The sequence below is a fragment of the Streptomyces niger genome (genome assembly GCF_000718305.1).
Lineage (GTDB): Bacteria > Actinomycetota > Actinomycetes > Streptomycetales > Streptomycetaceae > Streptomyces > Streptomyces niger.
On record NZ_JOFQ01000029.1, the window covers coordinates 1 to 57,671 of the forward strand.

47 protein-coding genes (1 of these 47 running past the window's edge) are annotated in these 57,671 nt (G+C 72.1%); 19 read left to right on the top strand and 28 right to left on the bottom strand.

Translation table 11 applies throughout. From position 1 onward, the window contains the following. Positions 1–276, top strand: a 276-nt coding sequence (locus IF20_RS40300; protein ID WP_234426941.1) for a hypothetical protein, incomplete at its 5' end; no start/stop codon positions are given. Between the two features lie 228 nt (positions 277–504). Here IF20_RS40300 and IF20_RS33585 read toward each other — a convergent pair. Further along, a complete protein-coding gene (locus IF20_RS33585; protein WP_052869218.1) occupies positions 505–1,512 on the bottom strand; it encodes a stage II sporulation protein M in 1,008 nt (335 codons plus the stop codon). A gap of 164 nt (positions 1,513–1,676) precedes the next feature. Between IF20_RS33585 and IF20_RS33590 the strand changes: the two genes are divergently transcribed. Beyond that, positions 1,677–2,705: an RDD family protein gene (locus IF20_RS33590; protein WP_052869264.1), complete on the top strand. Its 1,029-nt coding sequence runs from the start codon at positions 1,677–1,679 to the stop codon at positions 2,703–2,705. A 153-nt stretch (positions 2,706–2,858) separates the two neighbouring features. Here IF20_RS33590 and IF20_RS33595 read toward each other — a convergent pair whose 3' ends face one another. Further along, positions 2,859–3,479, bottom strand: a complete 621-nt coding sequence (locus IF20_RS33595; RefSeq protein WP_052869219.1) for a hypothetical protein — start codon at positions 3,477–3,479, stop codon at positions 2,859–2,861. A 288-nt stretch (positions 3,480–3,767) separates the two neighbouring features. Beyond that, a complete protein-coding gene (gene ahcY / locus IF20_RS33600) occupies positions 3,768–5,225 on the bottom strand; it encodes an adenosylhomocysteinase (RefSeq protein ID WP_052869265.1) in 1,458 nt (485 codons plus the stop codon). 627 nt (positions 5,226–5,852) lie between these two features. Between ahcY and IF20_RS33605 the strand changes: the two genes are divergently transcribed. Further along, positions 5,853–8,282, top strand: coding sequence for a fructose-specific PTS transporter subunit EIIC (locus IF20_RS33605; protein WP_052869220.1), 2,430 nt, complete (start codon positions 5,853–5,855; stop codon positions 8,280–8,282). A 91-nt stretch (positions 8,283–8,373) separates the two neighbouring features. Here the strand turns inward: IF20_RS33605 and IF20_RS33610 are convergent, their stop codons facing one another. The 7 genes from IF20_RS33610 to IF20_RS33640 all read right to left on the bottom strand — a co-directional run bounded on the left by IF20_RS33610 (position 8,374) and on the right by IF20_RS33640 (position 16,311). Next, a complete protein-coding gene (locus IF20_RS33610; protein ID WP_052869221.1) occupies positions 8,374–9,321 on the bottom strand; it encodes a cation diffusion facilitator family transporter in 948 nt (315 codons plus the stop codon). A gap of 90 nt (positions 9,322–9,411) precedes the next feature. Next, positions 9,412–10,623: a mannose-6-phosphate isomerase, class I gene (manA, locus tag IF20_RS33615; RefSeq protein WP_052869222.1), complete on the bottom strand. Its 1,212-nt coding sequence runs from the start codon at positions 10,621–10,623 to the stop codon at positions 9,412–9,414. Positions 10,624–10,791: 168 nt separating this feature from the next. After that, positions 10,792–11,937: an SIS domain-containing protein gene (locus tag IF20_RS33620; RefSeq protein WP_052869223.1), complete on the bottom strand. Its 1,146-nt coding sequence runs from the start codon at positions 11,935–11,937 to the stop codon at positions 10,792–10,794. Positions 11,938–11,998: 61 nt separating this feature from the next. Further along, complete coding sequence (locus IF20_RS33625; RefSeq protein WP_052869224.1) at positions 11,999–12,181, bottom strand: Trm112 family protein; 183 nt, start codon at positions 12,179–12,181, stop codon at positions 11,999–12,001. 215 nt (positions 12,182–12,396) lie between these two features. Then, on the bottom strand, positions 12,397–13,755 hold the full coding sequence (locus IF20_RS33630) for a phosphomannomutase/phosphoglucomutase (protein WP_052869225.1): 1,359 nt from the start codon (positions 13,753–13,755) through the stop codon (positions 12,397–12,399). Between the two features lie 161 nt (positions 13,756–13,916). Then, positions 13,917–15,557, bottom strand: coding sequence for an L-lactate permease (locus IF20_RS33635; protein ID WP_052869266.1), 1,641 nt, complete (start codon positions 15,555–15,557; stop codon positions 13,917–13,919). 325 nt (positions 15,558–15,882) lie between these two features. Then, on the bottom strand, positions 15,883–16,311 hold the full coding sequence (locus IF20_RS33640; RefSeq protein ID WP_052869226.1) for a DUF3499 domain-containing protein: 429 nt from the start codon (positions 16,309–16,311) through the stop codon (positions 15,883–15,885). A 282-nt stretch (positions 16,312–16,593) separates the two neighbouring features. On the opposite strand from IF20_RS33640, the gene IF20_RS33645 reads away from it, so the two are divergent. Then, positions 16,594–17,076 carry a metallopeptidase family protein gene (locus tag IF20_RS33645; protein ID WP_052869227.1) on the top strand — a complete coding sequence of 161 codons (483 nt, stop codon included), beginning with the start codon at positions 16,594–16,596 and terminating at the stop codon, positions 17,074–17,076. 109 nt (positions 17,077–17,185) lie between these two features. Here IF20_RS33645 and IF20_RS33650 read toward each other — a convergent pair whose 3' ends face one another. The 3 genes from IF20_RS33650 to IF20_RS33660 form a co-directional block, all read right to left on the bottom strand. Then, positions 17,186–18,751 (bottom strand): DUF5719 family protein, encoded by a 1,566-nt coding sequence (locus tag IF20_RS33650; RefSeq protein WP_052869228.1) that lies wholly within the window; start codon positions 18,749–18,751, stop codon positions 17,186–17,188. Further along, positions 18,748–22,596: a glycosyltransferase family 2 protein gene (locus tag IF20_RS33655; RefSeq protein WP_052869229.1), complete on the bottom strand. Its 3,849-nt coding sequence runs from the start codon at positions 22,594–22,596 to the stop codon at positions 18,748–18,750. Before IF20_RS33655 ends, IF20_RS33650 begins: the two co-directional genes overlap by 4 nt. A gap of 352 nt (positions 22,597–22,948) precedes the next feature. Then, positions 22,949–23,212, bottom strand: a complete 264-nt coding sequence (locus IF20_RS33660; protein ID WP_030266018.1) for a WhiB family transcriptional regulator — start codon at positions 23,210–23,212, stop codon at positions 22,949–22,951. Between the two features lie 697 nt (positions 23,213–23,909). On the opposite strand from IF20_RS33660, the gene IF20_RS33665 reads away from it, so the two are divergent. Genes IF20_RS33665 through IF20_RS33675 form a run of 3 tightly spaced genes read left to right on the top strand, consistent with a single transcriptional unit; the run spans position 23,910 to position 26,833 of the window. Beyond that, the gene (locus IF20_RS33665; RefSeq protein ID WP_052869230.1) at positions 23,910–24,419 is read left to right on the top strand and encodes a cysteine dioxygenase; all 510 of its coding nucleotides are present in this window, start codon (positions 23,910–23,912) and stop codon (positions 24,417–24,419) included. A 42-nt stretch (positions 24,420–24,461) separates the two neighbouring features. Beyond that, a complete protein-coding gene (gene cofD / locus IF20_RS33670; protein ID WP_052869231.1) occupies positions 24,462–25,421 on the top strand; it encodes a 2-phospho-L-lactate transferase in 960 nt (319 codons plus the stop codon). After that, positions 25,418–26,833 carry a coenzyme F420-0:L-glutamate ligase gene (locus tag IF20_RS33675; protein WP_199896879.1) on the top strand — a complete coding sequence of 472 codons (1,416 nt, stop codon included), beginning with the start codon at positions 25,418–25,420 and terminating at the stop codon, positions 26,831–26,833. Before cofD ends, IF20_RS33675 begins: the two co-directional genes overlap by 4 nt. A gap of 31 nt (positions 26,834–26,864) precedes the next feature. On the opposite strand, the gene IF20_RS33680 is transcribed toward IF20_RS33675, so the two are convergent. The 3 genes from IF20_RS33680 to IF20_RS33690 all read right to left on the bottom strand — a co-directional run bounded on the left by IF20_RS33680 (position 26,865) and on the right by IF20_RS33690 (position 30,470). Continuing rightward, the gene (locus IF20_RS33680) at positions 26,865–27,773 is read right to left on the bottom strand and encodes a DNA-3-methyladenine glycosylase family protein (RefSeq protein WP_052869232.1); all 909 of its coding nucleotides are present in this window, start codon (positions 27,771–27,773) and stop codon (positions 26,865–26,867) included. Between the two features lie 106 nt (positions 27,774–27,879). After that, complete coding sequence (gene manB / locus IF20_RS33685) at positions 27,880–28,962, bottom strand: mannose-1-phosphate guanylyltransferase (protein ID WP_052869233.1); 1,083 nt, start codon at positions 28,960–28,962, stop codon at positions 27,880–27,882. Between the two features lie 158 nt (positions 28,963–29,120). Beyond that, the gene (locus IF20_RS33690; RefSeq protein WP_052869234.1) at positions 29,121–30,470 is read right to left on the bottom strand and encodes a peptidoglycan recognition protein family protein; all 1,350 of its coding nucleotides are present in this window, start codon (positions 30,468–30,470) and stop codon (positions 29,121–29,123) included. Between the two features lie 129 nt (positions 30,471–30,599). Between IF20_RS33690 and IF20_RS33695 the strand changes: the two genes are divergently transcribed. The 4 genes from IF20_RS33695 to IF20_RS33710 all read left to right on the top strand — a co-directional run bounded on the left by IF20_RS33695 (position 30,600) and on the right by IF20_RS33710 (position 36,570). Further along, positions 30,600–31,352, top strand: coding sequence for a TIGR03089 family protein (locus tag IF20_RS33695; RefSeq protein WP_052869235.1), 753 nt, complete (start codon positions 30,600–30,602; stop codon positions 31,350–31,352). A 221-nt stretch (positions 31,353–31,573) separates the two neighbouring features. After that, positions 31,574–32,836, top strand: coding sequence for an LCP family protein (locus IF20_RS33700; RefSeq protein ID WP_234426942.1), 1,263 nt, complete (start codon positions 31,574–31,576; stop codon positions 32,834–32,836). Positions 32,837–33,052: 216 nt separating this feature from the next. Then, positions 33,053–34,810 carry an LCP family protein gene (locus IF20_RS33705; protein WP_052869236.1) on the top strand — a complete coding sequence of 586 codons (1,758 nt, stop codon included), beginning with the start codon at positions 33,053–33,055 and terminating at the stop codon, positions 34,808–34,810. 110 nt (positions 34,811–34,920) lie between these two features. Then, a complete protein-coding gene (locus IF20_RS33710; RefSeq protein ID WP_052869237.1) occupies positions 34,921–36,570 on the top strand; it encodes an LCP family protein in 1,650 nt (549 codons plus the stop codon). 75 nt (positions 36,571–36,645) lie between these two features. On the opposite strand, the gene IF20_RS33715 is transcribed toward IF20_RS33710, so the two are convergent. Then, positions 36,646–37,692, bottom strand: a complete 1,047-nt coding sequence (locus IF20_RS33715; RefSeq protein ID WP_052869238.1) for a glycosyltransferase family 2 protein — start codon at positions 37,690–37,692, stop codon at positions 36,646–36,648. A 146-nt stretch (positions 37,693–37,838) separates the two neighbouring features. On the opposite strand from IF20_RS33715, the gene IF20_RS33720 reads away from it, so the two are divergent. Further along, a complete protein-coding gene (locus IF20_RS33720; RefSeq protein ID WP_110944801.1) occupies positions 37,839–39,281 on the top strand; it encodes an LCP family protein in 1,443 nt (480 codons plus the stop codon). 36 nt (positions 39,282–39,317) lie between these two features. Here IF20_RS33720 and IF20_RS33725 read toward each other — a convergent pair whose 3' ends face one another. Then, the gene (locus IF20_RS33725; RefSeq protein WP_052869240.1) at positions 39,318–39,872 is read right to left on the bottom strand and encodes an acyl-CoA thioesterase; all 555 of its coding nucleotides are present in this window, start codon (positions 39,870–39,872) and stop codon (positions 39,318–39,320) included. A gap of 276 nt (positions 39,873–40,148) precedes the next feature. Here IF20_RS33725 and IF20_RS33730 point away from each other — a divergent pair, with 276 nt between their 5' ends. Next, positions 40,149–41,441: an LCP family protein gene (locus IF20_RS33730; RefSeq protein WP_052869241.1), complete on the top strand. Its 1,293-nt coding sequence runs from the start codon at positions 40,149–40,151 to the stop codon at positions 41,439–41,441. A gap of 96 nt (positions 41,442–41,537) precedes the next feature. Here IF20_RS33730 and IF20_RS33735 read toward each other — a convergent pair whose 3' ends face one another. After that, positions 41,538–42,710: an acyl-CoA dehydrogenase family protein gene (locus IF20_RS33735; RefSeq protein WP_052869242.1), complete on the bottom strand. Its 1,173-nt coding sequence runs from the start codon at positions 42,708–42,710 to the stop codon at positions 41,538–41,540. A gap of 177 nt (positions 42,711–42,887) precedes the next feature. On the opposite strand from IF20_RS33735, the gene IF20_RS33740 reads away from it, so the two are divergent. Next, positions 42,888–44,228: a UDP-glucose dehydrogenase family protein gene (locus IF20_RS33740; protein ID WP_052869243.1), complete on the top strand. Its 1,341-nt coding sequence runs from the start codon at positions 42,888–42,890 to the stop codon at positions 44,226–44,228. A gap of 72 nt (positions 44,229–44,300) precedes the next feature. On the opposite strand, the gene IF20_RS33745 is transcribed toward IF20_RS33740, so the two are convergent. Beyond that, positions 44,301–44,855: a CGNR zinc finger domain-containing protein gene (locus tag IF20_RS33745; RefSeq protein ID WP_052869244.1), complete on the bottom strand. Its 555-nt coding sequence runs from the start codon at positions 44,853–44,855 to the stop codon at positions 44,301–44,303. A 74-nt stretch (positions 44,856–44,929) separates the two neighbouring features. Between IF20_RS33745 and IF20_RS33750 the strand changes: the two genes are divergently transcribed. Further along, positions 44,930–45,304 (top strand): VOC family protein, encoded by a 375-nt coding sequence (locus tag IF20_RS33750; RefSeq protein WP_052869245.1) that lies wholly within the window; start codon positions 44,930–44,932, stop codon positions 45,302–45,304. An 82-nt stretch (positions 45,305–45,386) separates the two neighbouring features. Here IF20_RS33750 and IF20_RS33755 read toward each other — a convergent pair whose 3' ends face one another. The 4 genes from IF20_RS33755 to IF20_RS33770 all read right to left on the bottom strand — a co-directional run bounded on the left by IF20_RS33755 (position 45,387) and on the right by IF20_RS33770 (position 49,743). After that, entirely contained in the window at positions 45,387–46,640 is a 1,254-nt protein-coding gene (locus IF20_RS33755) for a dipeptidase (protein WP_110944802.1), read from the bottom strand. 192 nt (positions 46,641–46,832) lie between these two features. After that, positions 46,833–48,053: a dipeptidase gene (locus tag IF20_RS33760; protein ID WP_234426943.1), complete on the bottom strand. Its 1,221-nt coding sequence runs from the start codon at positions 48,051–48,053 to the stop codon at positions 46,833–46,835. Continuing rightward, positions 48,050–48,595, bottom strand: coding sequence for a 5-(carboxyamino)imidazole ribonucleotide mutase (gene purE, locus IF20_RS33765; protein ID WP_052869246.1), 546 nt, complete (start codon positions 48,593–48,595; stop codon positions 48,050–48,052). The genes IF20_RS33760 and purE overlap by 4 nt, the downstream gene beginning before the upstream one ends. Further along, positions 48,592–49,743 (bottom strand): 5-(carboxyamino)imidazole ribonucleotide synthase, encoded by a 1,152-nt coding sequence (locus tag IF20_RS33770; RefSeq protein ID WP_407702602.1) that lies wholly within the window; start codon positions 49,741–49,743, stop codon positions 48,592–48,594. The genes purE and IF20_RS33770 overlap by 4 nt, the downstream gene beginning before the upstream one ends. A gap of 137 nt (positions 49,744–49,880) precedes the next feature. Between IF20_RS33770 and IF20_RS33775 the strand changes: the two genes are divergently transcribed. After that, complete coding sequence (locus IF20_RS33775) at positions 49,881–50,324, top strand: protease inhibitor I42 family protein (protein ID WP_052869248.1); 444 nt, start codon at positions 49,881–49,883, stop codon at positions 50,322–50,324. Between the two features lie 119 nt (positions 50,325–50,443). Further along, positions 50,444–50,971, top strand: a complete 528-nt coding sequence (locus tag IF20_RS33780) for a GtrA family protein (RefSeq protein ID WP_052869249.1) — start codon at positions 50,444–50,446, stop codon at positions 50,969–50,971. A 53-nt stretch (positions 50,972–51,024) separates the two neighbouring features. Here the strand turns inward: IF20_RS33780 and IF20_RS33785 are convergent, their stop codons facing one another. Both IF20_RS33785 and IF20_RS33790 read right to left on the bottom strand, forming a co-directional pair. Then, positions 51,025–52,311: an ATP-binding protein gene (locus tag IF20_RS33785; protein ID WP_052869250.1), complete on the bottom strand. Its 1,287-nt coding sequence runs from the start codon at positions 52,309–52,311 to the stop codon at positions 51,025–51,027. A gap of 37 nt (positions 52,312–52,348) precedes the next feature. Then, positions 52,349–53,029 (bottom strand): response regulator transcription factor, encoded by a 681-nt coding sequence (locus IF20_RS33790; protein WP_052869251.1) that lies wholly within the window; start codon positions 53,027–53,029, stop codon positions 52,349–52,351. Between the two features lie 442 nt (positions 53,030–53,471). Here IF20_RS33790 and IF20_RS33795 point away from each other — a divergent pair, with 442 nt between their 5' ends. Continuing rightward, the gene (locus IF20_RS33795) at positions 53,472–54,998 is read left to right on the top strand and encodes a peptide MFS transporter (protein ID WP_052869252.1); all 1,527 of its coding nucleotides are present in this window, start codon (positions 53,472–53,474) and stop codon (positions 54,996–54,998) included. 74 nt (positions 54,999–55,072) lie between these two features. Here the strand turns inward: IF20_RS33795 and IF20_RS33800 are convergent, their stop codons facing one another. Then, on the bottom strand, positions 55,073–55,438 hold the full coding sequence (locus IF20_RS33800; RefSeq protein WP_052869253.1) for a hypothetical protein: 366 nt from the start codon (positions 55,436–55,438) through the stop codon (positions 55,073–55,075). 153 nt (positions 55,439–55,591) lie between these two features. Here IF20_RS33800 and IF20_RS33805 point away from each other — a divergent pair, with 153 nt between their 5' ends. After that, on the top strand, positions 55,592–56,596 hold the full coding sequence (locus IF20_RS33805) for an alpha/beta fold hydrolase (RefSeq protein WP_199896880.1): 1,005 nt from the start codon (positions 55,592–55,594) through the stop codon (positions 56,594–56,596). A 33-nt stretch (positions 56,597–56,629) separates the two neighbouring features. On the opposite strand, the gene IF20_RS33810 is transcribed toward IF20_RS33805, so the two are convergent. After that, on the bottom strand, positions 56,630–57,671 hold the 3' portion of the coding sequence (locus tag IF20_RS33810; RefSeq protein WP_110944804.1) for a hypothetical protein. 437 nt of this gene lie beyond the right edge of the window; the window shows 1,042 of its 1,479 coding nt (coding positions 438–1,479); its start codon lies off the right edge, out of view; the stop codon is at positions 56,630–56,632.

The window sequence follows — 57,671 nt, forward strand, 5'->3', positions numbered from 1 at the left end:
TATCAGATCCTTGCGGTTCCGATTTTCGCCGGTGCGTTTCGGCCTTTCGGCTTCTTCGCGATTCCAACCTTACCAGATCCGCTTCGCGTTTCCGGCCCCTGTTGGAGCGGGGTTGCTTTCCGGTCCGGCCCTTTCGGGCTTTCCCTTCCGGCGTTTCCGACTTTACCAGATTCTCGTCCGTACCATTTCGGTTCGGATTTTGTTTCCAGCGGCCTTTGGATTGGCCTTCGTCTTTCGACTTTCCCGACTTTATCAGAAGCGTTTTCGTCGATTTGATCGACCTTGCGTTCCCGATAAGGATTCGGAAGAACTCCGTCGATGTGAATTCCGACCGGAGTGCAGTAGATGTTAACTGTCGCGGAGGAGCTTGTCCAACTCCTGGCAACCGTTTGAATCTACCTCCCCCAGTCGTCCGTGTCAACGGGTTTCCTGGGGTGAACAGGAGATTAGCAGCTCAGGGCCGTCCGATGCACATCCAGTCGGCGACGGCGCTTCGAGCGCAGGTCAGGCGGCGGTCGGCACCGCCGCGGCGCGGTCGGAGCTGTCGATGTCGCCGGACTCCCCTGCCCGAACAGCGCGGCGACCAGGTCCGTAGACGTATGCCAGAAAGGCCAGTTCCGCCACGACACCGATGGCGATGCGCAGCCAGGTGGGCAGGCCGGACGGCGTGACGAAGCCTTCGATGGCCCCGGAGACGAGAAGCACGGCGGCCAGGCCCACGGCCACGCCGAGTGCGGCGCGGCCTTCCGCTGCCAGGGCGTCCCGGCGGGTACGGGGTCCCGGGTCGACGACCGTCCAGCCCAGCTTGAGGCCCACTCCTCCGGCGACGAAGACGGCCGTCAGCTCCAGGAGGCCGTGCGGCAGGATCAGCCCGAGGAACGTGTCGAGACGGCCGGCCGAGCTCATCAGGCCGATACCGACGCCCACGTTGAGCATGTTCTGGAAGAGGACCCAGAGGGCCGGTACGCAGAGGAAGGCGCCGAGGACGAGGCACAGGGCGGCGGCCTGCGCGTTGTTCGTCCACACCTGGGCGGCGAAGGCCGCTGCTGGATGGCTGGAGTAGTACGTCTCGTACTGGCCGCCTGGCTTGGTCATCTCCCGTAGGGCCTCGGGGGCACCGATCGAGGACTGGACCTCGGGGTGGGCGGCTATCCACCAGCCGATGAGGGCGGCGGCCACCGTGGAGAGGACCGCGGTGGGTATCCACCAGCGGCGGAGCCGATAGAGCGCGGCGGGGAACGAAGTCGTGAAGAAGCGGGCGGCGTCCCGCCAGGATGCCTTGCGCGCTCCGGTCACGGCGCTGCGCGCACGGGCGACGAGGGAGGTCAGCCGGCCGGTCACCGTGGGATCCGGGGCGGTGGACTGGAGCAGCGAGAGGTGCGTCGTGGCGCGCTGGTACAGAGTGATCAGTTCGTCGGCCTCGGCGCCCGAGAGGCGGCGCTTCCGGCGCACGAGGGTGTCGAGGCGGTCCCACTCGGCACGGTGCGCGGTGACGAAGACATCGAGGTCCATTCAGTAGCGCTCCTCGCCCCACGGTGACGGTCTTGATGCTCATGATGAACGTACCGGGCCCATTAACGTACTGGGCCCATTGTCGTATCGGCTTGGCAGACTGGCGGGTGCCGGCGGCGGGGCGGGTGGATCGCAGGCGAGGGAGGACGGCGGGGATGGCGGGAATGAACGAGCTGGTGACCGGCGAGGCGGTCGTACTCGGGCTACGGCCGGCGAGGCTGCCGAGCCGGGCGCTGGCGGTCCTCCTGGACCTCGTCGTGACCTGGACCGCCTACATCGCCGTCTCCATCGCGCTGGCCGCCGCCACGGCCTCGCTGGACCCGGCCGCGGTGGCGGCGATATCGGTGGCGGCCTTCGTGCTCGTACTGATCGGGGCGCCGATCGCCGTCGAGACGCTGAGCCACGGCCGCTCGCTGGGGAAGCTCGCGTGCGGGCTGCGGGTGGTGCGGGAGGACGGTGGGCCGATCCGCTTCCGGCACGCGTTGGTGCGCGGGGCGATGGGGGCCATCGAGATCGTGCTGACCATGGGGGTGGTGGCGTGCATCGCCTCGTTGGTGTCGGCACGCGGGCGGCGGCTCGGGGACGTGTTCGCCGGCACGGTCGTCGTGCGGGAGCGCATACCGGTCCAGCAGGGCGGGCCCTTGCTGCCGCCTCCGCCGCCGTGGCTTCTGGGGCAGCTCGGTGCGCTGGATCTGTCGCGGGTGCCGGACAGCTGGTGGCTGACCGTACGGCAGTTCCTGGCCCGCGGTGGTCAGCTGGATCCGCAGGTCGGGTGGCGGATGGCCGGACAGTTGGCCGACGACTTCGTGGGGTGGACCGGGGCGGCGGTGCCGCAGGGTGTCCATCCGGCCGTGTATCTCTCGGCGGTGATGTTCGAGCGGCAGGGGCGGGAAGCGCGGCGCGCCTTCGGCGCGGCAGCGGGGACACCCTCGGGGACCACTGCGGCCACCTCGGCGGCGTCGGGCACCACTGCGGCTACGGCGGCTGGGGCGCCGGTGGACTGGTCGGCAGGGGCGGAGGTCAAGACCGCCGCGCCGTCGGCTCAGACGCCGGCTGAAACGTCGGCTGCGGCCTCGGCTGAGACGTCGGCTGGGCCGGTGGTGGCGCCCGCCGCGAGGGGCGTCGAGGCGTCCGGCGGTGCGGCGAGTGAGGTCGGTGCGAGGCCTACGACCGGGTTCGCGCCACCCGCCTGAGCGGCATGCGCCGCCTGACCCGCCTGACCTGTCTGAACCGCCTGACCCGCCTGTCCCGCCTGTCCCGCCTGTCCCGCCTGTGCGGGATACGAGGAACGGCGGGGGGCGGCAGAACGGTGGTGTGCGGGAGGACGGCGAAGTGCGGGCCGGCAGTTACTCCTCGGTGAACGTCGACGGTGGCGTTTCGAGGTCTTCGAGTTCGATGCCGGGGGCGGCGAGGACGACGTCGCCGGCGAGGTGGACGGCGTGCTGTTCGCCGGTCTCCAGGTCGTTGACCTGGTACTCGTCCACCGTCAGCGGTCCGTTGTCAGTGTTGTGTGCTGTCCTGTTCACCAGGGCCCAGGACTGGTCGAGGGTGCGGGGTGCGAGGACGGGGGGTGCGAAGGTCACCAGGCGGGTGCGGACGGCTCCGGAGCCGAGGGCGGGGCGCAGCAGCCGGGCGGTGGCGACGAGGAAAGCGGGGGACGCGCCGGTGAAGGCGTGGGCGCGGACGTTGCCTTCGGTGGCCTGCGTGCCGGTGGGGTCGGTACGGACCCAGGTGACGCCGTCGAGTGCGGCGCCGCGTACCTGCCACGAGGCGGCATTGAGTTCGAGCCTGATGGGGCGGCCGAGGTCGTCGAGGGTGAGGTCGACGGAGCCGGCGTGGTCGCCGGAGGGGGTGGTGATCTGCGAGACGTAACGCCAGCCGGAGGGGCCGGTGGCGCAGTGGAAGTGCTCTTCACCGAGGGGGGTGTGATCGTGCGGATCGTGCAGCGAATAGCGGCCGCGGGGCATGGGGGTCCTTCGATGGTTCCGTCAGTCGTTCCCGCGCAGGGGCTGCCGTCGAGAGTACGCAAGGCCCGGTACGGGCCAGGCCCCCGCCCGGGGTGGGCGGGGGCCTGGTTCACCGGCTGACTGCGTGGCGCGTCCGGTGCCGGCACGGGACGCGCCACGGGGTGCCGCGAGGTACCGGGAAGGGCTGACGCCTGGCGGTACCGGGGAGCGCTGACGCTCCGCGGTACCGGGTAGCGCTGCTGTCCGGCGGTACCGGGGCGGCGCCTCGGCTCAGTACTGGTAGTCGGCTCAGTAGCGGTAGTGGTCGGGCTTGTAGGGGCCCTCGACCTCGACGCCGATGTACGCGGCCTGTTCCGGGCGCAGGGTGGTGAGCTTGACGCCCAGCGAGTCCAGGTGGAGACGGGCGACCTTCTCGTCCAGGTGCTTGGGCAGCACATAGACGTCGGTCGGGTACTCCTCCGGCTTGGTGAACAGCTCGATCTGGGCCAGCGTCTGGTCCGCGAAGGAGTTGGACATCACGAACGAGGGGTGCCCGGTGGCGTTGCCCAGGTTCAGCAGGCGGCCCTCGGACAGCACGATCAGGACCTTGCCGTCGGGGAAGGTCCAGGTGTGCACCTGCGGCTTGACCTCGTCCTTGACGATGCCCTCGATCTGCGCCAGGCCGGCCATGTCGATCTCGTTGTCGAAGTGACCGATGTTGCCCACGATCGCCTGGTGCTTCATCTTGGCCATGTCCGAGGCCATGATGATGTCCTTGTTACCGGTCGTGGTGATGAAGATGTCCGCGGTCTCGACGACCTCGTCCAGCGTGGTGACCTGGTAGCCGTCCATCGCCGCCTGCAGCGCGCAGATCGGGTCGACCTCGGTGACGATCACTCGGGCGCCCTGGCCGCGCAGCGACTCCGCACAGCCCTTGCCCACGTCGCCGTAACCGCAGACCACGGCGGTCTTGCCGCCGATCAGGACATCGGTGGCGCGGTTGATGCCGTCCACCAGGGAGTGGCGGCAGCCGTACTTGTTGTCGAACTTCGACTTCGTCACCGCGTCGTTCACGTTGATCGCCGGGAACAGCAGCGTGCCGTCCCGGTGCATCTCGTACAGGCGGTGCACGCCGGTGGTGGTCTCCTCGGTCACGCCGCGGATCTCGGAGGAGAGGCGGGTCCACTTCTGCGGCGACTCGGCGAGGGTGCGGTTGAGCAGCTCCAGGATGGCGCGGTGCTCGTCGCTCTCGGCGGTGTCGACGGAGGGGGCCTTGCCGGCCTTCTCGTACTCGACGCCCTTGTGGACCAGGAGGGTGGCGTCACCGCCGTCGTCCAGGATCATGTTCGGGCCGCCGGTGGGCGAGTTCGGCCAGGTCAGGGCCTGCTCGGTGCACCACCAGTACTCCTCCAGCGTCTCGCCCTTCCAGGCGAAGACCGGGACGCCCTGGGGGTCGTCAGGGGTGCCGTTCGGGCCGACGGCGATGGCCGCGGCGGCGTGGTCCTGGGTGGAGAAGATGTTGCAGGAGGCCCAGCGGACCTCGGCGCCCAGCGCGACCAGGGTCTCGATCAGCACGGCGGTCTGCACGGTCATGTGCAGCGAACCGGTGACCCGGGCGCCGGCCAGCGGCTGCGCCGCGGCGTACTCCTTGCGGATCGCCATCAGACCGGGCATCTCGTGCTCGGCGAGGGTGATCTCCTTGCGGCCGAAGGCGGCCAGGGAAAGGTCGGCGACCTTGAAGTCCTGACCGATGGCTGCTGTCGTCATGTCGGGCTGCTCCCCGGTGGTCGGAGGGTGGGTTGCGGTCGGCAGTCTGCGGCGCGGGCAGGCGGGTGCGGTGAGCGGGTGGTCGTCCACGCGTGTCGCACGTGGATCCGTACGCGTACCTCGGACGCGTACGAAGCACCCTCGGGCCGGACATGGCGGGTCCGGCCGGAATCACCTGGACGCGGTCGTCGCCCCGGGCGCGTTCCCTCACCGGGACCTGTACGAACCCGGAGGTACTCGCCCTGGGCACACCTGTCCCCTGGCCGCAGCACGCAGTCCGTCGGAGGCCCTCTCTCCCTCGGCCGGTCCGCGGTGCGGGCCGACCGACCGCCATCAGCAGCGACGTCTGGCACTGGGCACGAATCTACACCGATCGGCCCAGTGAACCCCAGCCCTTCAGGGAGGGTGCGGCGCGTCACACACGTGCGGAAGGCGCCGCGGGCGCCGTGTGCCGCGGGGCTTCGGGGCATCGGGACATCGGGAAGGGACAGGACGGGGCGGAGTGCGGGTGGCCGTTACGGGTGGGGTGTGTGGTGGTGGGTTGGAGGGGTGGGGTTCGTGATGCAGGATGCGAAGTGCGCGGGAACACTTGCACGATCTTGCGCGGGAACTTGTGAGGAGACTGACGTGACCAGCAGTTCAGCGGAGCCCCCGGAGGACGCGGGGGCCGCCGGGCAGGGCGGGCGAGGGCTGCGGCTGCTCGCGGTGACCGCCTGTCCGACGGGCATCGCCCACACGTACATGGCCGCCGAGAAGCTGGCGCAGGCCGCCGAGGCGCTCGGCCACGAGATGAAGGTGGAGACGCAGGGCTCGATCGGGGCCGAGAACGTACTGTCTGACAACGATGTCAGAGACGCCGACGGCATCATCATCGCGGCGGACAAGGACGTCGACCGGAGCAGGTTCGCCGGCAAGCGGCTGGTCGTGGTCGGGGTGGCCGAGGGCATCCACCACCCCGAGGAGCTGATCGAGCGGGTGCGGACGGCGCCGGTGCACGGCGGGGAGGGCGCCGCGGCGGCCGGTGGCGGCGGGGCCGGTACGGGTTCCGCGGGCGCGGCCGGCCGCGGCGGCCGCGGTGGCGGCGGCAAGGAGCGCAGCGTCGCGTACAAGGCGCTGATGAACGGCGTCAGTTACATGATCCCGTTCGTGGTGGTGGGCGGTCTGCTCATCGCCGTCTCGCTGGCGCTGGGCGGCCATCCGCAGGCCGACGGCGGGCTCGTCATCCCCGACGGCTCGTTCTGGAAGCACGTCAACGACATCGGGACGATCGGCTTCACGCTGATGGTGCCGATCCTGTCCGGGTACATCGCGTACGCGATCGGGGACCGGCCCGCGCTGGTACCGGGCATGATCGGCGGGTGGATCGCCAATACGGGCGCGCTGTACGACTCCAAGTCGGGTGCGGGCTTCATCGGGGCGATCGTCACCGGCTTCCTGGCCGGGTATCTGGTCCTGTGGATCAAGAAGGTCCGGGTACCGAAGTTCGTCCAGCCGATCATGCCGATCATCGTGATCCCGATCGTGGCGACGACGGCGCTGGGGCTCTTCTTCATCTACGTCATCGGACAGCCGATCTCCTGGGTGTTCGAGCATCTGACGAGCTGGCTGGGCGGCCTTACGGGGTCCAGCGCGGCGCTGCTCGGCATCATCCTCGGGCTGATGATCGCCTTCGACATGGGCGGGCCGGTCAACAAGACGGCGTTCCTCTTCGGCGCGGGCCTGGTGTCCAAGAACCCCGAGATCATGGGCATGTGCGCGGCCGCGATCCCGGTGCCGCCGCTCGGGCAGGGCCTGGCGACGCTGATCCGCCGCCGGCTCTACGACGACCAGGAGCGGGAGACGGGACTCGCGGCGCTGTTCATGGGGTGCTTCGGCATCACGGAGGGCGCGATCCCGTTCGCGGCGGGGCGGCCGGCGCGGGTCATCCCGTCCAACATGCTCGGCGGTGCGGTGGCCGGCGCGCTGGCGGGCCTGGCCGGCGTCACAGACAACGTGCCGCACGGCGGGCCGATCGTGGCCGTGCTGGGCGCGGTGGGCGGCGTCGCGATGTTCTTCGTGGCGGTCGCGGCCGGCACGGTCGTCACCGCGCTGAGCACGGTGACGCTGCTGTCGATGGCGGAGCGCAAGGGCGCCGGTGTCGTCGGTGGCGTCGGTAATGCCGATGGCGTCGGTGGCATCGGTGGCGCCGGGGAGGCGGGTGCGCCCGGTCCCGCCGCCGCTGCGGAGCCGGCCCTCGCGGGTGCGTCCGCGGCGGGCACGGCAGCCGCCGGCGCGCGGGGGGCGAGCGTCGCGGCGCCGGCCACCGGTACGGGTACGGGTACGGGTACGGCAGCAGGCACCGGCACGGGTACGGCAGCAGGCGCCGGTACGGGTACGGCAGCAGGCGCCGGTACGGAGGCCGAAACGGTCGGCCGTACGGACGCGGCGGCGCGTACCGACGCGGACGCCGCAGCCCGTACGAACACCACTGCCCGTACCGACGCCGACGCCGCAGCCCGTACGGACACGGCTGCGGATGCGGAGGTGGAAGCCGGCGCACGGGCCGGCACCAAGGCCGACCCCGGGCCGGAGGCTCCCGCCGACGCCGACGCGACCGGCGCCGCCGTCCTTTCCGGCTATCTCACCCCCGCCACCGTCAAGACGCGCCTCGACGCCACCGAGAAGGAGGCGGCGATCCGGGAGATGGCGGAGTTGGCGGCCGGGGCCGGGAAGGTCGCGGACGTGGCCGAGCTGGTGCGGGTGGCGCTCGCGCGGGAGGCGCAGGGCACCACCGGGCTGGGTGAGGAGATCGCGATCCCGCATGCCAAGACGGACGCGGTGACGGCGCCGGTCGTCGGGTTCGCGCGGTCTCCCGAAGGCATCGACTGGGGGTCGCTGGACGGCACGCTCGCGAAGCTGGTCTTCATGATCTCCGTACCGGAGGCGGCGGCGGGCGACGAGCATCTGCGGATCCTCGCGCTGCTGTCGCGGAAGCTGATGGACACGGACTTCCGGGCGCGGCTGCAGGCGGCACCGGACAACGACGCGATCATGGCCGTACTCGCCGAGATCCAGTAACCGGACACCGGTGGCCGTACCGGCCACCCGTACGACGAAGGGCCCCGCACTCACCGGAGGAGGTGAGTGCGGGGCCCTTGCGCGTGACGGGTCAGGCGCCCGGCACCGACGTGCCCGAGGCCGCGGCCTCCGCGCTGTAGATGTCCGGCTCCAGGTAGATGACGCGGGCGATCGGTACGGCGGCGCGGATGCGGTCCTCCGCCGCGTTGATCGCGTCGGCGACCTCCGTGGCCGTGTCGTCGTGCTGAACCGCGATCTTCGCGGCGACCAGCAGCTCCTCGGGACCGAGGTGGAGGGTGCGCATGTGGATGACGCGGGTGACGGTGTCGCCGTCGACGATGGCCGCGCGGATCTTGGCGACCTGGTCGGCGCCCGCCGCCTCGCCCAGCAGCAGCGACTTGGTCTCGGCCGCCAGGACCAGGGCGATCAGTACGAGCAGCACGCCGATGCACATGGTGCCGATGCCGTCCCAGACGCCCTCACCGGTGATGAGGGTGAGGCAGACGCCGAGCAGCGCGAGGACCAGGCCGACGAGCGCGCCGAAGTCCTCCAGGAGGACGACCGGCAGCTCGGGGGCCTTGGCGCGGCGGACGAACTGGGCCCAGGACTGCTGGCCGCGCAGGGAGTTCGACTCCTTGATGGCCGTGGTGAAGGAGAAGCCCTCGGCGACGATCGCGAAGACCAGGACGCCCACCGGCCAGTACCAGTGCTCCAGCTCGTGCGGGTGCTGGATCTTCTCCCAGCCTTCGTACAGCGCGAAGACGCCGCCGATCGTGAAGAGCACGATGGAGACGAGGAAGCCGTAGATGTAGCGCTCGCGGCCGTAACCGAAGGGATGCTCCTCGGTGGCGGCGCGCTTGGCCTTCTTGCCGCCCAGCAGCAGCAGGCCCTGGTTGCCGGAGTCGGCGATGGAGTGCACGCCCTCGGCGAGCATGGAGGACGAACCGCTGAAGGCGAACGCCACGAACTTCGCTACCGCGATGGCCAGATTGGCGCCCAGCGCCGCGACGATGGCCTTGGTGCCGCCTGATGCACTCATGAGTGCCGCATGTCCCTTCCGTCGACCGGGCTTTACCGCCCCTTTAACCCCATGGGGAGGTCATTCTCGCACCCGTAACAGTGGCCTGCATCAGACGACCACGGTGGCGCGGAAGAGCGTGCCCTCACCGGTCACGGCGATTTCCTCCCCGGCCGGGACGAAGGCGGACTCACCGGGCGCGAGTGCCAGTTGCCGGGCCGGGTCCGGCTCGCCGGCGTCCCGCAGGACGACGGAGCCCGCCGTGCAGAGCAGGATCTGCGGCGTACGGTTCGCCAGCGGCACCGGCGCGGCGCCGGGGGCCAGGACGTACCGCGAGAGCCGGAACTCGTCGATGGGGGTGTCGTAGACCTCCTCGCCCGACGGGCCGGCCTCCGGGCGCAGCACGCCCGCGTCGCCCGGCTCGAAGCGGACGACGCGCAGCAGTTCGGGGACGTCCACGTGCTTCGGGGTGAGGCCGCAGCGGAGCACGTTGTCGGAGTTGGCCATCAGCTCGACGCCGAGGCCGTTGAGGTAGGCGTGCGGGATGCCGGCGCCGAGGAAGAGGGCCTCGCCGGGCTGGAGCGTGACGTAGTTGAGCAGCATCGCGGCGATGACGCCGGGGTCGCCCGGGTAGTGGTGGGCGATGGCGGCGTACGCGGCGTAGGACTCGGCGTGGGGGCCGCCGGCCTTGCCCAGGCGCTCGGCGGCGGCGGTGGCCTCGCCGACCGTCTCGGCCATGGCGTGCTTGTCGGCGGTGAGGACGGCGGTGAGCACCTCGCGCAGCGCGTCCTCCTCAGGGCCCGCGTGCAGGAGGTCGACGTACGGCTTGAGGCTGTCGACGCCCAGGCCGGCGAGCAGGTCGGCGGCCTCGGCCGGGTGCCGGAAGCCGCACAGGCCGTCGAAGGGGGTGAGCGCGCAGATCAGCTCGGGCTTGTGGTTGGCGTCCTTGTAGTTGCGGTGCGGCGCGTCGATCGGGACGCCGCGCCGCTCCTCGTCGGCGAAGCCCTCCTCGGCCTGCGCGAGGTCGGGGTGGACCTGGAGGGAGAGCGGGGAGCCGGCCGCGAGCAGCTTGAGCAGGAAGGGCAGGCGGGGCCCGAAGGCGCGTACGGCGTCGGCGCCGAGTTCGATCTCCGGGTCCTCGTCGATGATCTCGGCCAGGGACTGCGGACCGATGCCCCGGTCGACGCGGGACGGCGCGCCGGGGTGGGCGCCCATCCACATCTCCGCCTGCGGCTCACCGGTCGGCTCGACGCCGAGCAGGTAAGGGATCGCGGTGGTGGACCCCCAGGCGTAGGGGCGCACGGTGTTGGTGAGGCGGTCCATGGCGGGCGGGCTCCTGTAGTGATCGGTAGGGGCGGTGACGGCGACCGGACGGGCGGTGGAGCGGCGGTCCGAGGGGCGACGGTCCGAGAGACGACGGTCCGAGTCCGAGAGACGACTGTCCGAGTCCGAGAGAGGACGGTCCGAGGGGGCGGCGCGCACCGCCCCGCCTCATGATCCCTCGGCTCCGGCGAGCGCCAGGTAAACGGCGGCGAAATCCGTGGTGGCCAGGAGTTGTGCGGCGTTCTCCAAAGGACTGCCCTCGCTCTCCGCTTCGAGCTCGCTGACCGGGGTGTCCCGTTCCAGGGCGAGGTCGCGGGCTGTGGGGGCTGCGGACAGCGGGCCCGGCGGGCCCTCACGGAGCAGCAGAGCGCGGGCGCGCAGCGTCTCGGGCTGCTCGACCCGGTCACGGAAGAAATCGTCCGGGTCGGCACCGGCCGCGAGCGCTCCGGCCAGCAGCATGCCGTGCGCGGTGAGCGCCTCGGGGAGCTCGGCGGCGAGCGCGGGGCGGCCCGCGAGGCCGGTCAGCACGGTCGCGAAGTGCCGGCCGACGGCGCCCGCGACGGTGCCCTCGGTCCAGATCAGCGGGAGGCTGTCGGCGAGCTCGGCGGCGAGGGTCTTGGCGGGGTTGCCGTACGTGGCGGCGGCCGGGCCGCACTCGGCGGCGACCTGGTCGAGCTTGTCGGCGAGCCGGGACAGCTCGTCGGCCGGCGCGTTGATCAGCCCGATCCGGTCGGCGAGCACGAGCAGCGGGGTGAGCAGCGACCAGAGGGTGCCGGGCGCGGCGGGCGGCGCGCCCTCGACGTCGAACTCGCCGTCGTACGGGGTGGTCGCGAGCGGTACGGCGAGCCCGCGGGCCTGGGTGAGGGCGTCGGCGAGCGGGCTGCCGGCCGGGGTGACACCGACGACGGAGCAGCCCCGCCGGTAGGCGTTCTCGACCAGCTCGGCGAGGCCGGTGTCGGCGCCGTCGGGCGCGGCGAGGAGCAGCAGGTCCAGCGGGCCCGTCCAGCCGGGCAGGGACCAGCGCAGGGCGCCGGGGACGGGGGCGACGCCGGTGGGCCGGATCGACGTCACGGGGCAGCTGCCGCCGCCGAGGGCGCCGAAGAGGTCGGCGACGCAGGGGGCGGCGGGGGCGGGGCCCGCGACGAGAACGGTGCGCGGGCGGCCGTCGGGCGCGAGGTCCGGTATGCCGGCCTCGGCGGCGTTCCGTGCCGCGGTGCGTACGCGGGCGCCGGACTCGGCCACGGCGCGCAGCAGGCCGTACCGGTCCGCCTCGGCCAGGGCCTCGGGGGCGTCGAGAAGTGACTCGTCGAGCATGGTGATGCTGCCTTCCGGTCGCCGGGCGGGCCGGGCGGCGCCGGCCGCTGCCCCAGGATTCTCAGGCCGGCTTGCGCGCCTCGTCCACGAGGAGGACGGGGATGCCGTCGCGCACGGGGTAGGCGAGACCGCAACCGGTGCCGGTGCAGACCAGCTCGGCGGGGTCGTCGGCGGACTTGTCCGCGAGCGGGGCGTGGCACGCCGGGCAGGCGAGGATCTCGAGGAGGCTGGCTTCGACCGGCATGGTGGCGACCCCTTCAGGGTGATGATGTGTTTCGCCTCGTCAGCGTACCGCCGGGTGGCGGCCGGGAGCGCCTTTCGGCCGGTGGGCCGCGGTACGCGGCCAGGTCGCGCTTGAGGACGTGGGCACGCGGGGCCCGTCGGAACCACCGTACGGCGGGGCCGGCGCGCGGGCTTCCGCACCCGTCGCCGGCCCCGCCTCCGTGGCGGCGCGCCGCGTCAGCCGCGGACGATGGCCAGGACCTCGTCGCGGACGCGGTCGACGGTGGCCGCGTCCCGGCCCTCGGCGTTCAGGCGCAGCAGCGGCTCGGTGTTGGAGGGGCGGAGGTTGAACCACCAGTCGGTGGCGGTGACGGTCAGGCCGTCCAGCTCGTCCAGCTCCACGCCCTCGCGGCCCTCGTAGGCGGCCTTGATCGCGGCGAGTCGGCCGGCCTGGTCGTCGACGGTGCTGTTGATCTCGCCGGAGGCGGCGTACCGGTCGTACTGCGCGACCAGGCCCGAGAGCGGGCCGTCCTGGCCGCCGAGCGCCGCCAGGACGTGCATGGCGGCGAGCATGCCGGTGTCGGCGTTCCAGAAGTCGCGGAAGTAGTAGTGCGCGGAGTGCTCGCCGCCGAAGATCGCGCCGGTCCTGGCCATCTCGGCCTTGATGAAGGAGTGGCCGACGCGGGTGCGGACGGGCCGGCCGCCGCTCTCCTTGACCACCTCCGGGACGGACCAGGAGGTGATGCAGTTGTGGATCACCGTGGCGCCCGGCTCCTTGGCCAGCTCGCGCGAGGCGACCAGTGCGGTGATGGCCGAGGGCGAGACCGGGTCGCCGTTCTCGTCGACGACGAAGCAGCGGTCGGCGTCGCCGTCGAAGGCCAGGCCGAGGTCGGCGCCGGTCTCCCGGACGCGGGCCTGGAGGTCGACGATGTTCTTCGGGTCCAGCGGGTTGGCCTCGTGGTTCGGGAAGGTGCCGTCCAGCTCGAAGTACATCGGGTCCAGCTCCACCGGCAGGCCCTGGAAGACGGTGGGGACGGTGTGGCCGCCCATGCCGTTGCCCGCGTCCACCACGACCTTCAACGGCCGGATGTGCACCAGGTCCACCAGGGAGCGCAGGTGGGCCGCGTAGTCGCCCAGCACGTCGCGCTGGGTGACGGAGCCGGTCTCCGCGACGGGCTCGGGGGCGCCGTTCTCGAGCCACCCCTCCACCAGGGCGCGGATGTCGGCGAGGCCGGTGTCCTGGCCGACCGGGGCCGCGCCGGCCCGGCACATCTTGATGCCGTTGTACTGGGCGGGGTTGTGCGACGCGGTGAACATCGCGCCCGGCAGGTCCAGCGCGCCGCTCGCGTAGTACAGCTCGTCGGTCGAGCACAGCCCGATCTCGGTGACGTCGGCCCCGCGCCCGGCGGCACCGCGGGCGAACGCACGGGACAGGCCCGGCGAGGACGGCCGCATGTCGTGCCCGATGACGATCCCGTCCGCCTCGGTGACCTGGACGAAGGCCGCTCCGAACAGCTCGGCCAGCCCCTCGTCCCACTGATCGGGGACCACACCGCGCACGTCGTACGCCTTCACGATCTGCGACAGATCAGCCACAGCCACCCTCCTGAGGTCTCTTCGGGTCACCCAAGCTACCGGGAAGATCTGTGGCCCAGCCGTGAACCATCGGTGAACGATGTTCCCGTACGACTGCTTCCGGCCCGAAATCGACCGGACGGGATGGCTTCGTGGCCGGGCGCGGCGGTCCCGGCGACTGCTCAGTGCAGCATCCAGCCCAGTACCGCCGTGCTCTGCGCCAGCACGATCAGACACATCACGAGGAGCAGCGCGAGGCTCCAGGGCAGGACCTTGCGGAGCAGGTCGCCCTCGCGCCCGGCCAGGCCGACGGCGGCGCAGGCGATGGTCAGGTTCTGCGGGGAGATCATCTTGCCCAGGACGCCGCCGGAGCTGTTGGCCGCCGCGAGCAGTTCGGGGGCGAGTCCGGACTGCTGGGCGGCGGTGACCTGGAGGGCGCCGAAGAGGGCGTTGGCGGAGGTGTCGGAGCCGGTGACGGCGACGCCGAACCAGCCCAGTACGGGCGAGAGGAAGGCGAGGCCCGCGCCGGCCGCGGCGACGAAATGGCCGATCGTGGCGGCCTGGCCCGAGAGGTTCATGACGTAGGCCAGGGCGAGCACGGAGGTCACGGTCAGGATGGCGAAGCGCAGCTCGTGGACGGTGGCCAGCCACTCCTTGGCGGCGGCGCCGGCCCGCACGCCGAGGACGGCCGCGGTGATCAGTCCGGCGAGGAGGACGAGGGTGCCGCCGGTGGCGACCAGCGGGAGCGCGAGGACGTTGCCGCCGACCGGCTTGCCGTCGGGGCCCGCGACGTTCAGCAGCGGCCAGTCGAAGGACTGCGTCGCGGCCGCCGCCCAGCCCTTGAAGGGCGGTATCTGCGCGAGCGAGAACACCACGATGATCAGGCCGTACGGGGCGTACGCGCGGACGGTCTCGCGGCGGCTGTCCCGTACGTCCAGGTCCTCGCTGCGGGCGCCGGTGAGGACGGCCGCGCGGACGTCGGCGGAGGCGGGGCGGCGGACGTCGGCGGAGGCGGGGCGGCGGGCGGCTGCCACCGCTACCAGCGCGGCGGCGCCGATCAGTGCGGCGCCGATGTCGGCGAGCTGCGCGGAGACGAAGTTGCTGGCGGCGAACTGGGCGACGGCGAAGGCCACGCCGCAGGCGAGGGCGGGCAGCCAGGTCTCGCGCAGGCCGCGCCGGCCGTCCACGAGGGCGACGAGCAGGAGGGGCACGACGAGGGCGAGCAGCGGCGTCTGGCGGCCCACCACGGAGGCGACCGAGTCCAGCGGGAGCCCGGTGACCTGGGCGAGGGTGACGACAGGGGTGCCCATGGCGCCGAACGCGACGGGTGCGGTGTTGGCGACGAGGGCGACGACCGCCGCCTTGACGGGGTCGAAGCCGAGCGCGACCAGCATCACGGCGCTGATGGCGACCGGGGCGCCGAAGCCCGCCAGCGCCTCCAGCAGGGCGCCGAAGCAGAAGGTGATGACCAGGGCCTGGATGCGGGGGTCGTCGGAGAGCCGGGAGAAGGAGCGGCGCAGCACGTCGAAGTGCTGGGTGCGGACCGTCATCCGGTACACCCACAGGGCGTTGACGACGATCCACATGATGGGGAAGAGCCCGAAGACGGCGCCCTGCACGGCGCTGGAGAGGGCCTGCGTCACGGGCATGGCCGAGCCGAACCAGGCGGTCAGCAGGGCGACGGCGAGTCCGATGAGGCCCGCGTGGTGGGCGCGCATCCGTACGGCGCCGAGCAGGACCAGGACGGTGATCAGGGGCAGCGCCGCGACGAGCGCGGACAGGGCGAGCGAATCGGCGATCGGCTGAAGCTGCTGGACGAACACTCCGGACATGCGGCTGCCTCCCCGGCGGCGTGGCGGCTCCCCCGCTGCTTCCGTCATGCGGAAAGCGATCTCGCAGGAGTGGAGGAATGGTCGTGTCCGCGCCAAGCCGGAGTCAATGGGCCGTCACGAAATGACGGCTGTTCAGGAGTGTTTCGGCATCAGGCCTGTGCACGCGGGGACATCAGGCGCGTACACCTCGGGGAAACGGCCGGAAACCGATGCCCGCACCCCTACGAGTACGCGACATCGACACCTACGAGTACGCGGCACCGGCATTTACGAAGCCGTGCGGACCGGGGCCCACGAAGGCGCGGGTCGCCGGCCTTCAGGAGTCCGGCGAGCGCAGCACACGGAGGTGACCACGCCGGGCCACCTCCATCGGGTCGGCCTCGCGGGGGCCGGCCGCCTCGGGTCCGCCGGCCGCACGTTCCTGCGGACGCGCCGCTTCCCGCACCGCGTTGGCGAGCGCTTCGAGGTCGTCACCGCTCGGCTGGACCGCGCCGGGGTCGGCGGCCAGCCGGACGACCTCCCACCCGCGTGGCGCGGTCAGGCGCTCGGAGTGCTCGGCACACAGGTCGTAGCAGTGGGGTTCCGCGTAAGTGGCGAGCGGGCCGAGCACAGCGGTCGAATCCGCATAGACGTACGTCAGCGTTGCGACGGCGGGACGGCCGCACGCAGTTCGCGAACAGCGACGTACAGGGCTCACGACGTTGGACGGTACCGCACTCTTGAGCGGGCCGCGACGACTCTCCATGACCTCACCCGGCCGTGTCGTCCCGGTTCGCCCGACCTGTCTGACCTGCGCACGCTCGGCCTGACCTGCGCCGAGATCCCGTTGCGAGGCGAGTGGAGCCGATGATTCCCCCTCCCACTCCAGTCAATTCGTGTCATTTCGCGGGCGTCATGCGAGCGTTCGCCGGTCACTTCGCCTCGGACGAACGAACGGAACAGAACGCATACCGATCAGTGAGCGACATGAGGCGCACGGTGCGAGAGTTCGGCCGCCCGCGGCCCTTGGCAGCTACGCTCGTGACTGATGGACAGCCCCGTACCTCCCCCGGCCGGTGCCGAGGAGAACCCCAGCCCGACGGAGCCGCGTCCGCGCCGCCGCGACCGCCACGGCCGCGGGATGCGCGGTCCGATCGCGCCGCCGCAGGTACCGCTCTCCGTGAGCCGTGCCGATGCCTTCGTGGACCTCGTGCACGACTCGGTGGAGCGCCTGGAGCGGCGCTGGCCGCAGCTGTCGGAGGTGGAGTTCTCCGTGCGCGAGGTGCCGCGGCCGCTGCCCGAGGGTGACGAGGGGTTCGGGCCGGACGAGGACGTGGTGCCGCTGGGCAGCCTGCTGTCCAGCGAGGACGGCAGCCGGGACCGCATCGTGATCTACCGCCGCCCCGTGGAGATCCGCACCAAGAATCGCGAGGAGCGCGCGCTCCTCGTGCACGAGGTCGTCGTCGAGCAGGTCGCGGAACTGCTGGGCCTGGCCCCGGAGTCGGTCGACCCCCGCTACGGGCAGGACTGAGCCGTCCCCTGGAGAAGCAGGGGTGCGCGACAGCAACAGGCCCCTCGGGAGGCGTCTCCCGAGGGGCCCGTGCGCGCCCGTCACGTCGGTCGTTCGGTACCGACCTACGTCAGTCGTTCAGCACCGACATGTTCCAGCCCGCCGTCGGCACCTGGACCAGCCCCCGGTCGTCCGGCAGCGTCTGGACCGTGAAGCCCTGTACGCCGCCGTGCGGCAGCGCGAGGGTGCGCGCCGCGTAGACCGGCCCGCTGCCCGCCGCCGGCTCCACCGTGAGCGCGTAGGCGCCCTTGAGGCCGCTCGGGCGGGGCGGCTGGACGGCGAGGGTGCTGCCGCCCTTGACCGTGTAGGTCTTGGTGGCGGTGCTGCCGCCCCCACTGCCCGCCGACGCCGTGACCTTCACCCGCGCGTCCTTGCCCTTCTGCGGGGCGACGAGCGAGAGCGTGCTGCCCTTGGCGCGGTTGTCGGCCGCGGTGGCGCGCGTGCCGACCGGCTTCGTCGCCGGGATGAACGCCATCTCCTGGCCCGAGCCCTTGCCGCGGACGACCCGCAGCGCGGCGGCGACCGGCGCCTTCGAGCCCTCGGCCGGGGTGAGGATCAGCGACCCCGCCTCGCCCTTGGTGAGGTCCTTGAGGTCGACCGCGGTGGTCGACCCGCTCTTCAGATGCAGCGTCTCCAGCCCGGCCGGCACGATCGCGCCGGTGGGCGTGGCCAGCTGCACCTTCAGGTCGGCGTCGGCCGAGCCGGGCGCCATGGCCACCAGCCGCACCGAGGAGGCGTCGGCCGGGATGCCCGGGAGCACCAGTCCGGAGGTGGCGGAGGCCGGGTCGGCAGCGGCCGGCAGCCAGTCGCCGCCGAGCTTGTCGTCACCGGCCTGCACGGCGGCGCCGACCCGTCCCTCGCGGGCGGTGACGTGCAGCGTCACGTTGGCGTCCCGGCTGTCGGAGAGCGTGGAGAGCAGCACGGGGACGCTGGAATGCGGCGGCACCTGGATGTCCTCGCCGGTCGTCCCCTTCAGGGCGCCGTCCTTGCCGTAGAGCTTCAGGTCGACGACGGCCGCGGTGTCGTCGGGGTTGGTGAGGTGGACGTAGTCCTGGCGGTCGGCCGAGGTGCTCGCGCCGGGGAACCAGAAGTCGGTGTCCGGCGCGGTGCAGGCGGTGCCGAGCACGCCGCGGCCGGTGCCCGCGCTGACCTCGGTGGTCTGCTGCACGCTCCAGCCCGGCGCGAGACCGCCGTCGGCGGTGCCGATGAGGGCCGGCGCGTCGGACCTGTCGGTGGTCTCGGTGACCGGCGTGCCGGGCGCCTTCAGGGGCGCGACGGGCTTGGTGCCGCTCTCCTGCGAGCTCTTGCCGTCCTTACCGCCCTTGCCGTCCTTTTTGGTCTTTTCGGTCTTTTCGGTCTTGCCCGTGTCGTCCGTGCGGCCGTCCGCGGCGGCCCGCAGGTCGGCGCTGCCCTTGCCGGTCTTCGCGCCCTTGGGGGTGAAGGCGGTGTACGTGGTCTCGCCGACCTCCGAGGAGGTCGGGGCCGGGCACATCAGAGAGGAGCGCTGCACGGGCAGCGTGGCGGCCTTCGAGGCGGTGGTGCCCGCGTCGTCCCCGGGGGCCGCGACGGCGGCGACCCCGGTGACGGCGGCGAGCGCGGCGACCGCGCCGATCAGGGACATGGTGGTGCGGTTCACTGCTGGTCGCTCCCGTCGCGGCGGGGCTCGCGGTACGAGCCGTCGTGCGTGGTGCCGCCCTCGTCATGGGGCGCCCCGTCGTGCGGCCGGCCGTCGTACGCCGTGCCGTTCCCGTAGGGCTGCTGCTGTCCGTATCCGTACGGGTCGTAGCCGCCGGCTCCGTAGGCCTGCTGTGCGTACGGGTCGCCCTCGTAGGCGGGCGGGTACTGCTGCCCGTACTGCGCGGCCTGGTACGGGGAAGCGCCCTGACCGCCCTGACCGCCCTGGCCGCCCTGCCAGTCCTGGTACGGCGGCTGCTGCGGCATCTCGGGCACGCCCTGCTGCGGAACGCCGTGGGCGGCCGCATAGGGGTCGGCGGCGTACGGATCGGCGTACGGGGTGCCGTGCCCGGCCGGGGCGTACGGGTCCGCCTGCGGGACGGCGTAGGGGTCGGCCTGCTGAGCGGCCGCCGCGTACGGGTCGGCCACCGGGTCGGCGCCGTCCCGGGCGCCGGGCACGGTCGCCTCCGCACCGGGCTTCTGCGCCGCCGCCGCTTCCTGCGCGGCGCGCAGCCTACGGGCGCGGCGCCCCTCGCCCTCCACGGGCTGTGCGGGCACCGCCGCCGCCAGGCCCTCCTCGGGCAGGTCGTCGTCGACGTCGCGGCGGCGGCCCGGCAGGGCCATGACCACCAGGACCACGGCGAGCAGTCCCTGTGCCGTCATCCAGAGCGTGTGCGTGAGCGGGCCCTCGTGGGTGAGGTCCAGGCGGCCCCCCGTGGCGGGCAGTTCGAAGCCCTGCGCCCAGCCGTCGACCGTGACCGGCTTCAGCGGCTTGCCGTCGAGGGTGGCCTGCCAGCCGGCGTCGGCGGCGTCGGCGAGGCGCAGCACGCGCCCGTCGGGGCCGGCGGGCACCTTCGTGTGCGCGTCGACCGGGTCGGCGGCGACCGCGACGGGCGGGGCGGCCGTACCGCCCTGCGCGCCGTCCTGGGTGCCGTTGACGATGGCGACGCGGGAGACCCGGCGGTCCACCCGCCACAGGGCGCTGCCGTCCTCCTGGCTCATCCGGGTCAGGCCCGGCGTGGCGTCCAGGACCCGGCCCATCTCGCGCGGGGCGCCGTCCTTGACCAGGACGTAGCGCACGGCGTAGCCGCCGAGCCGGTCGGTCTGGTCGGCGCCGGAGCCCGCGACGAGGTGCGCGACGACGTCGTTGAGGCGGCTGTCCTCGCCGGCCTCGGCCGCGATGTCGGCGTCGCCCAGGCGCGCGCCGGAGCCGCGGACCAGGGAGTACGCGACGTGCCCTGCGTCCCCGTCCAGGACGAGGGTGCGGGCGCGGTCCGCGGTGCCGGACTCCTCGGCGACGAACGCCGGGACCTGCTCGGGGTTGCGGCGCTCCACCGGCCCGGCGGCGCCGCTGATCATCCAGCTGGCCGCCGCCCACACCGGGGCGAGCGCGGCGGCCAGCGCGATCAGCACGGCCACCGGCTGCTTCCAGCCGAAGCCGAGGGCCAGCATGCGGGTGCGGATGCCCTCGGCGCCGATCGCGGCGGCGCAGAGCAGTGCCAGGCCGTAGACCAGCGCGGGCGGTCCGGCCCACCCGGAGCCGTTGGCGAGGCCCGCGAAGAGCAGTCCGACCAGGCCCACGGCCCACGCGGTGCGGACCGCGGGCTGCCGCTCGCCGCGCAGCAGCGCGCCGAGCGCGGCGAGCACGACGCCGAGGAGCAGCACGCTGCCGTATGCCTTGGGGCCGCCGGGGCTGAAGCCGAGCAGCCCCAGCCAGTCGGCCTGGCCGGGCTTCGAGGCGAGCCCGGCCTCCAGGAAGAAGCGGGAGGGCTCGGTCAGCAGCGACAGCGACCAGGGAGCGAGTACGACCATCGGGGAGACGGCGACGGCGAGGAAGCGCAGCAGGTACGCCACGATCCTGTCGCGGTTGCCGTCGAGGAAGCGCAGCACCAGCAGGCCGAGGCCGAGGAGGACCGCGATCGGCCAGACCACCGGGGTGAAGGCGGTGGTGAAGGTCAGCAGGAGCGCGTACGCCCAGGCGGCGCGGAAGCTGGGCCGCACGCCGGGTTCGAGCCGCAGTCCGCTCGCGGCGATCGCGGCGCGGGCCATCAGGGGCAGCAGGACCGCGAGGACGGCGGTGCCGATGCGGCCGCCGGCCAGCGCGCCGGTGGCGGCGGGCAGGAAGGCGTACGCGACGGCGGCCCAGGCGCGCAGCAGACGCGAGGTGACCAGCGGCCGGGAGGCGAAGTACGCGGTCAGGCCGGCCAGCGGGACGGAGGCGACCAGCAGCAGGGTGACGGCGAAGCCGGTGCTGCCGAAGCAGACGGTGGCCACGAGGGCGACGACCGCGAGGTAGGGCGGCGCCGAGGCGGTGGAGCCGATGCCGACGTCGTGCCAGCTGTGGAAGTAGCGCGCCCACAGGTCGGAGACGTCGCCGGGCGCGGGCAGCAGGGCGCCGCCGGTCAGCGCGCCGCCGCCGAGCAGGCCGCGGCAGGCGATCAGGGAGACGAGGAGCAGGACGGCGAAGAGGACGGGCGCGGGCCGCCGCGCCATCCGCTTCAGCCGCGCGAACTGCTCGACCTCCAGGAAGTCCGCGTCGTCGCCGCCGGGCCCGGACTCCACGGCGCCGTGCCGGCCGCCGGAGGAGGCTTCGGGGGCCGCTCGGCCGGCGAAGTTGCTGGCGACCTGTTCGACGGTGGCCCGTACGGTCGCGCCGGGCGGCGGGAAGAGCGCGCGCAGCTCGCTCGCCTCCACCGCGGGCCGGCCGCGTCTGCGCCGGGCCGCCATGATCTTCCCGGGCCGCAGCAGGACGCCGAAGAGTCCGGCGAGTTCGTCGAGGGCCTGGCCCGGGACCTTGCCGACGAGGTAGGCGAGGACGCGGAGGAAGGTGCCGAGGACGAGGCGGAGCAGGACGTACGGCAGGATCGCGCCGCGGGAGTTGGCCAGCAGGGTGTAGACGGCGCCGGCTTTGTCGACGCGGTGCGGGCCCGCCACCGAGCGGCCCACGCAGTCGATGGGGCGCCGCTCGCGGGACGCCGCCTCGGCGTGCCGCAGGACCGCGTCCGGCGCGATGAGCACCTGGTGGCCCGCGGCCTGGGCGCGCCAGCACAGGTCCACGTCGTCGCGCATCAGCGGCAGCCGGCGGTCGAAGCCGCCGAGCTGTTCGTAGACGTCGCGGCGGATGAGCATGCCGGCGGTGGAGACGGAGAGGACCGTGCGGACCTGGTCGTGCTGGCCCTGGTCCTGTTCGCGGCGGTCCAGGCCGGTCCAACGGCGGCCGGACCGGGCGATGCTGACGCCGGCTTCGAGGAGCTGCCTGCGGTCGTACCAGCTGCGCAGCTTGGGGCCGATGACGGCGGTGGAGGGGCTGGCGTCGGCGACCCGCAGCAGTTCGGTGAGCGCGTCGGGCGCGGGCGCGCAGTCGTCGTGCAGCAGCCAGAGCCACTGCACGGGCTCGCCGTGCGGCAGCTCGGGCATGTCGTACGCCTCGTCGTGCCAGGTCCGGGTGACCGGGTCCCAGCCGCTGGGGCGCTTGAGGTAGGGCAGGTCGTCGGGGGTGAGCACCGGTGCGGTGCGGACGGCTTCGTCGACGGCGGTGCCGAAGCCGGAGCGGCGGGCGAGGTGCAGCACCCGCTCGTCGCCGAGGGCTTCGGTCAGCAGCCGGGCGGAGTCGTCGGCGCTGCCGGTGTCGGCGCCGATGACGTTCTGCACCGGGCGCTCCTGGCCGAGCAGGCCGGAGAGCGCGTCGGGCAGCCAGCGCGCGCCGTCGTGCGAGACGATCACGGCGGTGACGACATGCCGCGGGAACTGGGGCGCGGCGGCTTCGTATGAGGCGGCCTGGGCCGCCGACTGGCTGTGCACGGACATCGAGGTACGGGCCCTCCGGACCCGGGGCTGCCGTCTCCCGCGGCGGGCGGGCCGCTGCGGGTGTGGCCCCCGGAAGACACTGCGATGGACTGCGATGGACGCGCGCTCACCATGCGGGTGTTGGTGCGTCTCGGACGGAGCCCCACACTAATGGTTCACGCGGGCGCGGCGGCCGGGTCCGTACGCGGCGGTCCGCCGGGCCCGTACACAGCACTCCGCCCCCGGTGGTGTGCCGGGGGCGGAGCGGGTGCCCGTGATGTTCCTCGATGGCGGGGCCGGTCCGTCGGCCGGTGCCCGTGCGCGGTGCCGACCGGTACCGGGCGACTGCCGCCCGGGCCGCCGTCGTCGGGCTTCAGACCGCGGCCTTCTTCAGACGGCGCCGCTCGCGCTCGGACAGTCCGCCCCAGATACCGAAGCGTTCGTCATTGGCAAGCGCGTATTCAAGACATTCGGACCGGACCTCACAGGCGAGGCAGACCTTCTTGGCCTCGCGGGTGGAGCCGCCCTTCTCCGGGAAGAAGGACTCGGGATCGGTCTGGGCGCACAGTGCGCGCTCCTGCCAGCCGAGCTCCTCGTCCGCCTCCTCGACCAGCAATTCTTCGAACAGCTCGGTCATGTGCGCCCCTCGTCTGTCATTGCGTCCCCGTGATGTTGCCGTTACCGATGACGGCTGAACGACACGAGTGAAATTACAAGTGCGTGGATCCGGGCCAGTCAAGCCGAGATCTGCTATTGGGCCCCTTATTCACTCTGCGGAACCAAGGGTGCGCGGTAAGTGTTCATATCGGCTAAAACAAGGACAAACATTCGCCTCATACATCCCGCGACCCCCTTCTGCTTCTGAAGGACTCAACGGACGGCAATCACGTTGCACTCCATCACCAGAAGCGGGCTTGATCACATTCAGATCACGGAACCACAACGGCGTTTGATGTCGTGACTGGTGGGCCACCTCTCCTGACCGTCGGGTGCACAAACCTTTCGCCGGGCACGGTAACCGGATGAGGTGAAACATTTAGCCCAAACCCGGCAACCAGTTGACACGCGCGCCGAGTACCCGCTCTCCTTGACTCCATGCCAGTGATGCCCGCGCCCCGCCTGACCCGTGCCTACGGGTCCCGCTGCGCTGCCCAGGCTCGCTGTCGCTGTTCCAGCTGTTGAAGCCACTGAGCTCCAGCCTTTTTCTCCCGCACCGCCCCTGAGCGGCCCGTGGCGCCGTACGCGACGCCGCACTCCGCTCGCCCGGCTCCACGCCGCAGCGCAAGGCCGCAGCACCCTTTCCGTGCTCTTCTCCTCCGAGGAACCAGAAGTTCATGAACAGCGACAGCGACCTCCAGATCGCAGGCGACATCTTCGAGGTCCCCCACCTCCTCCAGCCCCCGCGCGAACACCCCGCCACCGTGTCCGAATTCGCCGGGCTGGCCCGGTCGATCGCCGCCGACCGCGACCAGTGGGCGCCCCTCGTCGAGTACGACGCCACCACCCGCTGGTACCACCGGCTGCGCACGGGGCCGGGCTACGAGGTCTGGCTGCTGAGCTGGCTGCCCGGCCAGGGCAGCGGCCGGCACGACCACGGCCGGTCCTCCGGCGTACTGACCGTCCTGGAAGGGGAGTTGACCGAACACAGCTCCAGCGGCAGCCGGCTCCTGACCGCCGGCACCCAGCGCGTCTTCGCGCCCGGGTACGTCCACGAAGTCACCAACGACACGCTCACCCCGGGCGTCAGCCTGCACGTCTACTTCCCCGGGCTGACGGACATGCCGATGCACCCCAGGGCCCGGCACGAGAGCACACCCGCCGCTCAGCGGGCGGCCACGCCCTGAACCCCTGATGGACACGGCCCCCGGCTGCGAGAGACTGGCCCCATGCGCATTGTGGTTCTCGCCGGCGGCATCGGCGGCGCCCGCTTTCTGCGGGGACTGAAGGCAGCGGCTCCGGACGCGGACATCACGGTCATCGGCAACACCGGTGACGACATCCACCTGTTCGGGCTGAAGGTCTGCCCGGACCTGGACACCGTGATGTACACGCTCGGTGGCGGCATCAACGAGGAACAGGGCTGGGGGCGTTCGGACGAATCCTTCCGCGTCAAGGAGGAGCTGGCGGCCTACGGCGTCGGACCTGAATGGTTCGGGCTCGGCGACCGGGACTTCGCCACCCACATCGTCCGTACGCAGATGATGAGCGCGGGCTACCCGCTCAGCGCGGTCACCGAGGCGCTGTGCGACCGCTGGCAGCCGGGCGTGCGTCTGCTCCCGATGACCGACGACCGGGTCGAGACCCACGTCGCCGTCGAGGACGAGAACGGCGAGAAGAAAGCCGTGCACTTCCAGGAGTACTGGGTCCGGCTGCGCGCCTCCGTGCCCGCCGAGGCCGTCGTCCCGGTCGGTGCCGAGCAGGCCAAGCCGGCCCCCGGCGTGCTGGAGGCGATCGCCGCCGCCGACGTCATCCTCTTCCCGCCGTCCAACCCGGTCGTCAGCGTCGGCACGATCCTCGCCGTCCCCGGCATCCGGGAGGCGATCGCCGAGGCCGGCGCGCCGGTCGTCGGCCTCTCCCCCATCGTCGGCGACGCGCCGGTGCGCGGCATGGCCGACAAGGTGCTGGCCGCGGTCGGCGTGGAGTCCACCGCCTCGGCCGTCGCCGCCCACTACGGCATGGGGCTGCTGGACGGCTGGCTGGTGGACACCGTCGACGCGGACAAGGTCGCCGAGGTCGAGGAGGCCGGCATCCGCTGCCGCGCCGTGCCGCTGATGATGACCGACGTCGAGGCGACCGCCGCGATGGCCCGCGAGGCGCTGACGCTGGCCGAAGAGGTACGGGCGTGACCGCCGCAGCGCAGGACGGCGCCGCGGCCCCCGGCGCCCCGTACGGCGAAAACGCCGAGGTGCCCGCGTACCGGGTCTGGGCGCTGCCCGGCATCCCCGAGGTGCGCCCCGGCGACGACCTCGCCAAGCTGATCGCCGCCGCGGCCACCGCGGACGGGCTGCCGGGGCTGGCCGACGGCGACGTGCTGCTGGTCACCTCGAAGATCGTCAGCAAGGCCGAGGACCGGATCGTGGCGGCGGACGACCGCGAGGCCGCCATCGACCAGGAGACCGTGCGGGTCGTGGCGCGCCGCGGCACGCTGCGGATCGTCGAGAACCGCAACGGCCTGGTCATGGCCGCCGCCGGCGTCGACGCCTCGAACACCCCGCGGGGCACCGTCCTGCTGCTGCCCGAGGACCCCGACGCCTCGGCCCGGGCGATCCGGGACGGGCTGCGCGCCACGCTCGGCGTGCACGTCGGAGTGATCGTCACCGACACCTTCGGGCGGCCCTGGCGCAGCGGCCTGACCGACGTCGCCATCGGCGCGGCCGGCGTACGGGTCCTGGCGGACCTGCGCGGCGGCACCGACGGCCACGGCAACCCGCTCAGCGCCACGGTCGTCGCCACGGCCGACGAGCTGGCGAGCGCGGGCGACCTGGTCAAGGGCAAGGCCGGCGGGCTGCCGGTCGCGGTGGTACGCGGCCTGCCGCACACCGTGGCGCCGCCTCAGGACGCGGCCGACGGCGGCGAGCCGGACACCGGCGCCCGGGCGCTGGTCCGCTCCGCCGCCGACGACATGTTCCGGCTCGGCACCTCCGAGGCCGTACGGGAGGCACTGTCGCTGCGCCGTACGGTCCGGGAGTTCACCGACGACCCGGTGGACGGCGGCGCCGTGCGGCGGGCCGTCGCGGCGGCCGTGACCGCGCCCGCGCCGCACCACACCACCCCCTGGCGGTTCGTCCTGCTGGAGTCCGAGGAGTCCAGGACCCGGCTGCTGGACGCGATGCGGGACGCCTGGCTGGCGGACCTGCGCGGTGACGGGAAGTCCGAGGAGTCCGTCGCCAAGCGGGTGCGCCGCGGCGACGTGCTGCGCAACGCGCCGTACCTGGCGGTGCCGTGCCTGGTGATGGACGGCTCGCACACGTACGAGGGGCCGGACGCGGCGGCCGACGCCCGGCGGAACGCCGCCGAGCGGGAGATGTTCGTGGTCGCCGCGGGCGCCGGGGTGCAGAACTTCCTCGTGGCGCTGGCCGGCGAGCGGCTGGGCTCGGCGTGGGTGTCCTCGACGATGTTCTGCCGGGATGTCGTACGGGAGGTACTGGCGCTGCCGGCGGACTGGGACCCGATGGGGGCGGTGGCCATCGGGCGGCCGGCGGGCGAGCCGAAGCCGAGGGCTCCGCGGGAGCCGGCGGAGTTCGTCGCGGTGCGGTAGGGCGCCTCCGGCGATTGCCCGCAGCCGGGGATCAGAGCCGGGCGATGTCGCGGACCGAGTAGCGGGGGGCTCGGCGGGGCGGGACTCGGCCTGAGAGCAGGAGGAGGCGGGCCGCGCGGTGGCGCTGGCCTTCGTAGGGGGCGAGGAGTTCCAGCATCTGCTCGTCGGTGCCGCCCATCCGGCCGGTGAGCGCGTAGACCGCGATGCGTGGCAGGTGCAGGTCGCCGAGGGTGAGGGCGTCGGGGGCGCCGTTGGAGCGTTGGAGGACCTCCGCTGCGGTCCACGGGCCGATGCCCTGGACGAGCTGGAGGCGGTGCAGCGCGGCCGGAAGGTCCATGTCCGCCGCCTCCTCCAGGCGGCGGGCGACCCGGGCGGCGCGTACGGCCGTGTCGGAGCGCTTGGCGTCGACGCCCGCGCGGTGCCACTCCCAGGACGGGATCATGGCCCAGCCGCGCGGGTCGGGCATCACCCGCAGCCGCTCGTGCGGGCCGGGCGCGGGCTCACCGAACCGCTGCAAGAGCAGCCGCCAGGCCCGGTACGCCTCGTCGCTGGTGACCCTCTGCTCCAGGATCGAGGGGATCAGCGATTCGAGGACGAGGCCGGTGCGGGCCAGCCGCAGCCCGGGGTTGCGGCGGTGCGCCTCGTGCACGATCCGGTGGCGGGCCATGAAGGCCGCGGGATCGTCCGACTCCCCGAGGAGGGAGGGGAGTCGGTCCAGCATCCAGTCGGCGCCCGCGCCCCACGCCTCGGCCTCGACGCAGCCCTCGGCGGGCCGCGCCGCGATCCTGACCGTCGCGGGGCCGTCGGGCGTGCGGGAGGCCCGCCAGACCGTGCCGGCCTCGACCCGGTACGCGGGGTCGCCCGGGCCGCGCCCCAGCACACCGAGGGTGCGCAGCAGGTCGTACGGGCCGGGCGGGGCCCAGGTGCGGGTGCGGGGCATCCGTTCAGCGTACGGGAGCGGGGCGGCGCGCCGGCCGCCCGGCGGGCCTCGTCACGGCGTGGCAGTCGTCACGGGGAGCGCGGCCCCCACCGGCCGCGGCCACCCGCTACTGGTCGGACGAGAACCGCACCGCCGCGGCCGGCAGGTCGGCGCCGCACCAGACGCGGATGCCCTCGCGCAGCTCGTTGTCGGCGCCGACGGTGGCGCCGTCGCCGATGACCGCGCCGGACAGGACCGTACGGGCGCCGATGCGGGCCCCGGCGCCGATGAGCGAGTCGTGGATCTGGGCGCCGGGCTCGACCACCGCGTCCGCCAGGACCGTGCTGCCGGCGATGCGCGCGCCCGCGCCGATCCGGGCGCCGCTGCCGACGACCGTGCCGCCGCTGAGCTTGGCGTCGGACGCGATGTCGGCGCCGTCCAGGACGAGGTGCTCGCCGCGCCGCCCGGGTACCGCCGGAGAGGGCGCGTGGCCGAGGACGAGGTCGGCGGAGCCGCGGACGAAGGCCTGCGGGGTGCCGAGGTCGAGCCAGTAGGTGGAGTCGACCATGCCCTGGAGGTGGGCGCCGGCCTCCAGCAGGCCGGGGAAGGTCTCGCGTTCGACGGAGACCGGGCGGTCCTGCGGGATGGCGTCGATCACGGAGCGGTTGAAGACGTAGGCGCCCGCGTTGATCTGGTCGGTGACGATCTCCTCGGGGGTCTGCGGCTTCTCCAGGAAGGCGGTGACCCGGCCGGTGTCGTCGGTGGGGACGAGGCCGTAGGCGCGCGGGTCCTCGACCCGGGTGAGGTGCAGCGAGACGTCGGCCGACGTCTCCTGGTGGGTGCGCACCAGGGCTTCGATGTCGAGCCCGGTGAGGATGTCGCCGTTGAAGATCAGTACCGGGTCGTCGGGGCCCGAGTGGAGCCGGTGGGCGACGTTGCGGATGGCGCCGCCGGTGCCGAGCGGTTCCTTTTCGGTGACGTATTCGAGATGAAGCCCCCATTCCGACCCATCGCCGAAATACGGCTCGAAAACCTCGGCGAGGTAGGAAGTGGCCAGCACGATGTGCTCCACGCCTGCCGCGCGGGCCCTGGCCAGTTGGTGCGTCAGGAACGGCACGCCCGCGGCCGGGACCATGGGCTTGGGCGTGTGCACCGTCAGCGGACGCAGCCGGGTGCCCTTGCCGCCGACCAGAAGGATCGCTTCAGTCACCTTTGTTGTCTCTGCTTCCTGCTGGGGTCGGCCGGACGGCGGACCAGTGTAGGCAGACGGTTTGCCCGCTTTGCCAGTGGGCTTACCCACCGGTAGGCGGGCTCCGGCGCCGCCCGGCCGCGGAGCCCGTGCGCGCACGGGCTCCGGCCCCCGGGCCCTCAGCGTCCCTGGAAGCGGGCGGAGGCGGTACGCGCCGAGCCGAGTGTGCCGTAGAGCGCGGCGCCCGGGCAGCTGGTCACGTAGCCGTCCCTGTGTCCGGAGATGACATTCAGCCGGACTTTGGTTCCCTTTTTGAAACGGTTGCCGCCTCCCGAGACCAGTGTGGTCTTGCCGTCCGGGTTGCGTCCGTACAGCCCCAGCTTCCACGCGGTGAGCTTGCCGAGGGCGTCGACGGCGGCTGCCGGCGGCTTGGCCTTGTCGAAGGTGCCGATGACCGCGATGCCGGTGGTGTCGTTGTTGAACCCGAGGGTGTGGGCGCCCATGACGGCCTTGGCGACGCCGCCGGCCCGGCCCTCGAAGATCGTGCCGCACTTGTCGATGACGAAGTTGTAGCCGAGGTCCCGCCAGTGGTTGCTCTTGACGTGGTAGCGGTAGATGCCGCGGACGATCGCCGAGGACTGGTTGCAGGAGTAGGTGTTGCCGGTGGCGCTGTGGTGCACGAAGGCCGCCTTCACGGTCTTGGTGTACCCGAACTTCGGCTCCCGCAGCTTCTCGTCGGCGCCCCAGCCGGCCCGGGTGATGATCTTCGGTCGCGGCCCGTTGCGCGGCTCGGCCCCGGCGGCCTGGCCGCGCTCCTGCTGGCCGGCCGCGGCCAGGTCCGCCTGCAGCCCGTCGGCGGGCGCCGCCGGGATCTCGGTGGCGCCCAGCGGGGCGAGCCCGGCGTTGGCGGCCGAGCTGTCGTTGGCCTGCTGCCCGGCGGCGGCCGGCGCGGGGTCGCGCTCGACCGGGGAACCGGGGTCGACCAGTTCGAGGCGCAGCCCGGCGGGCAGCTCGGTGACGGCCTGCCGGCCCTGCTCCGGGGCGATCCGCATCTGCACGGCGTCGGAGTCGCCCACCCACAGCGGGGCCGTGCCGCCGCGCGGCTTGGCGCCGCGCTCCGGGGAGTCCAGGTCGGGGGCGTCGTCGTAGTGCGTCTGCACGTCCTGCCAGGCACCCCACTTGTGGCTGCCGGTGGCGCGGGTGCGGACCTGCGGCTGGCCGTGCAGTTCGGCCTGGGCGTCGGTCCAGACGACGCCGACGAGCGAGAAGGGCCGTACGTCCTTGACGGGCATGCCCACGGGCGCGGCCGTGGCGGCGCGGCCCGAGCCGCGGCCGGGGAGGACGCGGTCGCGGTCGCCGAGCGGGACGAGCGGCAGGGACTGGGTGCTTCCGGGGACGTCCGCGGAGGCGGCCTCGGGAGCGGCGGCTGCGGGGGCCTGGACGGAGTTCGCCCCGGCCGGCAGCGCGAGCGGTACGACGAGGGCCGCGAAGGTCGCGGCGCCGAGCGAAGTGGCAACGAAGGCACGCATGGAAGCGATCGTGGACGGAGTATGACAAATCCGCCATTGGGGACCTGACGTCTCATCGGCGCGTCGCGGCCCCACCGGCGACGCCGGGTACGCCGTACGGCGGCGGCCGGCGCGCGTAGGCTGACGGCGATGAACGCCACCGACCGAACCCCCGCCGACCTGCTGCGATCCGCGCTGACCTCCGACCCGGCGCGGCCGCTCGTGACCTTCTACGACGACGCCACCGGCGAACGCGTCGAACTCTCCGTCGCCACCTTCGCCAATTGGGTGGCCAAGACCGCCAACTACCTCCAGGACGAGCTGTCGGCCGAGCCCGGCGACCGGCTCGCACTGCTGCTGCCCACCCACTGGCAGACCGCCGTCTGGCTGGTGGCCTGCTCCTCCGTCGGAGTGGTCGCGGACGTCGGCGGCGACCCGGCGGCCGCGGACCTCGTCGTCAGCGGCCCGGACACCCTGGAGGCGGCCCGCGCCTGTTCCGGGGAGCGGGTGGCGCTCGCGCTGCGCCCGCTGGGCGGCCGCTTCCCCGAGCCGCCGGCCGGCTTCGCCGACTACGCCGCCGAGGTGCCGGGCCAGGGCGACCGCTTCGCGCCGTACGCGCCGGTCGACCCGCACGCGCCCGCGCTCACCGTGGACGGGCGTGAGTTCACCGGCGCGGAGATCCGCGCGGCGGCCGTGGAGCTGGCCCGGCTGCCCGAGCGGCAGCGGGTGCTCTCCGCGCTGCCGTACGGCACGTGGGACGGGCTGGCGTACGGGCTGTACGCGCCGCTGGCGACCGACGGCTCCGTCGTTCTGTGCCGCCACGCGGACCGGCTGGACGCGGACGGACTGGTCCGGCGCAAGGAGGCCGAGCAGGTCACCGTCGTCGCGCCCACGGAGGCCTGAGCCGCCGGCCAGGCATTCCGGCGGTTCGCCCGACCGGCCCAGCGGGCGCCCGTTGCGGGCGCCGATCCGTCCCGCGCGGTCCACGATCAGGAAGACGTACAACCCTGCGCGGGACGCGGCCGTCTCCCGGGGTACCGGGGACCGGGCGCGCCGCCCGGGCCGCGGCACCGGGCGCACCGGCCGTACCCCGCGCGGCCGACGCACGAGGGGTGGACGCAGCCGTGGACAACAGGCCGGAGATCCCCGAAGAACTGCAGCGCTGCAACGAGCCGGCGGCCGGCGACGGCCGGCCCGCCCGGCGGCGGTGGCTGCGCTGGACCGCGATGGGCACGGGCGCCGCCGTGCTGGGCGTGGGCGTGGTCGGCTGGCTGGCGTACGACAAGCTCGACGGGAACATCACGGCCGACTCCGACACCGCGGCGAAGCTGCGCGCGTACGAGGCGGAGCGGCCGCCGGCGTCGGCGAAGAACGTGCAGAACATCCTGCTGATCGGCTCGGACGACCGGGGCGGCGGGAACGGCGAGTACGGCACCGACGACGGCACCCAGCGCTCGGACACCACGATCCTGCTGCACCTGGCGGCGGACCGGAAGAGCGCGACGGCGGTGAGCATCCCGCGTGACCTGATGGTGCAGGTGCCGGAGTGCACGAAGCCCGACGGCACCCGTACCGCGCCCCTGCTGACCCAGTTCAACTACGCATTCGAGGCGGCGGGGCCGGCCTGCACGATCCGGACCGTCGAGCGGATGACCGACATCCGCATCGACCATCACATGATCCTGGACTTCACCGGCTTCAAGCACATGGTGGACGCGGTGGACGGGGTCGAGGTCTGCCTGCCGCAGGCCGTCGCCGACCAGGACTCGCACCTGAACCTGGCGGCCGGCCGCCAGGTGCTCCGCGGCGAGCAGGCGCTGGGGTACGTACGGGCCCGCAAGTCCCTGGGCAACGGCAGCGACACCCAGCGGATGGCGCGGCAGCAGGAGTTCCTGGCGGCGCTGGTGAAGAAGGTGCAGGGCAACGGCGTGCTGCTCAACCCGGCGCGCCTCTACCCGCTGCTGGACGCCGCGACGAGTTCCCTCACCACCGACGAGGGGCTGGCGTCACTGCGGGGGCTGTTCAACCTGGTGCGCAGCGTTCGCGACATCCCCACAAAAAAGATCCATTTCCTGACCGTGCCCCGCCAGGCGTACGCGTACAACGTGAACCGCGACGAACTGGTGCAGCCGGATGCCGGCCAGCTCTTCGCGCGGCTGCGTGCGGACCGTCCGATTCCGGTGCGGCCCGCGCCGACAGAACAGACGGACACCACCCAATACGACGACCCGGCCAAGGACCCGCAGACCGGGCAGACGGATGCCCGGGGCGCGGGCCGTTCGAACGGCGGGGACGAATCTGACAAGCCCGTCCATCCCGAATCGGCCACGCCGACGCCCGTGACCACCTTCCGGGGAACCAGTGCAGACCGGGGCATCTGCCGATAAACCCCCGCAAAGGGTGGATCACGGACGCGAAGGTATTGGGTGGATTGCCCAGTTGTAGGGACGTGGAATTTGTCACGGGCGTCGCTGGACGCTGAACTGGGCGGATAGTGTGAGCGATCCGGTCCGCAGACTGGCTGACCGCGCACTGCAATCCGACCGACCGAGCGCCTTGAGGGGGCAGGCGCCGCGTGGCACCGACGGAGGACTCAAGGCACCGTGGACGCGCAAGGCCGTGGGCAGGCGGGCGACATCGATCCCGCCGATCAGTGGGTGTTCGACCCGAACACCGGCAACTACGAACTGCGACTGGATACTGGCGCAAAGTCAGCCCCCGGGCAGGCCGGCCGGAGAACCGCAGCACCCTCCGCACCCGCCGCAGAAAGTGGCCGGAAGCAGCGGCGCGCACAGGAACGCGGCCGGTCGGCCGGAAACGACCGTGACACGCCGACCCGTGAGCTGCCCGCCCAGCGCAACCGCCGGGCCGGCGGGCGCGCGGGGCACCGCGCGGCAGCTGCGGCGCCCGCGGCGAGCACCGGGCGGCGCAAGCCCAAGCCGAAGGCGTCGAAGAAGAAAAAGGCGCTGTACTGGGGCGCGGGCACGATGGGCTTCGTGCTGGTCGCCGGCTGCACGGGGGCGTACTTCGTCTACCAGCACCTGGACGGCAACATCTCCAAGGTCGACGTCGGCATCAACAACGAAGCGGTCACCGACGGCCCGGTGAACATCCTGATCATGGGCACCGACTCCCGCGAGGGAAAGGGCAACGACGGCTACGGAGACCTGGGCAGTGTCGGCCACGCCGACACCACGATCCTGATGCACGTCTCCGCGGACCGGACGAACGCCACCGCGCTGAGCATTCCGCGCGACATGATCACCGACATCCCGGACTGCCCCACCAAGCAGAAGGACGGCTCGACGAAGAACGTGCCCGGCGAGACCGGGGTGCGCTTCAACACGAGCCTCGGCCAGGAGGGCCGCGACCCCGGCTGCACCTGGCGGACCGTCGAGAAGATGACCGGCCTGAAGATCAATCACTTCATGATGGCGGACTTCAACGCCGTCAAGGAGCTGTCCACCGCGGTGGGCGGCGTCGAGGTGTGCGCCGGCAAGGACATCGACGACCCCAAGTCGCACCTGAAGCTCAAGGCCGGCAAGCACGTCGTCCAAGGTGAGCAGGCGCTGGCGTTCGTCCGTACCCGGCACACCGTCGGCACCGGCAGTGACCTCAGCCGCATCGAGCTGCAGCAGCAGTTCCTCAGCTCGATGATCCGCAAGATGAAGTCCGACGACACGCTCACGGACGTCAACAAGCTGTGGAAGCTGAGCAACGCCGCCACCAAGGCGCTCACCGTCGACACCGGCATCGGCACCGCCAGCAAGCTGATGGACCTGGCCAAGGACCTCAGCCGGGTCAACGTCAAGAACGTCACCTTCGCGACCGTGCCGGTTCTGGACAACCCTGAGGACCCCGCGACCGTCATATTGAACAAGGCCAAGGCCGATCCGCTGTTCAAGATGGTCCAGGCCGACCACTCGCTGACCAAGACGAAGAAGGACAAGCCCAAGAAGAAGACGAAGCCGGTCGCCAAGGCTCCCGCGGCCGAGGTCCGGGTCGACGTCTCCAACGGCGGCGGCCCCCTGGGTGCCGCCCAGGAGACCGTCGACTGGCTGCAGAACACCAAGGGCGCGCCGCTGTCCACCAACGCCGGCAACGCCTCGACCACGCTGGACGCGACGCGCCTGGAGTACGCGCCCAACCAGGCCGGCCAGGCCGCCACCCTGGCCGAGTGGATGGGCCTGCCCCAGTCCGCGCTGAAGGAGACCAGCGGCGACGCCGGACCCAAGGTGCCGATGAAGCTCATCCTCGGCAAGGACTTCACCGGGGCCGGGGAGCCGGTCGGGCCGCCGGACAAGACGCCGGACGGGGTCCAGAACGTCAACGCGGACAACAAGAACGTCTGCGCCAAGTAAGAGCAGCCCAGTAAGAGCAGCAGAGCCAGTACCGCCAAGTGAAGAACGACCGGCCGCCCTGCCAGGCCGCCGAGCGCACCACCGGATGGAAGAAACGGGGAGGGGCAGCGATGCGGCAAGGCAGTGTGCGTGGTGATCGATCACGCCGACACCAGCCCGACGCCCAGGAGTTGGGCTGGGACGACAGCCTCTACGAAGGCCGCAGCGACGGGCAGCACGTGGACGACGGCGCGGCCGGCGGGCCCGCCGAGCCCGCCGGCCGCGGCAGACGCAAACGCCGAAGAGGGCGCCGGGTCCTGCGCTGGACCGCCGGCATCGCCGCGCTGCTCGTCCTCGGTACGGCGGGCGCGGGCTACCTCTACTACGAGCACCTCAACGGCAACCTTCGCAAAGGGGCGCTGGACCTCGGTGCGGGCGGGCTGAAGAAGCCCGAGCCCAACGCCTTCGGCCAGACCCCGATGAACATCCTCCTGCTCGGCTCCGACAGCCGGAACAGCAAGGCGAACCTCAAGCTCGGCGGCGCCAAGGCCGATGTGGGCCGCAAGCCGCTGGCGGACGTGCAGATGCTGCTGCACGTCTCCGCCGACCGCTCCAGCATGTCGGTGCTCTCGATACCCCGTGACACCCGGGTGACCATCCCCAAGTGCACCGACCCCAAGAGCGGCGACGTGTACCCGCAGACCACCGCGCCCATCAACCAGTCGCTGCAGCACGGCGGCCCGGGCTGCACGGTCGCCACGTGGAAAGAGCTGACCGGCATCTACATCGATCACTTCATGATGATCGACTTCGCCGGCGTGGTGGACATGGCCGACGCGGTGGGCGGCGTCCCCGTGTGCGTCGACGACAACATCTACTCGCACGACAGCAAGGGCCACGGCAGCGGGCTGAAGCTGACCAAGGGCGACCACAACATCAAGGGCGTGCAGGCGCTCCAGTGGCTGCGCACCCGCTACGGCTTCGAGGACAACACCGACATCGGCCGGGCCAAGGCCCAGCACATGTACATGAACTCGATGATCCGGCAGCTCAAGGCGGGCACCAAGCTCACCGACCCGGGCAAGCTCCAGGCGCTGGCGGAGGCCGCCACCAAGGCGCTGACCGTGGACGACGGGCTCGGCAGCGTCAAGAAGCTCTACGACCTCGGCGGCGACCTCAACCGGGTGCCGGTCAAGCGGGTCACGATGGCGACCATGCCCTGGTCGTACGGTCCGGGCGAGTCCTACGTCATCCCCAAGCCGGGCGACGCCGAGCAGGTCTTCGCGATGCTGCGCAACGACACGGCGCTGGACGGCAAGGACGAGAAGAAGAAGCCCGCCGCCGCCCCGAAGGCCACGACGGCGAAGGATCAGCTCCAGATCACCGTGCAGAACGGCACCAACGGCGCGATCCAGGGCCCGGTGGTGGGGCGCGCGAGCGCCGTGCAGGGGCAGTTGGCGACGCTCGGCTACACGGCCGCGGGCACGGACGCCACGCTCATCGCCCAGGCCGACACCACGATCACGTACGGCGGCAAGGACGCGGAGGGCGACGCGCTGGCCGTCGCCAAGGCGCTCGGGCTGCCCAAGAGCGCGGTGAAGGAGTCCAGTTCGGCGCAGGGCATCCGGCTGGTCGTCGGCAACGACTGGCGCACCGGCACCACGTACCCGAAGGCGGCCGGCGGCAAGCAGCAGGCGGAGAAGGCCCCGGAGAGCGCGGACGCCCTCAACGGCGAGGACAAGAAGGCCTGCATGAAGGTGAACCCGGGCTACACCTTCTGACACCCGGCCCGTGACACGACGGCGGCGGCCGGTCCCCGAGGGGGCCGGCCGCCGCCGTCGTACGTGTGCGCCGCCTTACGCGGTCTTCTCGGCCGGGGCCGTCACCGCCGGGCGGCGGCTGGCGATGACCTTCTTGGCCAGCGAGCGCGGGCTGGTGAGGAAGCCCCAGCCCCACGAGAAGTGCATGGTCGCCAGCGCGACGGGGATCTGGGCGCGGGCCTTGAGCGACAGGCCCTTGCCGGCCGGGACGGAGCCCGCCAGGATCGCCGCGAGGTAGGCGCCGGGGACGACGAAGCCCCAGGGCGTCACCGCCGCGCCGACCACGATGCCCGCGGCGAACGCGCACAGCGCGGTCGGCGGGGCCAGGTAGCGGGCGTTGATCGAACCGGCGTGGTAGCGCGCGACGACGTGCCGCCACCTGCCGTAGTCCTTGTACTGCTTGGCCAGCGCCTTCACGCTCGGCCGCGGCCGGTACTGCACCTTCAGCTCGGGCGAGAACCAGATCAGCCCGCCCGCCTCACGGATGCGGAAGTTCAGCTCCCAGTCCTGCGCTCGGATGAACTCGATGTTGTACCCGCCCTGCTGCTCCAGCGCCTCGCGCCGGAAGACGCCGAGGAAGACGGTCTCGGCGGGGCCCGCCTGACCGCCGGTGTGGAAGGCCGCGTTGCCCACCCCGATCTTCGAGGTCATGGCGGCCGCGACGGCCTCCTCCCAAGGCGTCTCGCCCTCGGCGTTCATGATGCCGCCGACGTTCTGCGCGCCGGTCTCCTCCAGGAGGCGCACGGCGGTCGCGATGTAGTTGCGCGACAGCATGCCGTGGCCGTCCACCCGCACCACGACGGGGTGGTGGGACGCCTCGATCGCGGCGTTCAGCGCGGCGGGCGTGCGGCCGGTGGGATTGGGCACGGTGTGGACCCGCGGGTCCTCCCGTACCAGTTCGGCGGCGATCTCGTCGGTGCGGTCCGTGGAGGGCCCGAGCGCGATCACCACCTCCATCTCGCCGTCGTACTCCTGCTCCAGGATGTGGCGCACGGAGCTGCGCAGATGACGTTCCTCATTCAGCACCGGCATGATCACGGAGACTGCGGGGTGCCGGCTCGGCGTGGCGTGGGTGTCGTTCATCGGTGTTCACGTTACCGCGAACGGACGTACGGGCCTGACGACAGCCGAGTGGCGCGGTGGGCCGGAGCGGCGTGTGATGACAGTCAGCCGATCATATCGACGTACTGTCGTCCGTCCCCCTGCTCCCTATGAGGAGGTGCCCCGCTATGCCCCCACCGCCCCGCACCCTCCCGCTCCCCGCACCAGGCAGGCGGCGCCGGCGCGCCCGGTGGATCGTGCGGGTGATCGCCGTCTCGTCCGTCGCCCTGCTGGCCGCGAGCGGTATCGGCCATGCGATGGTCACCGGGGTGGACGAGGGCATCACCCGGGTGGACGCCTTCAAAGGGATGGACCACCGGCCGCGGCCCGTCACCGGGACCGGGATGACCTTCCTGGTCGCGGGCACCGACAACCGGGACCGGCTGTCGAAGGCGGAGAAGGACCGCTACCACCTGGGCGGCGCGCCCTGTCACTGCACCGACACGATCATGCTCGTCCACCTCTCGGCGGCCAGGGACCGGGCCAGCGTGATCAGCCTGCCCCGCGACTCCTTCGCCGAGGTGCCGGAGTACCGGAGCGACCGGACCGGACGGCAGGTGCCGGCCCACCCCGTCCGGCTGAACGCGGCGTACGCGGAGGGCGGCCCCAACCTCACCGTCCGCACCGTCGAGCACATGACCGGCGTGCACATCGACCACTACCTGGAGGTCGACTTCACCAGCTTCATGAAGACGGTGGACACGGTCGGCGGGGTGCAGGTGTGCACCACCACCCCGCTGAAGGACCGCTACACCGGGCTCGACCTGCCGAAGGGCACCAGCAAGCTGAACGGCGGCGAGGCGCTCCAGTACGTCCGCGCCCGCCACCTCGACGGCGGCTCGGACCTGGGCCGCATGCAGCGCCAGCAGCGCTTCCTCGTCGCGCTGCTGCACCGCATCACCAACTCGGAAACGCTGATGAACCCGGTGGCCTTCAAGCGGATCACCTCGACCATGCTGGGCTCGCTGCGCGCCGACGCCGGCTTCGGGCCGCGCGAGATGGTCGCGCTCGGCCAGGCGCTGCGCAGCTTCAAGCCCTCCTCGTCGGAGTTCGCCTCCGTCCCCGTCGGTGACATCAACTACACCGTGCCGAACCTCGGCTCCACGGTGAAGTGGGACGAGGACCGGGCGGAGAAGCTCTTCGAGGCCATCCGCGCGGACCGTCCGCTGGCCGTCCACAAGAAGCGCAAGCAGCGCGCGACCATGGTCGACGTGGCGCCGGACGAGGTCCGGGTCCAGGTCGAGAACGGCACCGGCACCCGCGGCCTGGCCGCCAGGACCGACCGGGCGCTGCGCGCGGACGGCTTCGCGACCACCGGCGCGCCCCGCAACGCCCAGGCCCGGGCCGAGCGCACCGAGATCGCGTACGACCCGCGCTGGAACCGCTCGGTACGGACGCTGGCCGCCGCGCTGCCCGGCGCGAAGCTGCGCGCGGTCCCGGGCCAGGGCCCGGTGCTGCGCGTCACGCTCGGCCCGGACCACAAGGAGGTGCACAAGGTGCGCGCCGAGCTGCCGGCCACCGGCTCGGGCGACGTCCCGGCCGTCACGGGGGACGAGGAGGAGTGCAAGTGACGGCGCCGGACGGCCGGTGACCGTCCGGGCTGCGGGTCAGCCCTCGTCGACGCCGTCGGCGGTGCGCCGCTCGCGCAGCTCCTTGATCGCGCGGCGGCGGGCCAGCCGGTGCGTACGGCGGATCTGCGCCTCCTGGTAGCGGCGCTTGTCGCGCTCGGTCTCGGGGATCACCGGCGGGACCGGGCGGGGCTTGCCGTTCTCGTCGACGGCGGCGAAGACCAGGTAGGCGGAGCCGACCTGCTGGGCGGGGGTGGATTCGTTCCACCGCTCGGCCAGCACCCGTACGCCGACCTCCATGGAGGACCGGCCGGTCCAGTTGACCTGGGCCTTCACGTGCACCAGGTCGCCGACCCTGACCGGCTCCAGGAACGCCATCTCGTCCATGGAGGCGGTGACGGCGGGACCGCCGGAGTGCCGGCCGGCCACCGCGCCCGCCGCGTCGTCCACCAGCTTCATGATCACGCCACCGTGTACGGTGCCGAGCAGATTGGTGTGGCTCGCATCCATGATGTGGCTGAGGGTGGTGCGCGAGACGGAGGTGGGCTTGCCCGGGAGGCTGCCCTCCGGGCCGTCGGTGACGAGGTCGGTCATACGTCCACCCTATGCACCCCGGCGCGCACCTTCCGCCCGAGTCGGTCGCGGACGTCCCCGACCGGTCCAGTTTGCTCACGTTTCAGACGATTACGCTCGCAATTGTTCGCAAACGCTCGCCCCGAGCGTCCCGAATCGTCGCTTCCACCCCACGCGGCCCATAGGTCACGCCCTCCCCTATATGCCGCCCCGGTTTGCATCAGCTCTGCAACAGCCGGGGTCCGATCCCGTCCCCGGCCTGTAAGGCGGGGCGTACCGGCAGGCACACTTTGCTCCATGAACGAGTGGCGCGACGGGCACGCCCGTGACGACGACAGGAACCGGTACGGACGCGGCAGCGGCAGCGCCCAGCCGGAGGGCGCGCGTGCCATGCGCCAGGTGCGCCGGCAGCCCGCCGCCGGCCACGGGGAGCCGCCGCTGCCGCCCGGCATGTCGCCGCGCCGGCAGGCCGTACCGCCGCAGCCCGGGTACGACGGCGGCCACGGCGGTGGCGGCCGGTACGACGACGGGTACAACACCGGTCAGGTCTACGGCGGCGGTCGCGGCGGGGACGACGGCTACGGCAACGACGGTTACCGGCCCCGCCCCAACTGGGGCCGCCGCATCAAGGTGACGCTCACCACGCTGGTCGTCGTCGTGCTCGCCGTCTCGATCGGCACGTACTTCTGGGCCGACTCCAAGATGCGCAAGGAGGTCGACCTCAGCAAGGTGATCGACCGCCCCGAGGAGGGCGACGGCACCAACTACCTGATCGTCGGCTCCGACAGCCGCGAGGGGATGTCCGCGCAGCAGAAGAAGGACCTGCACACGGGCTCCGCCGAGGGCAAGCGCACCGACTCGATGATGATCCTGCACACCGGGTCCAACGGCCCGACGCTGATCTCCCTGCCGCGCGACTCCAACATCACGATCCCGCAGTTCCGCGGCTCGGAGTCGGGCAAGATGCAGCCCGCGATGGGCGCCAACAAGCTCAACGCCGCGTACTCCATCGACGGCCCGCAACTGCTGGTGCGCACCGTGGAGTACAACACCGGCCTGCACATCGACCACTACGCCGAGATCGGCTTCGCCGGCTTCGCGAACATCGTCGACGCCATCGGCGGCGTGGACATGAAGCTCGACAAGGGCTTCAAGGACAAGTGGTCCGGCGCCGACTTCAAGGCCGGCGAGCAGACTCTGAACGGCCAGCAGGCCCTGGCGTACGTCCGTACCCGGCACGCCTTCGCCGGCAGCGACCTGGACCGCACCAAGAACCAGCAGAAGTTCCTCTCCACGCTGGCCCACCAGGTGGCATCGCCCGGCACGCTGCTGAACCCCTTCGAGCTGTACCCCGCCATGGGCGCCGGCCTGGACACCCTCGTCGTCGACAAGGACATGGGCCCCTACTCGCTGGCCAAGATGTTCTTCGGGCTGAAGGACGTGACCAGCAAGGGCGGCGACGGCAAGTCCATGAACATGCCGGTCTCCGGCAGCGTCGGCGGCAACCTCGCGTGGGACATGCCCAAGGTCAAGCAGCTGGTGAACGAGCTGAAGAACGACGACCCGGTCACGGTCACCGCCGACCAGTGACCGGCCGGTGACCCGCTCGGGCACGTGAGAGACAACAACGGGAAGGCCCCGGCTCCTCGGAGGAGCCGGGGCCTTCCCGCGTGCAGGGGCCCGCCGTTACGGCAGGTTCCGCGCCATGACGATGCGCTGGACCTGGTTGGTGCCCTCGTAGATCTGGGTGATCTTCGCGTCGCGCATCATGCGCTCCAGCGGGTAGTCGCGGGTGTAGCCGTAGCCGCCGAGCAGCTGGACGGCGTCGGTGGTGATCTCCATGGCGGCGTCGGAGGCGTAGCACTTGGCGGCGGCGCCGAAGAAGGTGAGGTCCTCGTCCTTGCCGCCGGCGGAGATCCGCTCGGACTTGGCGGCGGCCGCGTAGGTGAGCTGGCGGGCCGCCTCCAGCTTCATGGCCATGTCGGCGAGCATGAACTGCACGCCCTGGAAGTCGCCGATCGGCTTGCCGAACTGCTTGCGCTCCTGGACGTAGCCCTTGGCGTAGTCCAGCGCGCCCTGGGCGATGCCCAGCGCCTGGGCCGCGATGGTGATGCGGGTGTGGTCCAGGGTCTTCATGGCGGTGGCGAAGCCGGTGCCCTCCGCGCCGATCATGCGGTCGGCGGGGATGCGGACGTTGTCGAGGTAGACCTCGCGGGTCGGCGAGCCCTTGATGCCCAGCTTCTTCTCCGGCGCGCCGAAGGAGACGCCCTCGTCGCCCTTCTCGACCACGAAGGCGGAGATGCCCTTGGAGCGCTTCTCGGGGTCGGTGACGGCCATCACCGTGTAGTACTCGGAGACGCCGGCGTTGGTGATCCAGCGCTTGACGCCGTTGAGCACCCAGTGGTCGCCGTCGCGGACGGCCTTGGTCTTCATGCCGGCCGCGTCCGAACCGGCGTCCGGCTCGGAGAGGCAGTAGGAGAACATCGCGTCGCCCTTGGCCAGCGGGCCCAGGTACTTCTTCTTCAGCTCCTCGGAGCCGGAGAGGATCACCGGCAGCGAGCCGAGCTTGTTGACGGCGGGGATCAGGGAGGAGGAGGCGCAGGCGCGGGCCACCTCCTCGATGACGATGACGGTGGCGAGCGCGTCGGCGCCGGCGCCGCCGTAGGCCTCGGGGACGTGCACGGCGTGCAGGTCATTGGCGACCAGGGCGTCCAGCGCCTCCTGCGGGAAGCGGGCCTCCTCGTCCACCGCGGTGGCGACCGGAGCGATCTTCGCCTCGGCGAGCGCGCGCACCGACTCGCGGAGCATGTCGTGCTCCTCGGCCGGCCGGTACAGATCGAAATCGGCGTTTCCCGCCAAGGTCTCTCATCTCCCCTGAGTGCTAACTACCGTTAAGTAACCTGTCGCGTTTCCCCGAATTCTAGAGCCGTGGCATTCCGTGGGGTACGTGAGGTTGCCGACAACGACCGGATCGCACACGACGCGTCACGGCTATGCTCGGGCCCGCAGTCACCTCAGTTCGCGTTTGGAGCGTCCATGCCCCTCAAGATCACCGTGATCGGCACCGGCTATCTCGGCGCCACGCACGCCGCCGCCATGGCCGAGCTCGGCTTCGAGGTGCTGGGGCTCGACATCGTGCCCGAGAAGGTCGAGATGCTCGGCCGCGGCGAGATGCCCCTGTACGAGCCGGGGCTGGAGGAGCTGCTGCGCCAGCACGTCGCGGGGCTTCCGGGCTCCAGCGGGCGGCTGCGGTTCACCACCTCCTGGGAGGAGGCCGGTGCCTTCGGTGACGTGCACTTCGTGTGCGTGAACACCCCGCAGAAGCACGGCGAGTACGCCTGCGACATGTCCTACGTCGACAGCGCCGTGGAGTCCCTGGCGCCGCACCTGACGCGCCCCACCCTGGTCGTCGGCAAGTCCACCGTGCCGGTGGGCAGCGCGGCGCGGCTGGCGAAGCGGCTGGCCGAGCTGGCGCCGGCCGGCGAGGAGGCGGAGCTGGCCTGGAACCCGGAGTTCCTGCGCGAGGGCTTCGCGGTCCAGGACACCCTGCGCCCCGACCGCCTCGTGGTGGGCGTCGCGAGCGAGCGCGCCGAGTCGCTGCTGCGCGAGGTGTACGCCACGCCGCTGGCCGAGGGCACGCCGTGGGTCGTGACGGACTACCCCACCGCCGAGCTGGTCAAGACCGCCGCCAACTCCTTCCTGGCCACCAAGATCTCCTTCATCAACGCGATGGCCGAGATCTGCGAGGCGGCCGACGGCGACGTCGTGAAGCTGGCCGAGGCGATCGGCTACGACGAGCGGATCGGCAAGAAGTTCCTGCGCGCCGGGGTCGGCTTCGGCGGCGGCTGCCTGCCGAAGGACCTGCGCGCGTTCATGGCGCGCGCCGGTGAGCTGGGCGCCGACCAGGCGCTGACCTTCCTCCGCGAGATCGACTCCATCAACATGCGCCGCCGCGGGCACATGGTGGAGCTGGCGCGCGAGGCGGTCGGCGGCGGCTTCCTCGGCAAGCGGGTCGCCGTCCTCGGCGCCACCTTCAAGCCCGATTCCGACGACGTACGCGACTCCCCCGCGCTGAACGTCGCGGGCCAGATCCACCTCCAGGGCGGCCAGGTCACCGTCTACGACCCCAAGGGCATGGAGAACGCCCGCCGGGTCTTCCCCACCCTCGGCTACGCGCCGACCGCGCTGGACGCGGTGCGCGGCGCCGACGTGGTGCTGCACCTGACCGAGTGGCGCGAGTTCCGCGAGCTGGACCCGGCGACGCTGGGCGAGGTCGTGACGTACCGCCGCATCCTCGACGGCCGCAACGCGCTCGACCCGGAGCTGTGGCGCAAGGCCGGCTGGACGTACCGGGCGCTGGGCCGCCCGCGCGCGTAACGCCGCTCCGCTCTCTCCGTACCGCCCGTTCCGCCGCTCAGGCGGGGCGGGCGGGATGCGTTCTCCGGCGGGTCAGCCGGACTCCGTCGCGCGGCGCGCCCGGTACGTGCGCATCTTCGCGCGGCTGCCGCACACCGCCATCGTGCACCAGCGGCTGCGCGCCGCCGGGCTGCGGTCGTAGTACACCCACCGGCAGTCGTGGGCCTCGCACGCCTTCAGGCGGGGCCAGGTGCCGTCGGCCGCGGCGGTGGCGATCCCGACGGCGATACGGGCGGTGAGCGCGGGGATGCCCGTCAGGCCGGGCGCGGGGCGCAGCGCGGCACCGCCCTGTGTGTCGACCGTAAGGACCAGTGGCGCCTCGGCGAGCAGCGTCTCCAGCACGCGCTCGGCGTCGTCCGGGAGGTCGGTTCCCGAGTGCGCCAGACACGCCCCGCGCAGCGCCTCCCGGAGCCGCTGTACGGCGGCCAGTTCGCGTTTCCCGGCGGGCGCAGGCGGCAACTCGTGGGTGCGCAGGAACGTCGCGAGTCCGCCGGGAGCGGCCAGCGCGTCCCGCCCGGTCTCGACGTTCAGGGTGTTCGCCAGCTCCTGGACGAGCGCCAGGGAAGGCGGCGCACTACGGTCGGCCACGCTTGCCACGTTACCCGTAGAAGGCCATCATGCAGTAACGCAGTTACCGATGACTCGTCTCAGGAGGTAACACCATGGCCATCGCTCAGTTCGGCGTCGTCGTGCTCGACGCACCGGATCCCAGGGCTCTCGCCGAGTTCTACGCCGATCTGCTCGGCTGGCAGGCCGGGGAGGACGAAGAGGGCGGCGAGTGGGTCGAGGTGGCCGGGCCGCAGGGACAGAAGCTCGCCTTCCAGAAGGCACCCGACATGGTGCCGCCGGACTGGCCCAGCGGCGAGCGGTCCCAGCAGTTCCATCTGGACCTCCGGGTGGCGCGGGACCAGATCGAGGAGGCCGAGCGCGAGGCGCTGAAACTCGGCGCGCGGCTGGTCCAGCACGACGAGGGCAAGCGCAACTGGCGGGTCTACCTCGATCCGGCGGGGCACCCGTTCTGTCTGTGCCTGTGCTGACGGGCCGGCTCCGTCCGCGCTGAGGGCGCGCCGAGGAGGGGCGGGCGGGAGTGACCGCCCGCCCCTTCGCCGTACCCGGCCCTCAGGTCCAGGCCCAGTGCAGCCGGGTCATCCGGTCCCGCCGGTCGGCCCGGTCCAGCCGGTCGATGGTCGCCGTCGACGGCCCGCGCCGGTGCCGTGCCTCGCGCGCGGCGAACTCCGCACCACGCATCGCACGCAGCGCGTTCCCCCAGGTCAGCCCGGCCAGGTCGGAGAAGGACCAGTTGCGGGAGATCAGCTCGGCGAGCAGCCGCGGATAGCCGGAGACATCCTCCAGTCCTTCCGGCCGCCCGTCGGCCGGGTCGGTGTCGAACCCGCCGCCGAGGCCGACGTGCGCGGCGCCCGCCACGTTCCGTACGTGGTCCAGATGGTCGGCCACGTCCTCGATGGTCGCGGCGCCCACCGGCCCGGCCACCCGCTGCGGGGTGAAGGTGACCATGCAGATGCCGCCGTTGCGGGGCAGCTGCGCGAGCACGTCGTCGGGCACGTTGTACCGGTGGTTCGTCAGGTTCCGGGCGGCGCAGCGGTGGAGGAAGACCGGCGCCTTGGTGATGGCCAGCGTGTGCCGCATCGTGTCGGTGGAGGCGTACGAGAGGTCGATGAGCATCCCGAGGCGGTTCATCTCCCGGACCACCTCCTCGCCGAAGGCGGTGAGGCCGCCCGCGCACGGCGTGTCGGCCGCCGCGTCCGCCCAGGGCGTGTTGCGGTCCGGCGTGAGCAGCATGGACCGTACGCCGAGGGTGTGCAGGGCGCGCAGCGCGCCGAGCGAGCTGTCGATGATCTGGCCGCCGGCCGAGCCGAGCAGGCAGGCGATCCGGCCGCGGTTGCGGCACTCGGTGACGTCGTCGGCGGTCATCGCGAGCCGCAGCGCCTCGGGGTAGGCCCGTACCAGCTGGTGCACGAAGTCGATCTGTTCGAGCGTGGCGCTGATGGCGTGGTCACCGCTGAGCGCGGTCGGCACCTGCACCGACCAGAACTGCGCGCCGACCCGGCCCTGCTGGAGCCGCGGGATGTCGGTGCTGACGGCGGGCTCGCCGTATTCGAGGTCGTAGTAGTGACCCGGCGTCAGGTCGTCGCCGTGGTGCAGCCGCAGCGCCCAGGGCAGGGCGTTGTGGCCGTCGAAGACGGGGTGCGCGCCGAGCAGCGCGTGGGCCCGCGTCAGCGGGTCGCGGCGCAGCGGCGGGTCGGCGGGACGCCCGAGCGTTCCGTACGGGGAGTGGGCGTCCTCGGCGGTGCCGAGAACCCCGGCTCCACCGGTGAGGTCTGCGGCTTCCAGATCGGGGGCGAGGTCGGCCATTTCGGAACTCCTGAATCGGTGGCAGTAGGGCCACCGTGACACGGGAGATCCACTTGTTCGCGGTGAGTGATGCGTACGGGGCATCGTGGCGCGGGTCCGTACCCGGGGGTGTGGTCCGTTCGGCCGACACCCCCGGCGGGGACGGATCGGGCGGTGCGTGCTGCCGTGCTCCGCCGCCGAGCTGACCGGCCCTCAGCCGTCCAGCTGGTCGATCGTCGCGTTCGACGGGCCGCGCCGCTTCTGGATCGAGCGCGCCGCGTCCTCCGCGTCCCGCAGCGTCCGAACGGCGTTCTGCCAGGTGAGCTTGGCGAGGTCGGCCTCGGACCACTTCCGGTCCAGCAGCTCGGCGATCAGGTTCGGGTAGCCCGCGACGTCGCGGAGGCCGTCCGGCGTGAAGGCCGTGCCGTCGTAGTCGCCGCCGATGCCGATGTGGTCCACGCCGGCGACCTCGCGCATGTGGTCGAGGTGGTCGGCGACGGTGGCCGCGGTGGCGACGGGGCGCGGGTGCGCCGCCTCGAAGGCGCGCTGCACCTTCATGCCGGCCTCGGTGGTGTCGAGGTGGTGCAGGCCGTGCGCGCGCATGTTCTCGTCGGCGCGGCGCGTCCACTCCCCGGCCTCGGGCAGCACGAACTTGGGGACGAAGGTGGCCATCGCGGTGCCGCCGTTGACGGCCAGCCGTTCCAGCACGTCGTCGGGGATGTTGCGCGGGTGGTCGCAGACCGCGCGCGCCGAGGAGTGCGAGAAGATCACCGGCGCCTCGCTGACCCGCAGCGCGTCCCGCATGGTGTCGGCGGAGACGTGGCTGAGGTCGACGAGCATGCCGAGCCGGTTCATCTCCCGGACGACCTCCTCGCCGAAGGCGGAGAGGCCGCCGTGGCGCGGCTCGTCGGTCGCCGAGTCCGCCCAGGCGATGGTGTCGTTGTGCGTCAGCGTCATGTAGCGCACGCCGAGCGCGTACAGGGCGCGCAGGGTGGCCAGCGAGCAGTGGATCGAGTGGCCGCCCTCGGCGCCCGTCAGGGACGCGATCCGCCCCTCGGCGCGGGCCGCCTCCATGTCGTCGGCGGTGAGCGCGCGCCGCAGGTCGCCCGGGTACCGGTCGATCAGCTGCGCCACGCAGTCGACCTGCTCCAGGGTGGCGCTGACCGCCCGGTCACCGTCGTAGTCGGAGCGGACGTACACCGACCAGAACTGCGCGCCGACGCCGCCCGCGCGCAGCCGGGGCAGGTCGGTGTGCAGGTGCGCGGACTGGTCGGTGGCGATGTCCCGCCGGTCCAGGTCGTACCGGACCTGCTCGCGCAGCGCCCAGGGCAGGTCGTTGTGGCCGTCGACGACGGGCCAGCGGGCGAGCAGGTCGCGGGCGGTCTCGATGCCGGCGGGGCCCGCCGCCCCGCCCTCGCGGGCCGCCTCGCTCACTTGCCGCCCCCGAAGCCGAACCCTTCGTTGCCCGCGACCTTGTTGCGCAGCCGCTTGCCCTTCTCGGTGGCCTGGTCGTTCAGCTCCTGCTGGAACTCGCGCATCCGCGCTTGGAGCTCCTCGTCGTGCGCGGCGAGCATCCGGGCGGCGAGCAGCCCCGCGTTGCGGGCGCCGCCGACGGAGACCGTGGCGACCGGCACGCCGGCCGGCATCTGCACGATGGACAGCAGCGAGTCCATGCCGTCGAGGTACTTCAGCGGCACGGGCACGCCGATGACCGGCAGCGGGGTGACCGAGGCCAGCATGCCCGGCAGGTGAGCCGCGCCCCCGGCACCCGCGATGATCGCCTTCAGGCCGCGGCCCGCGGCCTCCTCGCCGTACGCGACCATCTCGCGCGGCATGCGGTGCGCGGAGACGACGTCGACCTCGTAGGGGATCTCGAACTCGTCGAGGGCCTGCGCCGCGGCCTCCATGACGGGCCAGTCGGAGTCGGAGCCCATGACGATGCCGACGACGGGCGCGGATGCGGAGCTGAAGCTCATTCGGTGATCGTTCCTCGCAGGTAGCCGGCGGCGTGCGCGGCGCGCTCGCGCACGTCGGCCAGGTCGTCGCCGTAGGTGTTGACGTGCCCGACCTTACGGCCGGGCTTCACGTCCTTGCCGTACATGTGGATCTTCAGCTGCGGGTCCCGGGCCATGCAGTGTAGGTACGCGCTGTACATGTCCGGGTAGTCGCCGCCGAGCACATTGGCCATCACGGTCCACTCCGCGCGCGGGCGCGGATCGCCCAGCGGGAGGTCCAGCACCGCGCGGACGTGGTTGGCGAACTGCGAGGTGATCGCGCCGTCCTGGGTCCAGTGCCCGGAGTTGTGCGGGCGCATCGCCAGCTCGTTGACGAGGATGCGGTGGTTCCCCTCGGCATCGACGGCCTCGAACAGCTCGACCGCGAGGTGGCCGACCACGTCCAGCTCCTTGGCGATCCGCAGCGCCAGGTTCTGGGCCTGCGCGGACAGCTCCTCGGAGAGGCCGGGCGCGGGTGCGATCACCGTGTCGCAGACGCCGTCGACCTGGATGGACTCCACGACCGGGTACGCCACGGCCTGGCCGTGCGGGGAGCGGACGATGTTGGCGGCCAGCTCGCGGGTGAAGTCGACCTTCTCCTCGGCGAGGACGGGCACGCCGGCGCGGAACGGCTCCTCGGCGTCCTTGGCGGATCGCACGAACCAGACACCCTTGCCGTCGTAACCCCCGCGGACGGTCTTCAAAATGACCGGGAAGCCCGAACCCTCCGCCGCGAAGGCCTCGACATCCGCCGGGTCCGAGACGATGCGGTGCCGCGGGCACGGCGCTCCGATCTCGGTCAGCTTCGCGCGCATCACCCCCTTGTCCTGCGCGTGCACCAGCGCGTCCGGACCCGGGCGGACGGGGATGCCGTCCGCCTCCAGCGCCCGTAGGTGCTCGGTGGGCACGTGCTCGTGATCGAAAGTGATCACGTCACAGCCGCGCGCAAACTCGCGCAGGGTGTCCAGATCGCGGTAGTCGCCGACGACCACATCGCCGACGACCTGCGCAGCGGAGTCCTGCGGGGTGTCACTGAGGAGCTTGAACCTGATGCCGAGGGGGATGCCTGCCTCGTGGGTCATACGAGCCAGCTGTCCGCCGCCGACCATGCCGACTACCGGAAACGTCACGCCTTCAGGGTATCCGCTCCGACCGACCACCACCGGCCACCCCTTGGAGGATCCTCCTAATGCAGACGTACCGTACGCCTGTACGAGCCGCCATCGGGAGATAGGCTCATCCGGACGCGCGGACAGGGGGAGGACGCATGGACGGGACCGACGGCATATCCACGCCCTTCCGCAAGATCGGCATAGCGATCGCGGTGGCGGCCCTGCTGGTGACCGTGTACTCCCTGATATCCCTGCTCACCGCCCGGCCCGAGGTCTACGGAGCGCAGGACACCGTCATCTCCGTCTCCCCCGGCGAGCGCTTCTCGATAGAGCTGGACGACAACCCCGGCACCGGCTACCGCTGGACCATCGAGTCCCCGGCCCCCGACCCGCACGTGCTCAAGCCGGCCGGCAGCCACTACGACGCCCGCGAACCGGTGACGGCCGGTTCCGGCGGCACCCGCTACCTGGAGTTCCAGGCCGTCCGCGAGGGCCGTACCGAGCTGTCCCTGCGCCACTGCTTCCAGTGCGGCACGGACCGCGCCGACCCCGACCGCGGCGGTGAGCTGCTCGCCTTCCGCGTCACGGTCACGGACTGACCGCCGGGCCGGAAGGGCCCCGGGCGGCCCGTCGGCGCGCTGGTTAGCATGAGTGGGCGGCGGACCGCCGACCACGGGCCGCCGGACACGACGCCGTCACGGGGAGCTGAGCCACCACCATGTCTGGACGGAGCGCGCTGCGCTCGCGGCTTCGGCTGCTGACCGGCGAGATCGTGAAGTTCGGCGCGGTGGGCGGGGCCGGCGTACTGGTCAACCTGGTGGCCTTCAACCTCGTACGGCACACCACCGAGCTGCCCGTGGTGCGGGCCGGGATCGTCGCGACCGTCGTCGCGATCCTCTGCAACTACATCGGCTTCCGCTACTTCACCTACCGGGACCGGGACAAGAGCGGCCGCACCAAGGAACTGGCGCTCTTCGTCTTCTTCAGCGCGGTCGGCCTGGTGATCGAGAACGGCATCCTCTACGCCGCGACGTACTGGTGCGACTGGAACACCCCGCTTCAGAACAACGTCTTCAAGTTCCTCGGCATCGGCATCGCCACGCTCTTCCGCTTCTGGTCCTACCGCTCCTGGGTCTTCCGGGCGCTGCCCGCCAAGGAGGCCGTGGAGACCGCGGAAGCCTTCCTCGCCGCGCCCGGGGCCGAGGACGCCCGCTCCGGGGCCCCGGCACGCGGCCGACGCCCGTGAGCGCGACCCGGCACGACCGGCGCCCGTGAGCGCCTTCCGGTGCGGCCGGGCGTTCAGCGCGGGCTGACGGCGGGCCCCGGCTCGTCCTCGCCGCCGGGCCGGTACTGCTCGGACTCCCGGCTCAGGAACAGCGCGAAGACCGGCGGCTCCTGCTGGAGCAGCTCCAGCCGGCCGCCGTCCGCCTCCGCCAGGTCCCGGGCCACCGCGAGCCCCAGGCCGGTGGAGTTCCGGCCGCTCACCGTCCGCTCGAAGACCCGGGAGCCGAGGTCCGGCGGTACGCCGGGGCCCGCGTCCGTGACCTCCACGACGGCCTGGTTCCCGGTGACCCGGGTACGCAGCGCCACCGTGCCGTCACCGTGCATCAGCGAGTTCTCGATCAGGGTCGCGAGGACCTGGGCGACCGCGCCCGGCGTGCCCACGGCCCGCAGGTTCTTCTTGCCGGAGCGGACGATGGCCCGGCCCGCGCTGCGGTAGGCGGGCCGCCACTCCTCGATCTGCTGCTTCACGACCTCGTCCAGGTCGAAGGCGACGGCGGAGCCGGACCGCGGGTCACGGCTGTTCGTCAGCAGCCGCTGGACCACGTCGCTGAGCCGGTCGACCTGGCCCAGGGCGATCGTCGCCTCCTCCTTCACCGTGTCCGGGTCGTCGGTGAGGGTGATCTCCTCCAGCCGCATGGACAGCGCGGTCAGCGGCGTACGGAGCTGGTGGGAGGCGTCGGCGGCGAGCCGGCGCTCGGCGGTGAGCATCCGCGCGATCCGCTCGGCGGAGGCGTCCAGCACGTCCGCGACCCGGTCCAGCTCCTGCACGCCGTAGCGGCGGTGGCGCGGCCGGGGGTCGCCGGAGCCGAGGCGTTCGGCGGTCTCGGCGAGGTCGGTCAGCGGCGCTGTCAGCCGGCGGGCCTGGCGTACGGCGAGGAACACGGCGGCGAGGACCGCGAGCGCGGCGACCGCCAGGATGATCAGCAGGGTCCGGCCGATCTCGGCGCTGACCGCGGAGCGGGGCTCCTGGACGGTGACCGTCTCGCCCCGCTCGCCGTGCACGGTCGCGTCGATGACGTCGCCCGAGGGCCGCTCCCCCAGCTCGACCGGGTCGTGACCCGGCACCTTGATACGGGCGTACCGGTCGGTGGTGATCTGCTCGGAGAGCACCTCCGCGGTGATCTTCTCGCCGCCGCTCAGCCGGCTCTCCACCATGCCCACCAGCCGGACGGCCTCGGCGCCCACGCTCTCCTGGGCGCCCGCCTGGATGGTGCGGGTCTCCACGATGACGAGCGAGACGCCGAAGACGGCGATCACGACGAGCACCACGGCGAGCGTGGAGTTGATCAGTCGGCGGCGCACGGTGCCCTCCGGGCAGGGGTGGGGGTTCCTCGGGGCTTCAGCTCTTCTCGAAGCGGAAGCCCACGCCGCGCACGGTGGCGATGTAACGGGGGTTGGCCGCGTCGTCACCGAGCTTCTTGCGGAGCCAGGAGATGTGCATGTCGAGCGTCTTCGTCGAGGACCACCAGGTGGTGTCCCAGACCTCGCGCATCAGCTGATCGCGGGTCACCACGCGGCCGGCGTCCCGCACCAGCACCCGCAGCAGGTCGAACTCCTTCGCGGTCAGTTGGAGTTCCTCCTCGCCCATCCAGGCGCGGTGGGACTCCACGTCGATCCGGACGCCATGGGTGGCCGGCGGCTGCTGGGGCTCGGCGGTCGTGCCGCGGCGGAGCAGCGCCCGCACCCGCGCGAGCAGCTCCGCCAGCCGGAAGGGCTTGGTGACGTAGTCGTCGGCGCCGGCGTCCAGGCCGACCACGGTGTCCACCTCGTCCGCGCGGGCGGTGAGCACCAGGATCGGGCAGGAGTGGCCTTCGTTGCGCAGCCGGCGGGCGACCTCCAGGCCGTCCATGCCGGGCAGTCCCAGGTCGAGCACGAGCAGGTCGATGTTGCCCTGCAGACCGGCGTCGAGCGCCGTGGGGCCGTCCTCACGCACCTCGACTTCGTAACCCTCACGGCGGAGTGCGCGAGCGAGCGGCTCCGAGATGGACGCGTCATCCTCGGCGAGCAGTACACGGGTCATGGCCCGATGGTAGTCCGACAGGTCACGGCCACGATGCCCCTCCGAGGGCGTCCCCCGGACGACCGCGGGCGTGCACCGCTCGGTTCCCGGGTCGTCATGTGACCGTTGTCTCACTGGCACCAACCTCAGCTACGCGCGTCGTACAGTGGCAGGACGTCCGTCGTACAACCCGGGACCTTGGCGTTCATATGACGTCATGGTCCTCGTTGTGTACGGGGCCGGCACGACCGGGCCCGTGGGCAAATGACCTCCTAGACCGGGCCCATCGCACATGACACGGGGGCGTGGATTCCGGTGTACGGCCGTCCTGTCGATTCCTCTCTCCACAGTGGTGTCGCACCTCCCTACCGGGCGTGGGGGGCGGACGGCACTGCGCCGGTGCCGGTCAGCCGTCCCGGGCGCGCAGCCCCACCTGTGCGTCCCGATCACTCAAGGATCGACCATGGCGTCCAGCCTGACGAAGGAATCCCCCGGGCAGGGAACCCCTGCCGGCGGCAAGACCTTCTTCGGCCACCCCCGCGGCCTGGCCACCCTGTTCATGACCGAGATGTGGGAGCGCTTCAGCTTCTACGGCATGCGGGCCCTGCTGACCGTCTATCTGCTCTCCGGCGGCCCCGATGCGAAAAAGGGCAGTCTCGGCGGCGGACTGGCCATGGACTTGGCCACGACGACGGCCATTTACTCCATCTACATGGCCATGGTCTACCTGCTGACCATGCCCGGCGGCTGGCTCGCCGACCGGCTATGGGGCCCCCGCAAGACCGTCGCCATCGCTGCGGTCGTCATCATGCTCGGCCACCTCACGCTGGCCGGCCCCGGTCAGGGCTTCTTCTTCGTGGGCCTCTGTCTCGTGGCCCTCGGTTCCGGCCTGCTGAAGGCCAACATCTCCACGATGGTCGGCCACCTCTACGACGGGCCGAACGATCCCCGCCGTGACGGCGCCTTCACCATCTTCTACATGGGCATCAACATCGGTGCCTTCCTCGCGCCGCTGATCATCGGCACTGTCGGCCAGACCGTGAACTGGCACCTCGGCTTCGCGATCGCCGCCATCGGCATGGGCCTGGGCCTGCTCCAGTTCCTGCTCGGCACCAAGCACCTGAGCCCGGAGAGCAGCAAGGTCCCCACCCCGCTCACCGCCGAGGAGCGCACCTCATGGCTGCGCAAGGGTCTGACCTGGCTCATCATCGCCGTTGTCTTCTACGGTGTGGTCGTCCTGACCGGTCACTTCACCCTGAACTGGGCAATGATCCCGCTGAGCGTGCTCGGCATCCTCATCCCGGCCGGTGTCCTTTTCCGCATCAAGCGCGACAAGGACCTGTCCCAGAGCGAGCAGAGCAAGATGTCCGGGTACATCTGGTTCTTCATCGCCGCGGCCGCTTTCTGGATGATCTACGACCAGGGCGGATCCACCGTCCAGGCCTTCGGTGAGACCAAGGCCTCCGGTTCGCTGCTCGGCGTCGAGTTCCCCTCCACGTGGTACCAGTCGCTGAACCCGGTGTTCGTCATGGCGCTGGCCCCGGTCTTCGCCTGGCTGTGGCTGTGGCTGAACCGGAAGGGCAAGGAGCCCAGCACCATCCTGAAGTTCGTCGTCGGCCTGTTCCTCATCGGCGTCTCGTTCTTCTTCTTCCTGGCCCCGCTGGGCATGGCTGCCGGTGGTACGGCCGTCAGCCCGATGTGGGTGCTGGGCATCTACTTCATCCAGACCATCGGTGAGCTGTGCCTCTCCCCCGTCGGCCTGTCGCTGACCACGAAGATGGCGCCGGTGAAGTACGCCAGCCAGATGATGGGCATCTGGTTCCTCGCCAACACCGCGGGCGACTCCGTCACCAGCCTGCTGTCCATCGGCGGCGTCGACATGAGCGGCTCGCGCGCGGTCCTGGTCGAGGCGATCCTCGCGGCCCTCGCGGCGTTCGCGATCTACATGTACCGCAAGAAGGTCAAGACGCTCATGGGCGAGATTCACTGACGTCTCCGCCACGGAGCAAAGGCAGCGGGCCGGCACGAAGCGCTTCGTGCCGGCCCGCTGCCTTTGTCCGTCAGTTACTTGGTCACGACCCGCATGCTCCGCAGGAAGCTTCGGAAGCTGCACTTCACGTGCGACTTCTTGCCCGGCGACACCCACGGCCCGTAGAAGTCCCAGGGCACGGTGTGCTCCTGCCCCGCTCCCACGCCGCGGATGACGTCGCAAGTGAGCACCACGCGGTGCTTGTGCACCTTCTTGCCCGACGTGGACTTCTTGCACTGCGACCAGCCGGTCGCCCGGCCCCAGTCGAGGTGGCCGATGACCACCTTGCACTTGTACTTCGCGCCCGCGGCCTCGGCGGTACCCGCAGAGGCCAGCGTCAGCCCGGACGTCATCATGATCGCCGCGAGAGCGCTGGTGGCGAGCTTCTTGCCTATGTTCACGTGTTCCCCAGTTTTTGTGGTCAGTGCCCAGGGGGCACGTGAGTCATCCTATAAAAGGTGATGCACATGTCCACGTCATAAATCACGGCCATTTGAGTGGCGCGCCCCGGCCGGGCCGGGAGAGCCTGCGCGGGGTGCGGTAACGATCGGCGTATGCGCCGAGGGAGTGTGTGGGCCGGGGTGTGCGGGGTGCTGGCCGTCGCGTGTCTGACGGTGGTGCCGCAGGCCGGGCGGGCCGCGGCGGCACAGGGCGTGCGGGCCGCGGCGGCACAGGGCGTGCGGGCCGCGGCGGACGCGGCGGGCGGCGGCGATCCGTACCTGGGGACGTACGCCTACGGGCCCACGGAACGGCAGACGATCGGGGCCTACCGCGCGCCGGGCCGAGACCTGCGGCCCGTGGTGATGATTCTGCACGGCGGCTACTGGGCGCAGGACTCCGACTGGAGCGGCTGGGCCCGGAAGCTGGCAGCGCGCGGCTTCGTCGTCTTCGACACGGACTACCGGCTCAACACCGACGCGCCCTGGCCCGCGCAGCGCACCGACGCGCTCGCCGCGCTGCAGTGGATCCACGCCCGGGCCGCCCGCTTCCGGGCCGACCCGCGCCGGATCGTACTGCTCGGCTCGTCGGCGGGCGGCCAGATCGCGGCGAACACCGCGGAGTACGCCGCCGGCACGCCGTACCGGCCGGCCGGCGTGGTCGCGCTGTCCCCGGTGGCCGATCCGTACCTGGCCTGGCGGGACGGCGCCCGCGCCGGCGCCTCGGCCCAGCAGCGCCGGCTGCGGCGCGAGGCGCGGAAACTCGCGGGGTGCGACCCCGCGGCCGCGAAGGCGCCCGCCATGGCCGCCGTGAAGTGCCGCGCGACCTGGGCCGACATGGCCGCGAAGAGCTGGGCGCCGGGCGGTCCGAAGCGGCCCGGCGGCCCCGGGGTGCCGATGCTGCTGGCGCACTTCGCGCACGACTTCGTCCCGGTCGCGCACTCACGGGGGCTGGCCGGGGCCGAGCCGGCGGCCACGGTGACGGTCGTCCCCGGCACCGGCCACGGCATGACGGCGCTCACCCGCCCGGCGACCGAACGCCGGGTACTGGCCTGGCTGACGGCCCGGACGCGGCAGCCGGCGGGTCCGGCGGCCCCGAAGGTCCCGACGACACAGCCGTAGGGCCGGCCGCGGCAGGCCGGCCGGCCCGTCCGCTCAGCGCCGCAGGTAGCGGCGCGGCATGAAGGTGAAGACGGCGCCGCCGAGCAGCACGACGGTGCCGGCGATCAGCCCGAGGGCCTGCAATCCGCCGTGGTCCGCCGCGCCGGTGTCGGCGAGGCCGCCGGAGCCGCCCGCCGCTCCCGAGGCGCCGCCGCTGCCCGCGTCGCCGCCGGACGCCGCGCCGCCGGACGCCGCGCCGCCGGCGGAGCCGCCCGAGCCGGTTCCGCCGCTCGCGCCGCCCGGCTGGGCGCTGGTGTCGAGCGTGAGCGAGACGCCCGGGTCCTTCTCGGGCGTGCAGGTCGTCGTCGTGCCGAGCGCCTTGACGGTCAGGACACCGGGCGTGAGCGTGGCCTTCCCGTCGGCTCCCGGCTTGTACGTGCCCTTGAGGTCGGGAATCTCGATGGGGTCGCCGGACTTGATCGGCTCCTTGTTGGTCGCGCCCTCGACGTGCACCGTTCCCTTGTCCGCGCCGCCCAGCTTCACCTCCATCGACGGCTTGACCGAGTCCTTGGGGATGTCCGCCGGGCTGTCCATCACCGACTTGGAGAACTTCACGGTCAGGTCGAAGGCGCCGCCCTTTTTGGTGCCGTCGATCCGCACCGGCGAGGTGGCCTTCTTGTCCCCGATCGGCGTCTTGCAGGCGTACGGGACCTCGACCTCCTTGCCCTTGTACGCGGTGCCGTCGGGGTCGCCGTTACCGCCGCCGGAGCCGCCCGTACCGCCTCCGGTGCTGCCGCCCGACGCGCCGGCGTCGCCGCCGGAGGCCGTTCCGCCGGAGGCCGTTCCACCGGAGTCCGAGCCGCCGGAGTCCGAGCCGCCGGCGGTGGACCCGCCGGCGGTGGTCGTCCCGCCCGTGCCGGAGCCGCCCGTGGCCGCCCCGCCGGACGACGCGCCGCCGCCGTCCGTGACCTTGATGGTGGCCGCGGGCTTCACGTCTTCCTTGGGCGCGCACTTGGTGTCCGTGGAGATCGGCTTGTTGACGTTGATCGTGTAGTTGCCGGGCGTGAGCGTGACCTCGCCCGGCTTCTCCAGCTTC

Coding starts and splice junctions, on each gene's coding strand:
- IF20_RS33655 (WP_052869229.1), bottom strand. CDS start 22,596: ATGTCCGTGCACAGCCAGTCGGCGGCCCAGGCCGCCTCATACGAAGCC.
- IF20_RS33645 (WP_052869227.1), top strand. CDS start 16,594: ATGGACAGCCCCGTACCTCCCCCGGCCGGTGCCGAGGAGAACCCCAGC.
- IF20_RS33795 (WP_052869252.1), top strand. CDS start 53,472: ATGGCGTCCAGCCTGACGAAGGAATCCCCCGGGCAGGGAACCCCTGCC.
- IF20_RS33680 (WP_052869232.1), bottom strand. CDS start 27,773: ATGCCCCGCACCCGCACCTGGGCCCCGCCCGGCCCGTACGACCTGCTG.
- manA (WP_052869222.1), bottom strand. CDS start 10,623: ATGGACCGCCTCACCAACACCGTGCGCCCCTACGCCTGGGGGTCCACC.
- IF20_RS33690 (WP_052869234.1), bottom strand. CDS start 30,470: ATGCGTGCCTTCGTTGCCACTTCGCTCGGCGCCGCGACCTTCGCGGCC.
- IF20_RS33720 (WP_110944801.1), top strand. CDS start 37,839: ATGCCCCCACCGCCCCGCACCCTCCCGCTCCCCGCACCAGGCAGGCGG.
- IF20_RS33775 (WP_052869248.1), top strand. CDS start 49,881: ATGGACGGGACCGACGGCATATCCACGCCCTTCCGCAAGATCGGCATA.
- IF20_RS33590 (WP_052869264.1), top strand. CDS start 1,677: ATGAACGAGCTGGTGACCGGCGAGGCGGTCGTACTCGGGCTACGGCCG.
- IF20_RS33790 (WP_052869251.1), bottom strand. CDS start 53,029: ATGACCCGTGTACTGCTCGCCGAGGATGACGCGTCCATCTCGGAGCCG.
- IF20_RS33730 (WP_052869241.1), top strand. CDS start 40,149: ATGAACGAGTGGCGCGACGGGCACGCCCGTGACGACGACAGGAACCGG.
- purE (WP_052869246.1), bottom strand. CDS start 48,595: ATGAGCTTCAGCTCCGCATCCGCGCCCGTCGTCGGCATCGTCATGGGC.
- ahcY (WP_052869265.1), bottom strand. CDS start 5,225: ATGACGACAGCAGCCATCGGTCAGGACTTCAAGGTCGCCGACCTTTCC.
- IF20_RS33805 (WP_199896880.1), top strand. CDS start 55,592: ATGCGCCGAGGGAGTGTGTGGGCCGGGGTGTGCGGGGTGCTGGCCGTC.
- IF20_RS33625 (WP_052869224.1), bottom strand. CDS start 12,181: ATGCCGGTCGAAGCCAGCCTCCTCGAGATCCTCGCCTGCCCGGCGTGC.
- IF20_RS33740 (WP_052869243.1), top strand. CDS start 42,888: ATGCCCCTCAAGATCACCGTGATCGGCACCGGCTATCTCGGCGCCACG.
- IF20_RS33695 (WP_052869235.1), top strand. CDS start 30,600: ATGAACGCCACCGACCGAACCCCCGCCGACCTGCTGCGATCCGCGCTG.
- IF20_RS33620 (WP_052869223.1), bottom strand. CDS start 11,937: ATGCTCGACGAGTCACTTCTCGACGCCCCCGAGGCCCTGGCCGAGGCG.
- cofD (WP_052869231.1), top strand. CDS start 24,462: ATGCGCATTGTGGTTCTCGCCGGCGGCATCGGCGGCGCCCGCTTTCTG.
- IF20_RS33660 (WP_030266018.1), bottom strand. CDS start 23,212: ATGACCGAGCTGTTCGAAGAATTGCTGGTCGAGGAGGCGGACGAGGAG.
- IF20_RS33585 (WP_052869218.1), bottom strand. CDS start 1,512: ATGGACCTCGATGTCTTCGTCACCGCGCACCGTGCCGAGTGGGACCGC.
- IF20_RS33755 (WP_110944802.1), bottom strand. CDS start 46,640: ATGGCCGACCTCGCCCCCGATCTGGAAGCCGCAGACCTCACCGGTGGA.
- IF20_RS33610 (WP_052869221.1), bottom strand. CDS start 9,321: ATGAGTGCATCAGGCGGCACCAAGGCCATCGTCGCGGCGCTGGGCGCC.
- IF20_RS33780 (WP_052869249.1), top strand. CDS start 50,444: ATGTCTGGACGGAGCGCGCTGCGCTCGCGGCTTCGGCTGCTGACCGGC.
- IF20_RS33640 (WP_052869226.1), bottom strand. CDS start 16,311: ATGGAGAGTCGTCGCGGCCCGCTCAAGAGTGCGGTACCGTCCAACGTC.
- IF20_RS33665 (WP_052869230.1), top strand. CDS start 23,910: ATGAACAGCGACAGCGACCTCCAGATCGCAGGCGACATCTTCGAGGTC.
- IF20_RS33725 (WP_052869240.1), bottom strand. CDS start 39,872: ATGACCGACCTCGTCACCGACGGCCCGGAGGGCAGCCTCCCGGGCAAG.
- IF20_RS33595 (WP_052869219.1), bottom strand. CDS start 3,479: ATGCCCCGCGGCCGCTATTCGCTGCACGATCCGCACGATCACACCCCC.
- IF20_RS33750 (WP_052869245.1), top strand. CDS start 44,930: ATGGCCATCGCTCAGTTCGGCGTCGTCGTGCTCGACGCACCGGATCCC.
- IF20_RS33715 (WP_052869238.1), bottom strand. CDS start 37,692: ATGAACGACACCCACGCCACGCCGAGCCGGCACCCCGCAGTCTCCGTG.
- IF20_RS33710 (WP_052869237.1), top strand. CDS start 34,921: ATGCGGCAAGGCAGTGTGCGTGGTGATCGATCACGCCGACACCAGCCC.